This window comes from Pseudomonas allokribbensis (assembly GCF_014863605.1).
Taxonomy (GTDB): domain Bacteria; phylum Pseudomonadota; class Gammaproteobacteria; order Pseudomonadales; family Pseudomonadaceae; genus Aquipseudomonas; species Aquipseudomonas allokribbensis.
Genome location: NZ_CP062252.1, coordinates 1,213,682 through 1,270,569 on the forward strand (window position 1 = coordinate 1,213,682; position 56,888 = coordinate 1,270,569).

General features: G+C 60.7%; 54 protein-coding genes (1 of these 54 cut by a window edge). 40 read left to right on the forward strand and 14 right to left on the reverse strand.

The window, feature by feature from the left end:
• Window positions 1-128: 128 nt before the first annotated feature.
• Together IF199_RS05395 and IF199_RS05400 are read left to right on the forward strand one after the other, a co-directional pair.
• Window positions 129-1,235 carry an NADH:flavin oxidoreductase/NADH oxidase gene (locus IF199_RS05395; RefSeq protein WP_192559870.1) on the forward strand — a complete coding sequence of 369 codons (1,107 nt, stop codon included), beginning with the start codon at window positions 129-131 and terminating at the stop codon, window positions 1,233-1,235.
• A gap of 91 nt (window positions 1,236-1,326) precedes the next feature.
• Window positions 1,327-1,860, forward strand: coding sequence for a GNAT family N-acetyltransferase (locus IF199_RS05400; RefSeq protein ID WP_192559871.1), 534 nt, complete (start codon window positions 1,327-1,329; stop codon window positions 1,858-1,860).
• Between the two features lie 12 nt (window positions 1,861-1,872).
• Here the strand turns inward: IF199_RS05400 and IF199_RS05405 are convergent, their stop codons facing one another.
• Window positions 1,873-3,501 carry a glucan biosynthesis protein D gene (locus IF199_RS05405; RefSeq protein WP_096819273.1) on the reverse strand — a complete coding sequence of 543 codons (1,629 nt, stop codon included), beginning with the start codon at window positions 3,499-3,501 and terminating at the stop codon, window positions 1,873-1,875.
• Window positions 3,502-3,905: 404 nt separating this feature from the next.
• On the opposite strand from IF199_RS05405, the gene IF199_RS05410 reads away from it, so the two are divergent.
• The 17 genes from IF199_RS05410 (at window position 3,906) to IF199_RS05490 (ending at window position 19,260) form a co-directional block, all read left to right on the forward strand.
• A complete protein-coding gene (locus IF199_RS05410) occupies window positions 3,906-4,088 on the forward strand; it encodes a hypothetical protein (protein WP_096819275.1) in 183 nt (60 codons plus the stop codon).
• A 319-nt stretch (window positions 4,089-4,407) separates the two neighbouring features.
• On the forward strand, window positions 4,408-5,403 hold the full coding sequence (locus IF199_RS05415) for an ATP-grasp domain-containing protein (RefSeq protein WP_192559872.1): 996 nt from the start codon (window positions 4,408-4,410) through the stop codon (window positions 5,401-5,403).
• A gap of 85 nt (window positions 5,404-5,488) precedes the next feature.
• The gene (locus IF199_RS05420; RefSeq protein ID WP_192559873.1) at window positions 5,489-6,622 is read left to right on the forward strand and encodes a trypsin-like peptidase domain-containing protein; all 1,134 of its coding nucleotides are present in this window, start codon (window positions 5,489-5,491) and stop codon (window positions 6,620-6,622) included.
• A 71-nt stretch (window positions 6,623-6,693) separates the two neighbouring features.
• On the forward strand, window positions 6,694-7,821 hold the full coding sequence (locus IF199_RS05425) for a phosphoribosyltransferase domain-containing protein (protein WP_096819280.1): 1,128 nt from the start codon (window positions 6,694-6,696) through the stop codon (window positions 7,819-7,821).
• A complete protein-coding gene (locus tag IF199_RS05430; RefSeq protein WP_192559874.1) occupies window positions 7,811-8,569 on the forward strand; it encodes an HAD family hydrolase in 759 nt (252 codons plus the stop codon). The genes IF199_RS05425 and IF199_RS05430 overlap by 11 nt, the downstream gene beginning before the upstream one ends.
• Complete coding sequence (locus IF199_RS05435; RefSeq protein ID WP_192560909.1) at window positions 8,562-9,656, forward strand: cysteine protease StiP family protein; 1,095 nt, start codon at window positions 8,562-8,564, stop codon at window positions 9,654-9,656. Before IF199_RS05430 ends, IF199_RS05435 begins: the two co-directional genes overlap by 8 nt.
• Entirely contained in the window at window positions 9,656-10,606 is a 951-nt protein-coding gene (locus IF199_RS05440; protein ID WP_102619545.1) for an HpcH/HpaI aldolase/citrate lyase family protein, read from the forward strand. The genes IF199_RS05435 and IF199_RS05440 overlap by 1 nt, the downstream gene beginning before the upstream one ends.
• Window positions 10,603-11,316, forward strand: a complete 714-nt coding sequence (locus tag IF199_RS05445; protein WP_102619546.1) for an HAD family hydrolase — start codon at window positions 10,603-10,605, stop codon at window positions 11,314-11,316. The genes IF199_RS05440 and IF199_RS05445 overlap by 4 nt, the downstream gene beginning before the upstream one ends.
• Before the next feature lie 2 nt (window positions 11,317-11,318).
• Window positions 11,319-11,903 carry a TerD family protein gene (locus tag IF199_RS05450; RefSeq protein ID WP_102619547.1) on the forward strand — a complete coding sequence of 195 codons (585 nt, stop codon included), beginning with the start codon at window positions 11,319-11,321 and terminating at the stop codon, window positions 11,901-11,903.
• Window positions 11,903-13,081: a TerD family protein gene (locus IF199_RS05455; protein ID WP_192559875.1), complete on the forward strand. Its 1,179-nt coding sequence runs from the start codon at window positions 11,903-11,905 to the stop codon at window positions 13,079-13,081. Before IF199_RS05450 ends, IF199_RS05455 begins: the two co-directional genes overlap by 1 nt.
• A 46-nt stretch (window positions 13,082-13,127) precedes the next feature.
• Window positions 13,128-13,577, forward strand: a complete 450-nt coding sequence (locus tag IF199_RS05460; RefSeq protein WP_096819292.1) for a tellurite resistance TerB family protein — start codon at window positions 13,128-13,130, stop codon at window positions 13,575-13,577.
• Window positions 13,578-13,622: 45 nt separating this feature from the next.
• On the forward strand, window positions 13,623-14,621 hold the full coding sequence (locus tag IF199_RS05465; RefSeq protein WP_192560910.1) for a TerC/Alx family metal homeostasis membrane protein: 999 nt from the start codon (window positions 13,623-13,625) through the stop codon (window positions 14,619-14,621).
• Between the two features lie 31 nt (window positions 14,622-14,652).
• Window positions 14,653-15,228: a TerD family protein gene (locus IF199_RS05470; protein WP_096819294.1), complete on the forward strand. Its 576-nt coding sequence runs from the start codon at window positions 14,653-14,655 to the stop codon at window positions 15,226-15,228.
• A gap of 77 nt (window positions 15,229-15,305) precedes the next feature.
• Window positions 15,306-15,884: a TerD family protein gene (locus IF199_RS05475; protein ID WP_192559876.1), complete on the forward strand. Its 579-nt coding sequence runs from the start codon at window positions 15,306-15,308 to the stop codon at window positions 15,882-15,884.
• Between the two features lie 177 nt (window positions 15,885-16,061).
• Window positions 16,062-16,988, forward strand: a complete 927-nt coding sequence (locus tag IF199_RS05480; protein WP_096819298.1) for an LppP/LprE family lipoprotein — start codon at window positions 16,062-16,064, stop codon at window positions 16,986-16,988.
• Between the two features lie 82 nt (window positions 16,989-17,070).
• Window positions 17,071-18,009, forward strand: a complete 939-nt coding sequence (locus IF199_RS05485) for a lysozyme inhibitor LprI family protein (RefSeq protein ID WP_192559877.1) — start codon at window positions 17,071-17,073, stop codon at window positions 18,007-18,009.
• A gap of 57 nt (window positions 18,010-18,066) precedes the next feature.
• A complete protein-coding gene (locus tag IF199_RS05490; RefSeq protein WP_192559878.1) occupies window positions 18,067-19,260 on the forward strand; it encodes a DUF4236 domain-containing protein in 1,194 nt (397 codons plus the stop codon).
• A 51-nt stretch (window positions 19,261-19,311) separates the two neighbouring features.
• Here IF199_RS05490 and IF199_RS05495 read toward each other — a convergent pair whose 3' ends face one another.
• The 10 genes from IF199_RS05495 to IF199_RS05540 form a co-directional block, all read right to left on the reverse strand.
• Window positions 19,312-20,565, reverse strand: a complete 1,254-nt coding sequence (locus tag IF199_RS05495; RefSeq protein WP_192559879.1) for a TerD family protein — start codon at window positions 20,563-20,565, stop codon at window positions 19,312-19,314.
• A gap of 76 nt (window positions 20,566-20,641) precedes the next feature.
• The gene (locus IF199_RS05500) at window positions 20,642-21,886 is read right to left on the reverse strand and encodes a VWA domain-containing protein (RefSeq protein WP_192559880.1); all 1,245 of its coding nucleotides are present in this window, start codon (window positions 21,884-21,886) and stop codon (window positions 20,642-20,644) included.
• A 74-nt stretch (window positions 21,887-21,960) separates the two neighbouring features.
• The gene (locus IF199_RS05505) at window positions 21,961-23,439 is read right to left on the reverse strand and encodes an APC family permease (RefSeq protein WP_192559881.1); all 1,479 of its coding nucleotides are present in this window, start codon (window positions 23,437-23,439) and stop codon (window positions 21,961-21,963) included.
• Window positions 23,440-23,584: 145 nt separating this feature from the next.
• Window positions 23,585-25,009, reverse strand: a complete 1,425-nt coding sequence (locus IF199_RS05510) for a gamma-aminobutyraldehyde dehydrogenase (RefSeq protein ID WP_096819310.1) — start codon at window positions 25,007-25,009, stop codon at window positions 23,585-23,587.
• 50 nt (window positions 25,010-25,059) lie between these two features.
• Window positions 25,060-25,869 (reverse strand): ABC transporter permease, encoded by an 810-nt coding sequence (locus tag IF199_RS05515; RefSeq protein WP_007954663.1) that lies wholly within the window; start codon window positions 25,867-25,869, stop codon window positions 25,060-25,062.
• A complete protein-coding gene (locus IF199_RS05520) occupies window positions 25,859-26,794 on the reverse strand; it encodes an ABC transporter permease (protein ID WP_007954664.1) in 936 nt (311 codons plus the stop codon). Before IF199_RS05520 ends, IF199_RS05515 begins: the two co-directional genes overlap by 11 nt.
• Window position 26,795: 1 nt before the next feature.
• A complete protein-coding gene (locus IF199_RS05525) occupies window positions 26,796-27,833 on the reverse strand; it encodes an ABC transporter ATP-binding protein (protein ID WP_192559882.1) in 1,038 nt (345 codons plus the stop codon).
• Window positions 27,834-28,046: 213 nt separating this feature from the next.
• Window positions 28,047-29,198 (reverse strand): putative ABC transporter substrate-binding protein YdcS, encoded by a 1,152-nt coding sequence (gene ydcS / locus IF199_RS05530; RefSeq protein WP_192559883.1) that lies wholly within the window; start codon window positions 29,196-29,198, stop codon window positions 28,047-28,049.
• Between the two features lie 82 nt (window positions 29,199-29,280).
• Window positions 29,281-30,768, reverse strand: coding sequence for a gamma-aminobutyraldehyde dehydrogenase (locus IF199_RS05535; protein ID WP_192559884.1), 1,488 nt, complete (start codon window positions 30,766-30,768; stop codon window positions 29,281-29,283).
• Between the two features lie 99 nt (window positions 30,769-30,867).
• Complete coding sequence (locus tag IF199_RS05540; RefSeq protein WP_007954670.1) at window positions 30,868-31,782, reverse strand: LysR family transcriptional regulator; 915 nt, start codon at window positions 31,780-31,782, stop codon at window positions 30,868-30,870.
• A 176-nt stretch (window positions 31,783-31,958) separates the two neighbouring features.
• On the opposite strand from IF199_RS05540, the gene IF199_RS05545 reads away from it, so the two are divergent.
• The 15 genes from IF199_RS05545 (at window position 31,959) to IF199_RS05615 (ending at window position 48,260) form a co-directional block, all read left to right on the forward strand.
• Window positions 31,959-32,681, forward strand: coding sequence for a tellurite resistance TerB family protein (locus IF199_RS05545; RefSeq protein ID WP_192559885.1), 723 nt, complete (start codon window positions 31,959-31,961; stop codon window positions 32,679-32,681).
• 310 nt (window positions 32,682-32,991) lie between these two features.
• Window positions 32,992-34,614, forward strand: coding sequence for a methyl-accepting chemotaxis protein (locus IF199_RS05550; RefSeq protein WP_096819669.1), 1,623 nt, complete (start codon window positions 32,992-32,994; stop codon window positions 34,612-34,614).
• Window positions 34,614-35,150, forward strand: coding sequence for a chemotaxis protein CheW (locus tag IF199_RS05555; RefSeq protein ID WP_096819668.1), 537 nt, complete (start codon window positions 34,614-34,616; stop codon window positions 35,148-35,150). The genes IF199_RS05550 and IF199_RS05555 overlap by 1 nt, the downstream gene beginning before the upstream one ends.
• The gene (locus tag IF199_RS05560) at window positions 35,147-36,424 is read left to right on the forward strand and encodes a CheR family methyltransferase (protein ID WP_192559886.1); all 1,278 of its coding nucleotides are present in this window, start codon (window positions 35,147-35,149) and stop codon (window positions 36,422-36,424) included. The genes IF199_RS05555 and IF199_RS05560 overlap by 4 nt, the downstream gene beginning before the upstream one ends.
• The gene (locus IF199_RS05565; RefSeq protein ID WP_192559887.1) at window positions 36,421-37,104 is read left to right on the forward strand and encodes a chemotaxis protein CheW; all 684 of its coding nucleotides are present in this window, start codon (window positions 36,421-36,423) and stop codon (window positions 37,102-37,104) included. Before IF199_RS05560 ends, IF199_RS05565 begins: the two co-directional genes overlap by 4 nt.
• The gene (locus tag IF199_RS05570) at window positions 37,101-39,395 is read left to right on the forward strand and encodes a hybrid sensor histidine kinase/response regulator (RefSeq protein WP_192559888.1); all 2,295 of its coding nucleotides are present in this window, start codon (window positions 37,101-37,103) and stop codon (window positions 39,393-39,395) included. The genes IF199_RS05565 and IF199_RS05570 overlap by 4 nt, the downstream gene beginning before the upstream one ends.
• On the forward strand, window positions 39,392-40,402 hold the full coding sequence (gene cheB, locus IF199_RS05575) for a chemotaxis response regulator protein-glutamate methylesterase (protein ID WP_096819665.1): 1,011 nt from the start codon (window positions 39,392-39,394) through the stop codon (window positions 40,400-40,402). The genes IF199_RS05570 and cheB overlap by 4 nt, the downstream gene beginning before the upstream one ends.
• Window positions 40,403-40,450: 48 nt before the next feature.
• Entirely contained in the window at window positions 40,451-41,452 is a 1,002-nt protein-coding gene (locus tag IF199_RS05580; RefSeq protein WP_096819664.1) for a response regulator, read from the forward strand.
• A 106-nt stretch (window positions 41,453-41,558) separates the two neighbouring features.
• Window positions 41,559-42,654 (forward strand): peptide chain release factor 2 gene (gene prfB / locus IF199_RS05585; RefSeq protein WP_102621447.1). Its coding sequence is split into 2 segments (ribosomal slippage): window positions 41,559-41,630 and window positions 41,632-42,654, totalling 1,095 coding nucleotides; the frame shifts between segments, so codons are not numbered across the junction.
• Between the two features lie 69 nt (window positions 42,655-42,723).
• Window positions 42,724-44,226, forward strand: a complete 1,503-nt coding sequence (gene lysS, locus IF199_RS05590) for a lysine--tRNA ligase (RefSeq protein WP_096819662.1) — start codon at window positions 42,724-42,726, stop codon at window positions 44,224-44,226.
• A 118-nt stretch (window positions 44,227-44,344) separates the two neighbouring features.
• Window positions 44,345-45,049: a TetR/AcrR family transcriptional regulator gene (locus tag IF199_RS05595; RefSeq protein WP_096819676.1), complete on the forward strand. Its 705-nt coding sequence runs from the start codon at window positions 44,345-44,347 to the stop codon at window positions 45,047-45,049.
• Between the two features lie 46 nt (window positions 45,050-45,095).
• Window positions 45,096-45,650, forward strand: coding sequence for a hypothetical protein (locus tag IF199_RS05600; RefSeq protein ID WP_192559889.1), 555 nt, complete (start codon window positions 45,096-45,098; stop codon window positions 45,648-45,650).
• 33 nt (window positions 45,651-45,683) lie between these two features.
• Window positions 45,684-46,961, forward strand: a complete 1,278-nt coding sequence (locus IF199_RS05605; protein ID WP_102621445.1) for a flavohemoglobin expression-modulating QEGLA motif protein — start codon at window positions 45,684-45,686, stop codon at window positions 46,959-46,961.
• A 58-nt stretch (window positions 46,962-47,019) separates the two neighbouring features.
• On the forward strand, window positions 47,020-47,934 hold the full coding sequence (locus IF199_RS05610) for an alpha/beta hydrolase (protein ID WP_192559890.1): 915 nt from the start codon (window positions 47,020-47,022) through the stop codon (window positions 47,932-47,934).
• Window positions 47,931-48,260 carry a PA3694 family proteiin gene (locus IF199_RS05615; protein WP_096819658.1) on the forward strand — a complete coding sequence of 110 codons (330 nt, stop codon included), beginning with the start codon at window positions 47,931-47,933 and terminating at the stop codon, window positions 48,258-48,260. Before IF199_RS05610 ends, IF199_RS05615 begins: the two co-directional genes overlap by 4 nt.
• A gap of 64 nt (window positions 48,261-48,324) precedes the next feature.
• Here the strand turns inward: IF199_RS05615 and lptF are convergent, their stop codons facing one another.
• The 3 genes from lptF to IF199_RS05630 form a co-directional block, all read right to left on the reverse strand.
• Window positions 48,325-49,113 (reverse strand): lipotoxin F family OmpA-related lipoprotein LptF, encoded by a 789-nt coding sequence (lptF, locus tag IF199_RS05620; RefSeq protein ID WP_192559891.1) that lies wholly within the window; start codon window positions 49,111-49,113, stop codon window positions 48,325-48,327.
• A gap of 55 nt (window positions 49,114-49,168) precedes the next feature.
• The gene (locus IF199_RS05625) at window positions 49,169-49,573 is read right to left on the reverse strand and encodes a DUF4398 domain-containing protein (RefSeq protein ID WP_102621443.1); all 405 of its coding nucleotides are present in this window, start codon (window positions 49,571-49,573) and stop codon (window positions 49,169-49,171) included.
• A 274-nt stretch (window positions 49,574-49,847) separates the two neighbouring features.
• Window positions 49,848-50,192, reverse strand: a complete 345-nt coding sequence (locus IF199_RS05630; RefSeq protein WP_096819655.1) for a pilin assembly protein — start codon at window positions 50,190-50,192, stop codon at window positions 49,848-49,850.
• 214 nt (window positions 50,193-50,406) lie between these two features.
• Between IF199_RS05630 and ppc the strand changes: the two genes are divergently transcribed.
• The 6 genes from ppc to IF199_RS05660 form a co-directional block, all read left to right on the forward strand.
• Entirely contained in the window at window positions 50,407-53,037 is a 2,631-nt protein-coding gene (ppc, locus tag IF199_RS05635) for a phosphoenolpyruvate carboxylase (protein ID WP_102621453.1), read from the forward strand.
• A 300-nt stretch (window positions 53,038-53,337) separates the two neighbouring features.
• Window positions 53,338-53,985, forward strand: a complete 648-nt coding sequence (gene adk / locus IF199_RS05640; RefSeq protein WP_192559892.1) for an adenylate kinase — start codon at window positions 53,338-53,340, stop codon at window positions 53,983-53,985.
• Window positions 53,986-54,079: 94 nt separating this feature from the next.
• Window positions 54,080-54,754, forward strand: coding sequence for a tRNA (adenosine(37)-N6)-threonylcarbamoyltransferase complex dimerization subunit type 1 TsaB (tsaB, locus tag IF199_RS05645; RefSeq protein WP_192559893.1), 675 nt, complete (start codon window positions 54,080-54,082; stop codon window positions 54,752-54,754).
• A gap of 173 nt (window positions 54,755-54,927) precedes the next feature.
• Window positions 54,928-55,236 (forward strand): hypothetical protein, encoded by a 309-nt coding sequence (locus IF199_RS05650; protein WP_102621442.1) that lies wholly within the window; start codon window positions 54,928-54,930, stop codon window positions 55,234-55,236.
• Complete coding sequence (locus IF199_RS05655) at window positions 55,236-56,096, forward strand: DUF72 domain-containing protein (protein ID WP_192559894.1); 861 nt, start codon at window positions 55,236-55,238, stop codon at window positions 56,094-56,096. The genes IF199_RS05650 and IF199_RS05655 overlap by 1 nt, the downstream gene beginning before the upstream one ends.
• Before the next feature lie 33 nt (window positions 56,097-56,129).
• A protein-coding gene (locus IF199_RS05660) for an isocitrate lyase/PEP mutase family protein (protein ID WP_192559895.1) crosses the window boundary here: on the forward strand, window positions 56,130-56,888 show its 5' portion. The gene runs 78 nt beyond the window's last position; the window shows 759 of its 837 coding nt (coding positions 1-759); the start codon lies at window positions 56,130-56,132; the stop codon falls past the right edge of the window.

The window sequence follows — 56,888 nt, forward strand, 5'->3', positions numbered from 1 at the left end:
CTTGATTGGCCTTGTGACGTCTTGTCGAATTTTTTGCCCGCGGGGGCGGGTGCTGCACCTTTTTCCTGTCACTCGTCGACTTTTCAAACAGAACCCTGGAGCCTGCCCACTGATTTGAGAGGTGCCCCATGAGTCTGCTGCTTGAACCCTTTACCCTTCGCCAACTGACCCTGCCCAACCGCATCGCCGTATCGCCAATGTGTCAGTACTCAAGTGTCGATGGCCTGGCCAACGACTGGCATCTGGTGCATCTCGGCAGCCGTGCAGTGGGGGGCGCGGGCCTGGTATTTACCGAAGCCACGGCGATCACGGCCGACGGGCGGATCACCGCCGAAGACCTGGGCCTGTGGAACGACGAACAGATCGCACCGCTGCAACGCATCACCCGCTTCATCAACGCGCAGGGGGCAGTGGCCGGCATTCAACTGGCCCACGCCGGACGCAAGGCCAGCACTCATCGGCCGTGGATCGGCAAGCACGGCAGCGTCAAACCGGATGATGGCGGCTGGACGCCGGTCGGGCCCTCACCGATTGCCTTTGACCCGCAACATACCCAACCCAAACAGCTTGATGAAGGGCAGATCGCCCAGGTCATCCAGGATTTCGTGGCCGCAGCCAAGCGTGCGCTGGCAGCCGGTTTCAGCGTGGTCGAGGTGCATGCGGCGCATGGTTATCTGTTGCACCAGTTCCTTTCGCCGCTGAGCAATCAGCGCCGCGACCAGTACGGCGGTTCATTCGAAAACCGCATCCGTCTGGTGTTGCAAGTAACCGAGGCGGTACGTGCCGTCTGGCCGGAAGAACTGCCGGTGTTCGTTCGTCTGTCGGCCACCGATTGGGTGGAAGATGGCTGGAACCCCGATGAAACCGTGGAGCTGGCGCGACGCCTGAAAGCTCTGGGTGTTGATCTGATTGACGTGTCTTCGGGCGGCACGGCTGCCAACGCCGAAATTCCGGTGGGGCCGGGTTATCAGACCCGCTTCGCGGAAAGGGTGCGCAAGGAGTCAGGCATCGCCACCGGCACCGTGGGAATGATTACCGAGCCTGCGCAAGCCGAGCACATCCTGCGGACCTGTCAGGCCGACATCATCTTCCTCGCCCGTGAGTTGCTGCGTGATCCGTACTGGCCGCTGCATGCGGACGACGACCTGGGCGGGCGCAAAGCAGTGTGGCCGGCGCAATATCAACGTGCGACCCATCGGGATCAGCCGATTCACGAGTCTGATCTGCGGGATTGATTCCGACCGGTCGCAAAGCCTATAAAACCCGCCATTGAACCGGCGGGTTTTTTCTTGTCCGCCGTCCGGAATTGCAAAGGAATGGACCGCAATGTTGATCGAACGAGCGTTGACCGAACTCGACTTGCCGCTGCTGGCGCAGATCGACCGCAGTGAACGGGTCGAAGCGTGTTATCGCGTGGAAAACGGTGGGCTGATTCTGTATCCGGCGCATTTCGACATGCGCGGATGGCCCGAAGGCGAAGCGGAGGAGAATGCGCGGGTATTGGAGAAGTGCTGGCGCAGCGGCGGGTGGCTACACGGACTTTTCGATGGCGAGACACTGGTGGCGGCAGTGGTTGTGGATAACCGGGTTATTCACAATCAGGGCCTGAAGATGCGGCAGTTGAAGTTCTTGCACATCAGCCGCGCCTGGCGTGGGCAGGGGCTGGGCGGGCGATTGTTTGCCCTGGCCTGCGCCCATGGCCGGGAGATCGGCGCCGAGGCGTTGTATGTCTCGGCGACCGAGTCGCGCAATACCGTGGAGTTCTACCAGCGCCAGGGTTGCCGGTTGCTGGAACAACCGGATCCCGAACTGTTTGATCTGGAACCCCACGATATCCACTTGTACTGCCCGTTGGCCTGACAACTCAAGCCATCAAGGGTACTTGCGCTTGTCCGGCGCCGGCGGGAAGTACTGGTACAACCAGGTCTCGCTCAGCGTGCGGTCGTTGGTGCGGATGAACAGACGCAGTTCCACCGGCTCAACGCTGTCATTGGTCGGGTACCAGTCGAACAGGATCCGGTAACCCTTGATGTCATCCAGCACCAGCACGCTGAAGTCCTGCACCTTGCCGTTGGAGCAGGTGACCACCGGTTCGATCCCGGTGCCCTGCGGCAGGCGATCCAGACCGCCACCGGTGAAGTCCACGGCAAAACGACGGGCCCAGACCGGCGGGTAATGCTCGCCTGGTGCCCAGCCTTCGACGAATCCACCCATGCCGGAACGGGTCGCATGCACCCGTGCCAGCGGCGTGCCGACCGGCGGCAGAGCGCTCCAGTAGAGCTTGTAGCCGTAGTTCAGCGAGTCGCCGGCCGCTACCGGTTTCTTCGGCGTCCAGAACGCGACGATGTTGTCGAGGGTTTCGCCGGTTGTAGGAATTTCCAGTAGATCGATAGAGCCTTCGCCCCACGCGGTTGTAGGTTCTACCCACAGGCTCGGGCGCTTGCTGTACCAGTCGACGGTGTCCTGGTAGTTGGCGAATTCGTGGTCGGTCTGCACCAGGCCGAAACCTTTCGGATCGGTGTCGGCGAAGGCGTTGAATTGCAGGGTCGCCGGGTTGTTCAGCGGGCGGCAGATCCATTCGCCGTTGCCGCGCCACATCGCCAGACGATCCGAGTCATGAATTTGCGGATGGATGGTGTCGCACATCCGGCGCTCGTGGGTGCCGCAGCTGAACATGCTGGTCATCGGCGCGATGCCCAGTTGTTCGATGGCGGTGCGGGCGTTGACGTGGGCATCGACTTCCATCACCACGCGCTCGGCCTGGCAATCGATGTCGAAGCGATAGGCACCGGTCGCGCTCGGCGAGTCGAGCAGGGCGTAGACCACAAAGCGGGTCGCGTTCTGATCCGGGGTCTCGAACCAGAACTTGGTGAAGTCGGGGAATTCTTCGCGTTTCTTGGCGTAGGTGTCGATGGCCAGGCCACGGGCGGAGAGGCCATATTGGCCAGTGGCATCCACCGCGCGGAAGTAGCTGGCGCCGAGGAACGACACCACGTCATGCCGATCCAGCTCCGGCGCCTTGAACAGCTTGAAGCCGGCAAAACCCAGATCGCCCTTGAGCTGCTGGGTGTCGACCGACGTGTTTTCATAGTTGAACAGCTGAGGGCGGAAATGCACCTCACGGGCCGTGCGGGTCTTGGGATCGACGCTGTACATGCGCACCGGCTGGCGGAAACCCATGCCGACGTGGAAAAACTGCACATCGAGCTGACCCTTGTTCTCCTTCCACAGCGAATGCTCGCCGTCGTAGCGGATCGCGTTGAAGTTCTGCGGGGTCATGGTCGCCAGCGTCGGCGGCAGCACCTGTTTGGTGTCCTGATAGGCATTGCCGGCCAATTGCTTGGCCTGACGCTTCAGCGTTTCAAAGTCGAAGGCCTGGGCTTCACCGTCGGCGGCACCGCCAGAGGCGGCCCAGGCGCGTGCGGCAAGCAGGCCGGAGGCGGAAAGGCCGGTGTAAGCCGCAATGGCCATGGACGCTTTGAGCAAATTCCTGCGGTGCATAGATACAACCTGTCGTGGACAATCCCGCGCCGTTCCTGGCACGTACTGGATCAGAAATTACGGTTCGGACAAGCCTTCGGCCAAACGCTACGGACTAGTAACAGATGCCCGCTAGCTTAATCCGTTCGCTGATTTTGCAAAATTCATTGATAGCACGGCGACAGCCTCTCAATGAAACAAGACGTTACGGTTACTTATCCCACAGCCTTTTCTGATTTACAGGGCATAACTGCTTATTTCGACTAATTACTCTAAAAACAGCTTTTCAGCGCCGATTTAATTTCTATTCTATGGGTATGGCCGGTCTCGACCCACCCGACCGGCAGGGCTCAAATCGCTGCTTGCAGGAGCAGGGCGAGGCGGTTTCAAAAAAAATTCTGAAGTAATGGAAAAGGACATCGTCCATGGCAAAGGTGCAGTGCATTACCGAAATGTTGGGAATCTTTCCGTGCCTGGGAGGCAGACGCAGGAAGCGGCTCAACTCTGAAGAGCGCAAGTTGGTCGAGCGCTACCGAGAGTTGTCGGAAAGTGACCGGATTGCGATGCGCTATCTGGTGGATGCGATGCACAGCGTTTCACGGTTTTGAGGGTGTAATGCATAAGGGGCAGGCGTTGAGTCTGCCCCTTTTTTGTGTGTTTTTCGGCCAGATGAGGATTGCCCCGGCGGGGAAGCCCGGTAATTTTCACATGCGGAAATGTATTGCTGGTGGACGCTCCGTTTGGCTCGCCAGCAGAATATCAAGAGTGAACTCCCGAATTGATTCAACCCCCCATGTAAAAACTCGAAAACAAATCTACTTCCCAAGGCCTTCGCGCGCCGACTTTGCGGCCCGATGACCCAAATCTGCCATCAGTTGATATTCATCCAGTTACTATTGCGCGGGCGCATCAATCAGCGAGTATCAAATGATCTGGTTTCTAGAAGGGCAATCGAGTCAGCGTGACGTCATCATCGGCGCGCGCGAGGCACTTCCGGCGGATGTAAAAATCTTCGCCTCTCATCGTCAGGATCGCCCTGAAATCACGTCGCTTGCCGACGTCAGTTTTACGGAGCCAAGTGGCAATGAAGAGCGTATCGACTGGGTCATCGCCACTGCAGTAGCGCACAACATCAAACTGATTCTGGCTGGACGCGTCGGTAATGTTTTCGAGATCGAACGGGCGCGCTTTGAACAGGCGGGTCTTGAATTGGTGACTGGCGGTACGTCGATGGCGACCTTCGACATGGTCGACGACAAGAGCCGATTCACCGCCGAAGCAGAGCGTGTCGGCCTGGCTTGTGTCCCGGCGATCACAGCATTGAATGCCGAAGAAATGTTCGCTGCTTACAAAACCCTCTCCGCCAGTGGCGAAGTGTGCGTCAAGCCTGCGGTCGGTATTTATGGCCAGGGTTTCTGGCGATTCAAGGCGGATACCGATCCGTTCCGCTGTTTTGCCAACCCGGATGCGCGTGAAGCCAATTTTGAAACTTATATGCGTGCTTACTGTGAAGCCGAAGCTCCGGCACCGATGCTGATGATGCCGTACATGGCCGGCAGCGAATGTTCGGTGGACATGGTCTGCGAAGCTGGCCGTCCGGTTGCGTTCGTCAGTCGTCGAAAGGCGGGTGTGCATCAGACCTTCGAGCGTGAGGGCCCGGCTGTCGAGTTGGCACTCAAGGCTGCCGAGCATTTCGGTTGTGACGGAATCGTCAATGTGCAGACCCGCGACGACGCTGATGGCCAGCCGCATTTGCTGGAAATCAACCCGCGATACTCGGGTGGCATCGGTTACACCCGGGCGACCGGGACCAATCTGCCGGGCATTTTCGCGGCTCGACGGTTGGGCTTGCCGGAGCCTGCGACCGTCTGGAGGGCGAACGTCCGGGTCAAGGGCGTGACCGTGGCGGCTGTGGCATCCTGATATTAAAGCGACATCTATTTTTGCTACAATTTGCCGCGCTGCATGTGAAGCAGCTGGTCGTTAGCAGTCAAGGAGAGATCAGGGAATGATGGTGCTGGCGCCTGGCGCAAATGCCGTAATATCGAGCGCACAGAGTGAATGGACTCTTGAATGCGGTAAGTCCTCGGCTTTCGGGGACTATGCAGCAGTCGCTATATTGCCGGTTGACGAGAAACGCCGCCCTACAGGTGATCCCGCCCTGTTCCAGACCTCCCATGGCTGGATGGAGTGGAAAGGTGATCAGGAAAAGGTCGGCTGTGCGATGAACCTGGCAGAACTGCCGTCAGGCAGCGATCGCGTGCTGATCATCGTCTATACCTTCTCTGCTGCTGGTCCGGTCAGTGATCTGAAGACCCTGCGTTTTCAGGTTGATGGCCAGCTCGATTACAGTCTCGATCTGCGTGATAACGGCGAATCGGCGATCATCATCGGCGAGTTTTACACGCGCAATCAGCAATGGAAGTTCCGGGCTCTGGCTGAAGGTTCAGCTTATGGCCTGGCGGCTTTTGGCCGGCGAATCGGCCTCGATATCAACGATGCCCATCCCAAGGGACGCTCAAGTCCTTCCGAATCCGGACGCGGCAGTGCGACCGGCACCGGTTTTGCCGTTTCGAGAAATCACGTCCTGACCTGTGCTCATGTCATCGAGGACATGCAGGAAATTTATATCTCCTCCTTCGAAGGACGTTACCGTGTCGAACCCGTTGTGGTCGATCGGCGCAACGACATCGTTTTGTTGCGAGTGCTGGATTGCCCACCGCTGAAACCGGTGGCGTTCAAGGAAGGTTTTGGCTGCGACCTCGGCGACAACGTTGTGGCGTTGGGATTCCCGCTTGCGGGGTTCGCTGGCGGCGGCGTGCAAGTGACGCAGGGTGGTGTGTCGGGTCTGTTTGGCCTGCACAATGATTCGAGCCTGCTGCAGTTCACTGCCCCGATTCAGCCCGGTTCCAGTGGCAGCCCTCTTTTTGACTCCTCGGGTGCGGTGGTCGGTCTGGTGACCTCAACTCTGCCGGATGCGCAAAACATGAATTTTGCGGTCAAGGCGCCATTGCTCCTCTCATTCCTTGACGCTTGTCGCGTCGAGGCCAGCAAGATCCCTGTCGGCAAATCTTTCACAACAGCGGAACTGGCGCGTGAAGCCCAGGCTTCAATGTGGCGTGTCGAAGCGCGAAATTTCTGACTTCTCTTGATTTGAAACATTTGGTACCGGCGCGCGGTTAATCCCCCAGCGCCATTTAGGAATTTTTGCTCATGGAAAGTAACGCAGCTACACAAACGCTCAGTGCGCAACTGATGCGCGGGCGACTCGATGTCAAAGTAGATGATTCACTCATCGCTCCGAACGCTTTGTTCGGCTTTGCCGAGCGCCGTAACCCCAAGCGTGCGTTCCTGTTCGTGTCCAAAGTGCTTGGCCGCCATATCCCGGTACGCCCCTCGGCAATGAATACCAGTTTCGCAAGCCTCGCGGCGCAGATCCCTGCGGATCTGCCCGGCCCGGTGCTGGTGATCGGCATGGCCGAGACTGCCGTTGGCCTCGGTGCTGGCGTGCACCGCGCGTTCAGCGCGACCCGGCCTGACACGGTGTACATGGTCAGTACACGGCACCCGACCGGCACCGAACTGTTCACTCGTTTCGAAGAAGAACACAGCCACGCCAGTGCCCATTTGATCCACTTGCCGGTCGATCCCGATGTGCGCGAAATGATGTTGAATGCGCGCTCGCTGGTGCTGGTAGACGATGAAGCCTCCACCGGCAAGACCTTCATCAATTTGCACCGCGCCTTGGTCGACTCGGGTCTGACCCAGGTCGAACGTGTCGTGACCTGCGTGCTGACCGACTGGTCGAGCAACGCGGTGCGCAACACCATTGGCGAGTCCGCGCATCAAGTCTCGTTACTGCAAGGCTCCTACGATTTCCATCAAGACCTCGAAGCGCCGCTGCCGGAGATGCCGGCCGTCGGCACCGTTGCCGCCGGTGAGTGGCCGTTGTCGGCACACAACGACTGGGGCCGGCTCGGTGTGCGCAAGGTCGAAGACACCTTGGCCCCCGATCTGCAAATCAAGGCTGGCGAGCGAGTGCTGGTGGTCGGCACCAGCGAGTTTGTCTGGCGTCCGTTCCTGCTCGCCGAACGTCTGGAGCGTGCCGGTGCCGACGTGCACTTCAGCTCGACCAGCCGTTCGCCGATCGCGCTGGGCCATGCCATCGGTCACGCATTGTCGTTCTCGGACAACTACGGCCTGGGCATTCCGAACTTTCTCTACAACGTGCGCCCGGGGGAGTTTGATCGCGTGCTGATCTGCTCGGAAACACCGACGCAGGCGGTATCTGCCGAACTGGTTGCCGCCCTGAACGCCGAGGTGATTGTCGATGCTCAGTAATCGTCCGCTGGCCTTGGTTGACCTTGATGACACGCTGTTCCAGACCGCGCGCAAAATGCCTGAAGGCACTCCACGCCATCCTGCGACCTTTGACATTGAAGGCCAACCGAACGGGTACATGAACCCGGTGCAGAAAACTCTGGTGGAATGGCTGTTGTCCTCGACCGACGTCGTGCCTGTGACTGCGCGTAGTGTCGAAGCTTTCAGTCGAGTCAAACTGCCTTTCGACAAGGGCGCCGTGTGCTCGCACGGCGGGGTGATTCTCGGCGTCGACGGCAAGATCGATGAGCAATGGCAGGCGCACATGACTGTCGTCCTGGCAGACTTTCAACACCGGCTCCCCGATCTGAGCGCTGCGACCCTGGCCATTGGCAAGGCGCTGGGCATTTCGCTGCGCGGCTGGGTAGTTGAAGAAGAAAACCTGCGCCACTACGTGGTGACCAAGCACAACGAATCCAACGACGAAGTCCTGCAAACCGTGCTGGCTGAAGTCCAGGCGCGCGGCTTGCTGGAGGGAATGCACGTCCACGGCAACAGCAACAATCTGGCCTTTTTGCCCGCCGGGCTGTCGAAGCGCGTGGCCGTTGAGGAACTGTTGCGCCGTGACCGTGAAGTCAACGGTGAACGACCCGTGCTGGGCTTCGGCGACAGCATTACCGACCTCGGTTTCATGGATGCCTGCCATATGTGGGCAACCCCGTCCGGCAGCCAACTGGCGAGGTTTGTGGGGCATGCGCTCAATGACTGAGTCCATCGCTGAGCTCAAGACTGTTGGCAGCGGCAGCTATTTGCAGGACGACGTGCACTTCCTGCTCCAGCCGGTGCAGATGGAGGTGACCGACGTCGTAGAGAAAGAGCGGCTGATTCAGACGCAGCAGAAGCACTACTCGGAGATGATCAGTTTCGAGAGCGCGCCGACACCTGTGCACAAAGCGCTGTACGAGAGAGCGCTCGCGCAAAATGGCGTGCGCATGGCCAGCGACGTTCAGGCACTGGCGCTGGCGCTGAATGGCGCTTGCACAGGCCCATCGATTGTTCTGGTGTCGTTTGTCCGCGCCGGGTTGCCGCTGGGTGTGCTGCTGCGTCGGGCGCTGATCGACATGGGCCGCGAGACTTATCATTACGGCATCAGCATCGTGCGGGATCGCGGCATAGACCTCATCGGTCTTGAGGCGATCATTCAGGCCCACGGCGCGCAAAACATCGTGTTCGTCGACGGCTGGACTGGCAAAGGTGCGATCTCCGGTGAAATTCAGCGCAGCCTCAAAGGCGACGCTCGATTCCCTGAGGAGCCGCGTCTGGTGGTGCTGGCCGACCCTTGCGGGCGAGCCTGGCTGGCGGCCTCGGCGGAAGACTGGGTGATTCCGTCGGGCATCCTTGGCGCGACCGTCTCGGGTCTGGTATCGCGTTCGATCTGGCCGGCTGATGGCGGGCTGCATGGCTGTGTGGTCTACGACCACCTGACTGAACACGATGTGACGCGCGAGTTCATTGAGCACATCGAGCAGCAGCGCAAAACCCTGGGCCCGGTGCCTGCTGCGGTGCCGTGGACGGCCAACAAGCGTGCCAAGCTGCAAGCCGCCGCCACGCAAGTCGTGGAGTCGCTGGCTGCACGTTTCGATATCAGCAATCTGAACCGGGTCAAACCGGGCATCGCCGAGGCCACTCGCGCGGTGCTACGCCGGGTGCCGGATCATGTGCTGGTGCGAGATCGCAACGACAGTGACGTGCAATTACTGATGCACCTCACCGAAGGCGCTGGCGTTTGCGTCGAAGAAGTCGGCGCTGCACTCGGCCCGTACCGAGCCGTGACCATCATTCGGAGCGTGAGCTGATGAAGAAGCTTTCTCCTTACGCCTTGGGTGCCACGCTGTACATGCCGGCCACGCGCGCCGATCTGCTGGATGTGGTGTTCGCCACCAAGCTGCCGGAACTGCGTTCGCTGGTGGTATGCCTCGAAGACGCGGTTGCCGAGATCGATGTCAGCACCGCGTTGAGCAACTTGCATTGCCTGTTGTCGGCAATAGATGAGCGCGGCGGGCGGCCTGCCGAGGGGCCGGTGCTGTTCGTGCGTCCGCGTGATTCGGCGATGGCGGCGGTACTCAATGACTGGCCGTTGATGAAGCACGTCGACGGCTTCGTTGTGCCGAAACTGACGCTGCGCAACCTCGACGCCTGGGAGCGGGCGGTGACCAGTCCTGAGCTGTTCCTGATGCCGACTCTGGAAACTGTCGAGGTGTTCAGTCCGGTGGCGATGCTCGAGTTGGGCCAGGCGCTCAAGGCCAATCTGAATCACCGGATCATCGCCCTGCGTATTGGCGGTAATGATCTGATGGGCAGCCTCGGCTTGCGGCGTAACCCGGCGACCACGCTGTACAACACGCCGATGGGTTACGTGATTCCGATGTTGGCCGGGGTGATGGGGTCGCAAGGTTTTGCACTGACCGCGCCGGTGTTCGAACAACTCGCCACGCCGAATCTGCTGTGTGAAGAGCTGGAACTGGACATCGCCCACGGTCTGGTGGGCAAGACCGCGATTCACCCGAGCCAGATCAGCATCATTCAGGATGCGCTGCGAGTCAGCCTCGAAGACCTGAACAGTGCGAAGTTGATCGTCAGCGACGTGGCCCCGGCCGTGTTCAAGCACAACGATGTGATGTGTGAACCGGCGACCCATTACCAATGGGCGATGAAGATTCTTGAGCGCGCCGAATGGCATGGCGTGCGCCAAACCGATGCCGCCCACGGTGAAGCACCCATTCGACTAGCCGAGGCCATTCGATGATCCAGGCAAATACCGGCCCTGACCAGCCGGGGAAAAAGGTGCTCTGCGTCTTTGACTTCGACGGCACACTGACCCGCCATGACAGTTTTGTACCGTTCTTGAAGTTTGCCTTCGGCAAACGTGAGTTCGCCCGGCGTGTGCTGACACTCGCGCTGCCGAGCATTCGATTCCTCGCCCGACGCATGAGCCGCGACGAACTCAAGGCGCAGTTGATCAGCCGCTTTCTCAGCGGCGTGGACGCGGAGTGGGTGAGCCAGCAAGCAGCGAAGTACTGCGCAGCTTTCTGGACCAGGCTGATGCGCCCGACAGGCTTGATGGCGATTGCCAGCGAGATCGCCGCCGGTTCGCAGGTGACCCTGTGCTCGGCGTCGCCTGCGCTGGTGCTGCAACCTTTCGCGGATCGCTTGGGAATCAAGCTGATCGGCACCGAACTTGAAGTGATCGACGGCAAGTTGACCGGACGTATATCCGGCAACAACTGCCGCTGCGAGAACAAGGTGCTGCGGCTGGAGGCGGTCTATGGGCCGCTGACTGAATACCGCCTCAAAGCCTGGGGCGATACCCGTGGCGATCACGAATTGCTCGCTGCGGCGCAAGACGCGCACTGGCGACACTTTCATCCGGCATGGCGTCGTGGACGTCTGCGGACAGCAAAAAGCGCGATCAGACCTGATCGCGACGTGAACACTGACGATCAACAAGGAGCGTAACGATGGCACTTACCCTGAGCAAACAGCAAAGCATTTCTCTGGAAAAAACGGCCGGCAGCGCGTTGACCCGCATCAGCCTTGGCCTGGGTTGGGACCCGGTGAAAGCAGGTTTTCTCGGCAAGCTGATGGGCAGCGGCGGAGAGATCGATCTGGACGCTTCGTGCATCCTGCTCGACGAAAGTCTGCAAGTGATCGACCTGGTCTGGTTCCGTCAGTTGAAGTCGCAGGACGGTTCGATTCAGCACTCTGGCGACAACCGTACCGGTGAAGGCGATGGTGATGACGAAACTATCCACGTTGATCTGTCGCGTCTGCCGGCCGCCGTCAAGCATCTGATCTTCACCGTGAACAGCTTCACCGGGCAGAACTTCGACAAAGTCGAAAAAGCCTACTGCCGCATCGTCAATGCCAGCAACAAATCGGAACTGGCGCGTTTCAACCTGTCCGAGAAGGGCGGTCATACCGGCATCGTGATGGCGAGCCTGTCGCGCCAAGGTTCCGATTGGGAATTCAAGGCCATCGGCGAAACCACTCGTGGGCGAACCGCTGACGACCTGGTCAATCTGGCCGTGCAGGCGCTGAGCTGATGGCCGCTCTCGTACCTGGTGGTAATGCGCCGGTTGCCTGCGGCCAGCTTCGCGTGGATATCAACTACACGCCAATTCCGGGCGTCGACATTGATGTGTCGGCTTTCGTCCTGAACGCTTCGGGTAAAGTCCGTGGCGATGGCGACATGTGCTTCTATGGCCAGAGCAGTGTGCTCGGCGGCGTGTTGCAGATGACCGAGGCGACAGCCGGGCGTGCGGTATTCACTGTCGATCTGAGTCGTCTTGAAACGGCGGTCGAGAAAGTCGCGCTGTCGGCGACGATCCATGAGAACAAGGCCAGTTTCGAGCGCGTCTCGCACTTGTCCGTGGCAGTCTCGGGCGGCATCGAGGCTCAGTTGCCAACTGCCGGGATGAAGGAAACTGCGTTGATCCTCGGCGAGTTTTATCGTCGCCAGGGGGAGTGGAAATTCCGCTGTGTCGCGCAAGGCTTCAACGGCGGTCTGGAACCCCTGGCCAAGCATTTTGGTGTTGAAATCGCGGCTCCGTCCGCTGCACCGACGCCTGCGCCCGTTCCACCTGCACCAGCCCCGGCACCGGTGCCTGCGCCCGCGAAATCGACGATCAGTCTGAGCAAGATCACGCTCGACAAGACTCGCTCGTCGATCAGCCTGGAGAAAACCGCCAGCGGTTTCGGCGAAATCAAGGTCAACCTGAACTGGAACAAGGGCAGCGGCGGTGGCTTCTTCAGCCGCAGCAAATCCGTCGACCTTGACGTTGGCTGTCTGTACGAACTGCAGGACGGCGAAAAGGGCGTGGTGCAGGCCTTGGGCAACTGCTTCGGCAGCCTGAGTGGCGCGCCGTACATCCAGCTCAAGGGCGATGATCGCACCGGCTCGGTTGCCGGTGGCGAGTGGATGCACATCAACGGCGCGAAGTGGGGCGAGGTCAAACGCATTCTGATCTTCGCCTTCATCTACGAAGGCGCGCCGAACTGGAAAGAGACTGACGGCATCGTGACCATCTACATCCCCGGCCAGCCAGACATCGAGGTCCGCCTCAATGAAGAAGGTGGCCGCGAAGGCATGTGTGCGATTGCCATGCTCGAGAACGTTGACGGGGCGGTGAAGGTTTCGCGCCGCGTCGACTTCCATCGTGGTCATTCGGCAGTCGACAAGGCTTATGGCTGGGGCATGAGCTGGCGCGCCGGCTCGAAATAATACGGATGGCGGGGCCTTCCGGTCCCGCCCCTTGAGGAGATTTGACATGCTCGCATGGCTTAAAGAAAACGCGACGGCGGCTCGCGACAAACTGACAACTGAAGTCGGTAAATTCAAGAACCAGAAGTTCATGGAAGCGATGACGGCCAGCTGCGCCATCGTCTCCGCAGCGGATGGCGATATCTCTTCGGCGGAAAAGCAGAAGATGATCGGCTTCATCAATATCTCGCCTGAATTGAAAGTGTTCAACACGGCAGACGTGATCAAGTCCTTCTCGGCGCATTGCGAGAAGTTCGAGTTCGACTTCCAGATCGGTCAGGCGGAAGCACTGAAAGTCATCGGCAAGATCAAGAGCGACCCGGGTGCTGCTCGCCTGTTGGTGCGTGTTGCCTGTTCCATCGGCGCATCGGACGGCACGTTCGATGAAAAGGAAAAAGCGGCGTGCCGTTTGATCTGCGCCGAGCTGGGTCTGAACCCGGCTGATTTTGATCTTTAAGGAGCGGTACCTGTGGAAACGCAAATCGGATTTCCCCCGCTGACCATGGCGGTGTTTGTAGGGCTGGCGCTTGGCGCCCTGCTGCTGGACATGGTCACGCACCGTGGAGGCAAGCCTATTTCGCTGATGAAGGCCTCGATCTGGTCGATATTCTGGATCGCGATTTCGCTGGCGTTCGCAGGTTTCCTGTACGTGCAGCACGGCCCTGAAGTGGCCAGCCTGTTCGTCACCGGTTATGCGCTGGAAAAAGTCCTGAGTGTCGACAACCTGTTTGTCTTCATGGCGATCTTCGCCTGGTTCAAGGTGCCGGATGGCCTGCGTCACCGCGTTCTGTACTGGGGCATCATCGGCGCCATCGTGTTCCGTGGCGTGTTCGTCGCGATCGGCACCGGCCTGCTGGCTTTCGGGCCGTGGGTGGAAATTGTCTTCGCGGTGATCGTTGCGTGGACGGCCGTGATGATGTTGCGTGCCGGCGGGGACGATGACGAGGAAGAAGACTACTCCAAGCACATGGCGTATCGCTTCGCACAGAAGCTGTTCCCGGTGTGGCCAAAACTGTACGGCCACAATTTCTTCGTGACCCGCAAGGTGCTCGAAGGTGAGCTGCAGAAACCGGAAAACCAGGGCATGACCCTGGCCGCCAAAGGCACGCTGTTCGCCACGCCGCTGTTCCTGTGCCTGGTGGTCGCGGAAGTGTCCGATATCCTTTTCGCGTTCGACTCGGTGCCGGCAGTGATCGCTGTCAGCCGTGAACCGCTGATCGTCTACTCGGCGATGCTGTTTGCGATTCTTGGCCTGCGAACCATGTACTTCGTGCTCGAAGCGCTGAAACGCTACCTGGTCCATCTGGAAAAATCGGTGATTGCGCTGTTGTTCTTCATCGCAGTGAAACTTGGCCTGAACGCCACCGACCACATGTTCCACCACGGCTACACCATTGACGCGAATACCAGCTTGTTGATTGTCATGGTGGTCCTGGCAATCGGCGTAGTGGCGAGCCTGGTCTTGCCGGGTCAGGAAGAAACCCAAACCGAAAACAATTGAGTAGCAGCATCAACCACAAGGAGATGTACCGATGGCTTTGACACTTCAAAAAGGTGGCAACCTGTCCCTTACCAAAACCGACCCGAGCCTGACCAGGATTCTGGTTGGCCTGGGCTGGGACCCGCGCGCTACCGACGGCGCGGAATTTGACCTGGACGCCAGCGCGTTTCTGGTAGGCGCCAGCGGCAAGGTTCGCAGCGACGCAGACTTCATTTTCTACAACCAGTTGAAGAGTGCGGACGGTTCGGTTGAGCACACGGGTGACAACCGTACCGGCGCTGGCGACGGCGACGACGAAGTGCTGAAAGTTGACCTGAGCCGTGTTCCGGCCGACGTCGAAAAAGTCGTGTTTGTCGTAACCATCCATGACGCCGAAGCCCGCAAACAAAGCTTTGGCCAGGTCGGTGGATCGTTCATTCGTGTGGTCAACGAAGTATCCAGCGCCGAAGTCGTTCGCTATGACCTGGCTGAAGACGCTTCCACCGAAACCGCGATGATTTTCGCTGAGCTGTATCGCAACGGTGGCGAGTGGAAATTCCGCGCTGTTGGCCAGGGTTACGCTGGCGGCCTGAAGGCTGTTGCCAACTCTTTCGGTCTGAACTTCTAAGGTTCGGCATCTTGCCAATTGATTTGCAAGGCCCTGAATTCAGGGCCTGACTCACCACAAACAAGAGGAATTTGAACATGGCGGTATCACTGAGCAAGGGTGGCAATGTCAGCCTGTCCAAAGAAGCTCCAGGCCTGTCTGAAGTAATCGTTGGCCTGGGCTGGGACCCACGCGTCACCGACGGCACCGAATTCGACCTCGACGCTTCGATATTCATCGTTGGCGAATCCGGCAAAGTGCTCGACGACAACAGCTTCATTTTCTACAACAACAAAAAGTCTGCTGATGGCTCGGTCGAGCACATGGGCGACAACAAGTCGGGCGCAGGCGATGGCGATGACGAACAAGTCACCGTCAAACTGACCGGCCTGGCGCAAGCAGTGAAGAAGCTGGTATTCGCTGTAACCATCCACGATTCGGACGCGCGCAAGCAGAGCTTCGGCCAAGTGCAAAACGCCTACATCCGCGTCGTCAACAAAGCTGACGGTAAAGAGCTGGCACGCTTCGACCTGAGCGAAGACGCTTCGACCGAAACCGCGATGATCTTCGGCGAGCTGTATCGCAACGGCGAAGAGTTCAAGTTCAAGGCCATCGGCCAGGGCTTCGCTGGCGGCCTGGCGCCGTTGGCTAAAGAGCACGGCGTAAACATCGGCTAACCCGAAAGGGTTGCGAGAGCCCCCGGCGTTTGCCGGGGGCTTTTTCTTGTCTGCAGAATTTCCACGGACCGGCAATTCGCTGGTTATTCAACTTATGTACAACCATTTCGCCAAGCGCGACTGCCTCGGATCAGACGGGCAGTTCAGCAGGATGAGGCACTGATAAGGATTTTTTCAATGGGACTGCTTCGCGGGGTCATGGCGGTTGGTGTATTGGCAGCCTTGTCAGGCTGTGGCGCTTACGACGACTTCAAAGCCAATAATGCTGTTCAGGAATACCGGCAGAATTGCTTCGGCAACTACACCAACGAATGCGAAAGCAAATTGGTCGACACCAACATCATCATGCTCGAACTGGCTCGCAGAAACGTGGCGCGCGAGAAGGATACGTTGATCAAAGCCGTTGGCCAGGATAGCTATGAACGCTTTGCCAAAGCGGCCAACGAAGTGATCGACGACCTGGTCGATCGCCAGGAAAAGAAGCGTCCGGGAATCTTCGCTCGCTGGGTACTCGGCGACGCTCAGCCGTTCGGCGATACGCGAAACCAGCTATTTCTCGAATCGGACATGCTGGCACTCAAGGCTGCCGTACTGAAGAAGATCAGCGATTCCAATCCGGTCGCGCAACGCCAGGCAATCACCGAACAACCTGTCGCTGCAGCTCCTGTAGAGACTCCGCCGGCAGCACCTGATGTTGCTGCTGTCACCGCGTTGCTCGAAGCTGCGATTGACCGTGAAATCGCCAGCGAAATCGCACAGGACGGCGGTGAAGAGTACAAGGACGCCCGACAAATCATTTTGACCGATCTGAACGGTGACGGAACCAACGACGCGGTGGTGCTTTACACCCTTGAAGGGCAGGGGGGTGGCAATGGCTACTTCCAGTCGCTGGCGACGTTTTACGCGACTCCTCAGGGCTGGATTCACCGCGCAAAACTGGTCGTGGGATCAGGTGTGCAAAGCGTTGAAGTCATCGCGCCGCAAACCCTCGCAGTGAAAATGCTCAGCGTCGGTCCGGACGATGCCAACTGCTGCCCAAGTGTCGAAAGCACGCAAAAATTCACATGGAACGGCACCACCTTCCTGCAATCACCTGGTACTTGAGGCGAGCGCATTCTCCCCCCGACTCAGGCGTCGTTCAGAGACCCTTGGTCGGGCAGTACAAACAACAAGAAAGGACTCGATCATGTCTCGCTCAAGCATAAGCACCGGTATTGCTCTGGTGCTCGCATTTATTTCATTGCACTCCCATGCCACCAGTTTCGACTGCGCCAAAGCGGTGAGCTTCGCGGAAAAATCCATTTGTGCCGATACTGCACTAAGTCTTCTCGATGAACAGCTGAACTCGCAATACGTGCGTGCGCTGGATTCTGCGGCTAACCGTAATCAGGTTCGTATCGAGCAACGTGAATGGCTGCGCTTGCGCGATAACTGCGTAACCGACAGTTGCCTGAGCACATCAATGTCGCAGCGACTCAATCAACTCTCCGGCGCGATACCGCAGTCCGCCAGACCGGCACCCACCAGCGATATCAAACGTGCTGAACCGCGTGTACCTGCTGCGACTGCTCAAGTACCAGCGGTGGCAAGTCCTGTCCCGGCAAACAGTAACGCGCAGGATAATCATCGGGCCGTTCTGTATCTGAAGATCGCCCTGTTCTGCATGGCGGTGTTGTTGCTGATCTGCATCTGGCTACACCGACGTGGCTCGATGACGATCTATCAGGACTACACCGATGCGCTTTTCACCAGCATCACGCCGATTCTGGGTATCGGGTCTTATTTTGTATTTAGCGTCTGGCTGGAGATTCCGAAGAATTACGCGCTGATCGCCGCTTGCGTGCTGGCAGGCCTGATGTTGCTGCAAGTGATCATTCAAACCTACCGCAGCAATGGCGTGTCACTGTTTTTCCTGCTCTCGCTGTTTGCCAAAATCGCCTTGCTGACCTTTTATTTCCTGATGATGGCGTTGCTGCTGTGTGGCGGTGCACGTACCCGGCAAGACGCACGTCGCCGCCGGGGATGGGCGGTATTTGCAACGACGGCGTTCGTTTTCCTTTCTGGCTGGATGTGTCGTAACCGGCAGTTCTCTTCGATCGACGACTACATCGCCGGCCGAACCTGAACTGCAGAGCGCTGGCCGGGATAGATGTCCCGGCCTTTCAGGATCAAGGAGCTGTTCATGGGGTTTCGTTTCTCCAAACGCATCACGATCATTCCCGGCGTTCGCCTCAACATCAGCGGTTCGGGCGTCAGCACCTCGATTGGCCCGCGCGGCCTGAGCATCACCATGGCGCGCAACGGCACTTTCTTGAATGCCGGTTTACCCGGTACCGGCTTGTCCTGTCGCGAGCGCATTGATCGGCCGTCGCGTGCCGCTGATCCCCAGGCTACTGGCAACGCCGGCGATTACGCTGGCCAGTTGAAGGTCAAGGTCAGCGACCAGGGTTTGCTGCTGATTACCGACATGGATGACAACGAGTTGTCCCCCGCAATCATCAAGCGTGTGAAGTCGGAGCGTGCGGACTCAATTCAGGTGTTACTGGAGAAAGCCGCGGAAAAAATCAATCGCGATCTTGAAGACTGCCTCGGTGTGCACCTGAGCACGCCGCGCCCTGGGTCGATGCCGCTGATCCCCGCGCCGTTTGCCATCGAGGAGCCGCAGCAACCAGCGCAGAAAGCCCCAGGCCTGATGGACCGAATGTTGCTGCGCAGTGGCAAGATGGCGCGTGATGCGGACGCAGCGCAGCGGCAATATGTTGAGGATCTGAATCGTTGGCAGGCGACTCGGGATGCCCACGAATTTGAGCGCGGCGAGATTGAAAAAACCTTTCGGCTCGCCGCTCGCGGCTTTAGTGCCCAGATGGAGAAGGCATTGAATTACGTGTTGAGCGGAATTGCCTGGCCGAAGGAAACTCAGGTCACTTACGCGTTCTCGCAGGACGTCACCGGCGTCGCACTTGATGTGGATCTACCGGATGAGGGGGACGTGCCACGGCGCGTTGCGGAAGCGCGGGGCAATGGCAAGCTGACATTCAAGAACCGCACAGATGCACAGGTGCGGCGTGACTTTGTTGCGCTGTGCCATGGCTCGCTGTTTCGGGTAATTGGCGAAGTGTTTGCTTTGCTACCGGGGATCGACAAGGTATTGGCGTCTGGCTACATCCAGCGTAATAACGCCGCGAACGGTGTGAGCGAAGAACATTATGTGATCTCCGCATTGGTAACACGATCGCAGTGGGATTCACTGGACTTCGATCAGTTGGAAGCAATTGACCCGGCGGCGACGCTCAACGCGTACGGCGCGCGGGTCAAGCTTGATCGTTCAGCTCGTTTTACGCCGGTGTTGCCAATGGAGCTTTCGGTGCTGGACTGAGTGTGATGCCCGCGAAGCAAAGTTGCAGCGCGGGCAGTCAGAGTGGCTGGCTCAAACGTAGCGTTTCGAACCGCTGTTTTGCAGTGGCTCGCCCTTGAACACTTCGGGGCCATCCATTGTGAGCTTGAGTTTTTCGCCGTTGCGGGTCAGCCACGGCGTGGCTTCGCTGCAAGACTCGGAGGTGGCGCCGGACGGGCTGAGCACGATGTGCTCTTGGTCGATTTCGATCAGACCGATCACATAGGTGTAGATCATGTCGCTGTAGTCCTCATCCTCATCATCATGATCTTCGGGGAATTCGAAAGCGCACTCGACGACCTGGTTGCCGTATTCCATGCGCATTTTCGGTTTCAGCGAGGCCACCGACACCGCACCATTGTCGACCGCTGAGTACACGCTGCACACCAGCGCCACTTTACCGCCCATGAGCTGCGAGATCGCCGGGTTGATGTCGACGGTCTCCACCGCCGGTTCGCCGGCGCTCGCGCTCATCACATCGCCGGTGTGGAACACGTAAGGATCGAGATCGAACTCGCCACGTTTGTCCGGTGCCTGGATGATCGACATCCGCCCATCAGGGCGCAGGATGCCGATGCGCAGATCGAGGTCGTCGTTGTCGCAGTCGTCACCGTTATCCACCCAAGTGGCACTGACGCGAATGACTTTTGGTGCGGACGGGCCTTTTTCCAGCGAGACCTTGTGGCTGCTGCCGACCTTGTCGAGGGTAATCAGCGACTTTTGCATGCTGACGGCTTTGGCCGGTGGCGGAGGTGGCGCTTCTTCTTCGACTTCAACACCGTACAAACCACACAGCCCCGCCAACCCCGAAGCGAAACCCTGCCATACCGAACGCGCCTTGAACTGGCCATTGCGCACGTACAAATCGAGGACGATGATCCCGGTCTCTTTGGCGAAAGGCTCGGGAGCCAATTCCAGCACTTGAGCACCGGCAATCACCGTGGCTCGCAGGTCCTTGACCGCTTCAAACCCGCCGGCACTGCCGTCTTGCGTCAGGGTGATGGCAACTTTCGTGATGTTGGCCGGCAGGCGCGCCAGATCGAAACTGATGCTGTGACTGATCACGCTTCCCTGAACCACCGGCGCTGCAAACGTAGCTGCGCCGGACGGATGTTCAGGAACGTTGAAGAACACCATGCCGCTGTCATCCAGCACCTTGCCGGTGTCGCCAAGCAGAAACGCGGTCAGATTGACGTCCAGATTGGCGCCTGCCGCGTGCGTAACCACGACCCGCCCTTGGGCGAGGCTGAGATTGGTGTTTTCACCGGGCTTGAGTGACTGATTCAATTGAGATCCTTATTCCTTGGATAACGTGCAGTACACCGCGCTTGCGATGTGCCTGAGGTGTTGAGCGTTTCGTCGATCAGCGAATGATGTTTTTGGCTTTGGCTTCCTTGAGCCAGGAGGGGAATTCAGCCATCAACTTGTCGTACAGCTGCTCTTCGCTGATGTCGTGCAAGTCATCCAGTGCGAAGAAGCCGCAGTTGTCGACCACACGTCCACTCAGGGTGTCGAGCTTTTCCAGGACGCCGTAGTTGGAGCCGCCGATGCCGACGAACTGCCAGAAAATCCCCTGCTTGGCAGCGTCTACCATCAGTTTGGTAATTTCGCGGTTTTTCGACACGCCGCCGTCACTGATGAAAATCACGAACATTGGCGTCTGCTCATCGGACTGCTGAAACGATGCCAATACTTTTTCGATGACTCGCGGTTCATCGTTGAAGCGACCGCCGACATTCCATTTCTTCCAGCCTTGGCTGTCGGTGTCGATGAAACGCTCATAGTTGCTGAGCGTGACGGGGGAGAGTTGCAGTGGTTTCTCGGCGAATGCCCAGCATTCCAGTTCGCCGTCTTCATCGAACGATACGGCCAGCGGGATGACCCGGTTGAGCACTTCCTGCACCCGGCCACGGGAATACTGGCCGTTCATCGAGCCGGTTGCGTCGAGCACCAACACCACGCGGGCTTTGGTTTCAGTGAGGTTGGCTTTCTCCAGGCTGACTTGCGCTTTCTTGGCCAGGCTGACCAATTGCGGGGCAGCATCGCCGACGCGTTTCTCCAGAGAGACCTTCGCTGATATCGGCGCCGGTGGTGATTCTTCAGCAATTTCACCACCAAAATGTCGAACCAGCGCATCCAGACCTTCGGCATAACCTTGCAGGTTGGCCGCGATGCGCCACTCACCGTCCTTGCGATACAGATCGGCGACCATGATCGCCTTCTCGCCAGTGAAATCGGCCCCCGAGAACGGGCAAGTTGCAAGCGTCTCGCCGACCGGGCTGAGCACTTCGAAGCTACTGGCGCGAATGTCCTTCATCGCGCCAGCGCCGTCGATTGAGGCTGTGAACACCAGACGCTCGATCGATGCCGGGAGCGAATCGAGGTTGATGGCGAAGCGGCCGCCATCGGTGATCCTGATGCTGGCGCAGGGCGTACTCGGCTGATTGAAAAAGACCATGTAGCGGTCATCCGAAAGCTTGCCTTGCGCATCGACGCCGAAGCAGACGAAGTCGATCACTTGCGCGGCGTCGATCCTGATCGAGAGCGTCAGTGCGCGTCCCTGAAGAATCTTTGATAACGGCAACCGTTGCCCTTGGCTGATCTGCATGTGTGACTTCCTTGAAATTTTGAATTCGGTGCCTTTCGACGCGACGGGTAATCTCGCCGAAAAGCACTGCGAAATCAAATTGACCAGGCGTCTCCCGCCGGCGCTTTGCCGTGGTCATACGGCTTGCCAATCCACATGTAAACCAGCCCCAGACCAATCACGATCGCCGTGCTCAGCACCATCGCGTAATTGATGTACCACGCCGCATCCGGCGTGCGTGGCCAGGCCATGTTGATGATTGCGCCGACGCCGTACACCAGCGCGCCGATGTTCACCGGCCAGCCCCAGGCGCCGAGGGTGAATTTGCCGCTCGGTTTCCAGCCTTTGCTGCGGGCGTACAGGGCGGCGAGGACGATCATCTGGAACGCGAGGTAGATGCCGATGGCGGCGAAGCTGACGATGGTGGCCACGGCGTCTTGCAGGAAGAAGCCGAGGGCGATGATCAGGCCGGGCAGGACGCCGGACACGAACAGCGCAGCAACCGGCACTTGGGTCGTAGGAGAAATCTTTTTCAGCAGTCGGCTACCGATGACCATTTCATCGCGAGCGTAGGAGTACAGCAGACGACTCGCCGCCGCTTGCAGGCTGATGACGCAGGAGATGAAGGAAATCATCACCACGCCCATCACCACTTTCGAACCGATCGGGCCGAAGGCGTTGTTGAGGATGGTGGTGACCGGGTCCTTGTCGGTGCCGTTGATCACCGCTTGCATGTCCGGCACGGCGAGGATCAGCGCCAGGCAAGCGAACATCGCCGCGATGCCGCCGATGTAGATGGTCATGCGCATGGCCACCGGGATTTTCTTGCTCGGGTTCGGGGTTTCTTCGGCCACGTCGCCGCAGGCCTCGAAGCCGTAGTAGAGGAACATCCCCGCCAACGAAGCCGTGAGGAAGGCCGGTAGATAGGAGCCGTCGACACTGATGTCGAAAGTGTTGAACAGCACGCTGATCGGTTGGTGGCGCTCGAAAATCAGCAGGTACACGCCGACGATCACCGCACCCACCAATTCGCAGAGGAAGCCGAACATGGCAATCCGCGCCAGCACTTTGGTGCCGCTGAGGTTGACCAGTGTGGCGAACAGCGTCAGCACCAGGGCGATGACGATGTTGGTGTTGTTGCTCGGCTCAAACCCCAGCATGGCGGCGAGGTACGGGCCGGCGCCGACCGCAACGGCGGCGATGGTCACGCACAGGGCGATGGAGTAGATCCAGCCGACCATCCATGCCCATTTCTTGCCCACCAGGCGACGTGCCCAAGGATAAACGCCGCCGGAAATCGGGAACTGCGACACCACTTCGCCGAAGATCAGGCACACCAGCAATTGACCGCAGCCGACCAGCAAGTAAGCCCAGAACATCGGTGGCCCGCCAGCGGCCAGGCACAGGCCGAACAGGGTATAAACCCCTACGACCGGTGACAGATAAGTGAAGCCCAGCGCGAAGTTTTCCCACAGGCTCATGCTGCGGTTGAAGTTGGAGGTGTAGCCCAGTTGGCGCAGTTGTTCGGCATCGCTGTCGGCAACGGCGACTGAGAGATCGGGTGATGCACTCATGTGTGTTTGCTCCGTGAAATCGGCAGATTTCGGATGGCCGAAACCGTGGCGGGGCTTGGTGAGCGCCGCCCGGATCGGTAGTTATTGTTTTGAATGCCTGGTGATGCGGATGACCGGTTTCTGCCTTGAAGCCGGGGGAATGCTTTTAGTGTTTGAACATCACATGCCGAACCGTGGTGTAGTCCTCCAGCCCGTACATGGACATGTCCTTGCCGTAGCCGGACAGTTTCTGACCGCCATGAGGCATTTCGCTGACAAGCATGAAGTGCGTATTCACCCAGGTGCAGCCGTACTGCAATCGGGCGGACAGGCGATGGGCGCGCCCTACATCCGCCGTCCATACCGAGGACGCTAGGCCGTAGTCCGAATCGTTGGCCCATTCCAGCGCCTGGGCTTCATCGGTGAACTTGGTCACCGACACCACCGGCCCGAACACTTCGCGGCGGACGATTTCGTCGTCCTGCTGCGCGTCGGCCAGCACCGTCGGTTCGAAGAAGAAACCGTTGCCGTCCACAGCCTTGCCGCCGGTGATCAGGCGGATGTGCGGTTGCGCCACGGCGCGTTCGACAAACCCGGCCACGCGGTCGCGATGTTGGGCGGTGATCAGTGGCCCGAGTTCGGTCGACGGATCATCCTGCAAGCCGTACTTGATGCTGCTGACCGCCGCGCCGAGCTTCTCGACGAACTTGTCGTAGATGCCTTGCTGGGCGTAGATCCGGCACGCAGCGGTGCAGTCCTGGCCGGCGTTGTAGAAGCCGAAGGTACGGATGCCTTCAACCGCTGCATCGATGTCGGCGTCGTCGAAGATGATCACCGGGGCCTTGCCGCCCAGTTCCATGTGCATGCGTTTGACGCTGTCGGCGGTGCTGGAAATGATGTTCGAACCGGTGGCTATCGAGCCGGTCAGCGACACCATGCGCACTTTCGGATGGGTCACCAGCGGACTGCCCACGCTCGGCCCACGACCGAACACCAGATTGAGCACACCAGCCGGGAAAATATCCGACGCCAGTTCGGCCAGACGCAACGCGGTCAGCGGGGTTTGTTCCGACGGCTTGAGCACCACGGTATTACCGGCGGCGAGGGCCGGGGCGATTTTCCAGGCGACCATCATCAGCGGGTAGTTCCACGGCGCGATGGAGGCGATCACGCCCACCGGGTCGCGGCGGATCATCGAGGTGTGGCCGGGCAGGTATTCGCCGCCGGCCGAACCGCTCATGCAACGGCTGGCGCCGGCGAAGAAACGGAACACGTCGGCTATCGCCGGGATCTCGTCGTTCAGCGCAGCGCTGTAGGGTTTGCCGCAGTTGTCCGATTCCAGTTTCGCCAGTTCTTCGCCGTGGGCTTCGATGGTGTCGGCGAGTTTTAGCAGCAACAGCGAACGGTCTTTCGGCGTGGTCTGCGACCATTCGGCGAAAGCACTGTCGGCGGCGCGCACGGCGGCATCGACCTGGGCTTCGCTGGCCTCGTTGATTTCCACCAGCACTTCGCCGCGCGCTGGGTTGAGCACGGGTTGCGCCGGGCCTTCGCCGTTGACCAGTTGGCCGTTGATCAAGAGTTTGGTTTGCATGTTGTTGTCCTCTTTCTACTGCAAATTCAGGGTGGGAAAGATCAGGGAATTCATTTGCCGCCGCTGCCCGCGACGCTCTCGCCACCCCGGGTCAGGTAGTAGGCGCCGAGGATCGGCAGCATGGTCACCAGCATCACCAGCATCGCCACGACGTTGGTCACCGGCACGTCCCGGGGGCGGCTCAACTGGTTGAGCAACCACAGCGGCAAGGTGCGTTCATGGCCGGCAGTGAAGGTGGTGACGATGATTTCGTCGAACGACAGCGCAAACGCGAGCATGCCGCCGGCGAGCAACGCCGAGCCGAGGTTCGGCAGGATGATGTAGCGGAAGGTCTGCCAGCCGTCGGCACCGAGATCCATCGACGCCTCGATCAGGCTGTGGGAGGTGCGGCGCAAACGGGCGATGACGTTGTTGTAGACGATCACCACACAGAAGGTCGCGTGGCCGACGATGATGGTGAACATCCCCGGCTCGATCCCCAGTGTCTTGAAGGTCGCCAGCAGCGCGATCCCGGTGATGATCCCCGGCAACGCAATCGGCAGGATCAGCATCAGCGAAATGCCCTGTTTGCCGAAGAAGTCCCGGCGGTACAACGCCGCCGAAGCGAGGGTGCCAAGCACCATCGCGATCAACGTGGCAATGGCTGCGATCTGCAACGACAACTTGATCGCTTCCAGCACGTCCGGCCGCGAAAACGCCACGCTGAACCAGTGCAGCGTGAAGCCTTTGGGTGGAAAGCTGAACGCCGCGTCTTCGGTGTTGAAGGCGTAGAGGAAGATGATGAGGATCGGGAAGTGCAAGAACACTAACCCACCCCAGGCTGCAATGCGCAAGCCTATTGAAGCCTTTTCAGAGTGCATCGAAGGCCCCCAGACGTTTGACGATGGACAGGTAAATGGCGATCAGAACGATCGGCACCAATGTGAACGCCGCAGCCATTGGCATATTTCCGATTGCACCCTGTTGCGCGTAGACCATGCTGCCGACGAAGTAGCCCGGCGGGCCCACCAGTTGCGGCACGATGAAGTCGCCCAAGGTCAGCGAAAAGGTGAAGATCGAACCGGCGGCAATGCCCGGCACCGACAGCGGCAGAATCACCTGCATGAAGGTCTGACGCGGTTTGGCCCCGAGGTCGGCGGAGGCTTGCAGCAGCGATGGTGGCAAGCGTTCCAGCGAGGCCTGGATCGGCAGGATCATGAACGGCAGCCAGATGTAGACGAACACCATGAACCGGCCCAGGTGCGAGGTCGACAAGGTGCTGCCGCCGACCCCGGGAATCCCCAGAATGAATTGCAGAACCGGTTCCAGCCCCAGGTGCTGAACGAACCACTGCGCGACGCCGCCCTTGGCCAGCAGCAGCGTCCAGGCGTAGGCCTTGACGATGTAACTGGCCCACATCGGCATCATCACCGCGATGTAGAAAAACGCCTTGGTCTTGCCGGTGGTGTAGCGCGCCATGTAGTAGGCAATCGGAAACGCGACGATGGCGCTGGCGATCGACACCACGACCGCCATGCTCAGGGTGCGCAGGATGATGTCGAAGTTCGACGGTTGAAACAGCGCGGCAAAGTTGGCCAGAGTCAGGTCGGGTGTGACCGCCATGGTGAAGTCGTCGAAGGTGTAGAAACCTTGCCACAGCAGCACCAGCAGCGACCCCAGATAGATCGCGCCGAACCACAGCAGCGGCGGCACCAGCAGCATCGACAGATAGAGGTTCGGCTTGCGATAGAGCAGGTTGGAAAACCTGCGCAACGGCGCCGATTGAGGGAGGGCGAGGGCGGTCATGTCACACCCCGCTCGCAACGGTGTCGTGCAACGGAATCATCGCTTCCCGTGCCCAGCGTGCGCTGATGCGCTGACCGGTCTGGTGTTGCGCGCTGCTGTCGATCCACTGATTGTTGGCGTGGCTGATGCTCAGGGTCTGGCCGTTTTCCAGGGTCAGTTCATAGCGCGTGGCGCTGCCCTGGTACTGGATGTCGTGGAGCAGGCCGCTGACTTCGATTTCATGACTGGCTAACGGGCCTTCGGCGAATCGCACGTGTTCCGGGCGAATCGAAAACGGCTGCGGATGACCGCTGAGCTGTCGCGCCAGATCGCCGCGAATCACGTTCGAAGTACCGACGAATTCGGCGACGAACGTGGTGGTGGGTTTCATGTACAGATTGCGCGGGGTGTCGACCTGCTCGATGCGACCTTTGTTGAACACGGCCACGCGGTCGGACATCGACAGTGCTTCAGTCTGGTCGTGAGTGACGAAGATGAAGGTGATGCCGAGCTGGCGTTGCAGCTTCTTCAGTTCGCTCTGCATCTGTTCGCGCAGCTTCAGATCGAGGGCGCCCAACGGTTCGTCGAGCAACAGCACTCGCGGACGATTGACCAGCGCGCGGGCGAGGGCGACACGCTGACGCTGACCGCCGGACAACTGCACCGGTTTACGCACGCCGTAGCCGCCGAGGGCGACCATGTCCAACGCTTCTTCGGCGCGCTTGTGGCGCTCGTTCTTGTTCACGCCTTTGACTTTCAAACCGTAGGCCACGTTGTCCAGCACGTTCATGTGCGGGAACAGCGCGTAATCCTGAAACACCGTGTTGACGTCGCGTTGATAGGGCGGCAGACCGGCGGCTTCGGCGCCGTGAATGCGGATCGAGCCAGCGCTCGGTTGCTCGAACCCCGCGATCAGGCGCAGGCACGTGGTCTTGCCCGAACCGGAGGGGCCGAGCATGGAAAAGAACTCGCCGTCCTGGATGTCGATGGAAACCCGGTCAACGGCCTTCACCTCGCCGAACTGTCGGGAAACGTTGGTGAACTGGACTGCAAGCGTCATGGTGCGGTGCTCCAAAAAGGCGAGGGCCGTCGCAGCGGCCCTGCCTGGACTTCTGAAAAACAGTATTCGAATTGATCGTTCCCACGCTCCGCGTGGGAATGCAGCCCGTGACGCTCTGCGTCAGCTCCTGCGAATGGACGCGGAGCGTCCGGTGATGCATTCCCACGCAGACGGATCGACGCCTCGACGTGGGAACGATCGGTGTGTGGGCGATTACCTACCGCCCATAATCGCAATGTAGTCCTGCGTCCACCGGCTATAAGGCACAAACTTCCCACCCTCAGCCTGCGGTGTTTTCCAGAAGGCAATCTTCTCGAACTGATCAAACCCGTTGGTCTTGCAACCCTCGGCCCCGAGCAACTCACTGCCCTGACACGCCGCCGGAACTGCCGGCAACGAACCGAACCACGCCGCCACATCACCCTGGACTTTCGGCTGCAGCGACCAGTCCATCCACTTGTAGGCGCAGTTCGGGTGCTTGGCCTCGGCGTGCAGCATGGTGGTGTCGGCCCAACCGGTGGCGCCTTCTTTCGGCACGGTCGAAGCGATCGGTTGCTTGTCGTTGATCAGGCCGTTGACCTGATACGGCCAGGCGCTGGACGCGACCACGCCTTCGTTCTTGAAATCGCTCATCTGCACGGTGGTGTCGTGCCAGTAGCGGTGGATCAGCTTCTGCTGGGCGCGCAACAGTTCGAGCACAGCTTTGTACTGATCTTCGGTGAGCTGGTACGGGTCTTTGATCCCCAGCTCAGGCTTGGTGGATTTCAGGTAGAGCGCCGCGTCGGCGATGTAGATCGGGCCGTCGTAGGCTTGCACACGGCCCTTGTTCGACTTGCCGTCAGGCAGATTCTGTTCGGCGAACACCACGTTCCAGCTGGTCGGCGCGGTCTTGAACACGTTGGTGTTGTACATCAGCACGTTCGGGCCCCACTGGTACGGGGTGCCGTAGGTTTCCTTGTTGACCACGTACCACGGCGCGTCTTTCAGGCGTGGGTCGAGGGTTTTCCAGTTCGGGATCAACGCAGTGTTGATCGGTTGCACACGCTTGCCGACGATCAACCGCAGCGATGCATCGCCCGACGCGGTCACCAGGTCGTAGCCGCCCTTGGCCATCAGGCTGACCATTTCGTCAGACGTGGCAGCGGTTTTCACGTTCACCTTGCAGCCGGTCTCCTTCTCGAAACCGGTCACCCAGTCGTAGGCCTTGTCGCTTTCACCGCGTTCGATGTAGCCGGGCCAGGCGACGATATCCAGCTGGCCTTCGCCGGCGCCGACGGCTTTCAGCGGTTCGGCGGCCTGCAGACTGGCGCTGGCCAGCAGGGCCGTGGTGATTGCACTGAGCAGTGCGGTCTTGTGCACGAACATGGTGAACCCTCTTCTTTAAATTATGGTCGGGGCAGTTGTGAACGCGGTGAAGCATGCCGTGGTCGGCTTGTTATTAGCGTAGTCAGAGATGCTGGCCGTGGCGGGCCATGATGTGCCGCACCACGCTGTAGTCCTGTAGCGAATCGCTGGATAAGTCTTTGCCGTAACCGGATCGTTTCAGCCCGCCGTGGGGCATTTCGCTGACCAGCATGAAATGGCTGTTGATCCACGTGCAGCCGTATTGCAGGCGTGCGGCGACCTGCATCGCCTTGTCCAGATTCTGGGTCCAGACCGACGAGGCGAGGCCGTATTCCGAGTCGTTGGCCCAGTCCACCGCTTGCGCCAGTTCGTCGAAGCGGGTCACGGTCACCACCGGGCCGAACACTTCGCGCTGGACGATCTCATCGCTCTGTTTGCAACCGGCCAGCAGGGTTGGCTGATAGAAGAACCCGGCCCCTGAATGCACTGCCGCACCGGTCACTCGTTCGATGTGCGGCTGACCGAGGGCGCGCTCGACGAAACTGGCCACACGGTCGCGCTGACGAGTGCTGATCAGTGGGCCTATCTCGTTGTCAGCGTCGCGTTTGCCGGCGAAGCGCAGGCTGCTGACCGCCGCGCCGAGTTCGGCGACTAATTTGTCGTGAATCCCTGCCTGGGCGTAGATCCGGCAAGCCGCCGTGCAATCCTGCCCGGCGTTGTAGTAGCCATAAGTGCGCACGCCTTCGACCACGGCTTTGATGTCGGCGTCGTTGCAGACGATCACCGGGGCCTTGCCGCCGAGTTCGAGGTGCGTGCGCTTGAGGGTTTTGGCGGCGGCTTGGAGGATTTTCTGGCCGGTGACGATATCGCCGGTCAGCGACACCATGCGCACTTTCGGATGACCGACCAGGTGACTGCCAACCCCTTCGCCGCCACCGCAGACGATGTTGATCACCCCGCGCGGCAGAATCTCGGCCAGTGCCGGAGCCAGCGCCAGAATCGACAGCGGCGTGTGCTCGGACGGCTTGAACACCAGCGTATTGCCGGCGGCGAGGGCCGGGGCGATCTTCCACGCGGCCATCATGATCGGGTAGTTCCACGGCGCAATCGAGGCGACGACGCCAATCGGATCGCGGCGCACCATACTGGTGTAGCCCGGCACGTATTCGCCACTGAGCTGGCCGGTCTGGCAGCGCACGGCGCCAGCGAAAAAGCGAAACACATCGACCGTTGCGGTCAAATCGTCCTGCCGCGCCAGATGCAGCGGCTTGCCGCAGTTCAGGGCTTCGAGGCGGGCGAGGTGATCGGCGTGTTTTTCGACGGCGCTGGCGATTTCCAGCAGCAAGTTGGAGCGTTGTTGCGGAGTCGTGCGTGACCACTCGGCAAAGGCGCGGTGGGCGGCGAGGATGGCGGCTTCGACTTGCTCGGTGCTGGCTTCGGCGATCTGGGTCAGGACTTCGCCGGTGGCCGGGTTGAGGATTGGTTCGACAAATCCTTGCCCGGCGACCAGTTCGCCGTCGATCAGCAACGCGGTGTGCATGTGGGTCTGCGCGCCAGCCATTTTCCGTGATCTCTTTTCTTGTATGGCCATGTTGCTCCCTGTTCCGGGAGCCGACCGTCTTATAGATGCAGCAAGACTAGTGCGCGGCTCCGGGGTCGACAAATTCTAAATACTGAAGGTGGCATTCGATTAAATAGATGGCTTGCGTCCGCCGTGGGGCTGTTCGCGGGCCACAGTCAGGAACGGGTCGACCAGCGCAGGGCGTGCGGTGCCACGGCGCCAGGCCAGACCGACGTCGAGGGTCTGGTTGAGGTCGGCAATCGGTCGGGCTTCGATGATGTCCCCTTCCAGCGACCATGGGCGGTAAGTCATGTCGGGCTGGATCGACACGCCCAAGCCGGCTGCGACCAGACTTCGCACCGCCTCTGTGGACGCGGTTCTGAGGGTGATCTTCGGTTGCAGTCCGGCACCGCGCCAAAGGCGTTGGGCATTGCGATCCATCTCGTCGACGTTCAGTTGAATCAACGGCTCCCGGGCGACGTCGGCGAGGTTGATGCTGTCGTGTTCCAGCAGCGGATGCTGGGCCGGCAGCCACAAGCGGTGCGGCGAGTGGGTCAGCACTTCGGTCTGCAAGGCGTGGCGGTCTTCGAGGTTGGAGAGGATCAACACCCCGACATCGATCTCGCCGCTGACCAGCAGATGCTCGATGTATGGCCGCTCGTCCTCCATCACCCGGATCTCGACGTTGGGGTACGCACGCTGGAAACGAGTGAGCAAATCCGCCAGGTAATAACCGGCCACCAGACTGGTCACGCCGACGATCAACTGCCCGGCGACCTGATCGGTGCTTTGTTGCAGGCTGCGTTTGGCGTTGTCCACGGTTGCCAGAATCAAGTGCGCCTGGCGTAGAAACTGGTGCCCCTGATGGGTAAGGGTCATGCCCTTGGCGTGGCGATTGAACAGGCTGACGCCGATTTCTTCCTCCAGTTGCTGGATGGCCAGGGTCAGGGTCGACTGGGAAATGAACGCGGTCTGCGCGGCGGCGGAGATCGAGCCGGTCTCGGCCACAGCGATGAAATGGCGGATCTGACGCAAGGTCATCATGGAAGGTTTACCCGGTGGGCGGTTTTTATAGATTGCCTCGAGTGTATATCTATTTTCGCGAAGGGCTGCTGAGGGCCAGGCAACATCTGGAAGCACACTCGCACCCAAACGACGGGCACTTTCGAACTAGGCTGAGGGCCTTATTGATCCGGATAACCCCTGTTTGGAGGCGGAACATGAACACCCGTGGATTGCTCGATCAACTCCTCAAGTCCGGCCAGGATCTGCTGCAGAACAAGGCGGGCGGGGCGCAGAACAAACCGGCTGCCGGTGGTTTGGGCGGCTTGCTGGGCGGATCTTCCAGTCATGGCGCGCTCGGCGGTTTGCTGTCAGGCGCAGGCGGCGGTGCCCTGGTGGCCGGCGCCATGGGCCTGTTGCTGGGAAGCAAAAAGGCCCGCAAGGTTGGCGGTAAAGTCGCCATTTACGGCGGCCTCGCCGCACTGGGCATGATCGCCTACAAAGCCTACGGCAACTGGAACGCCCAGAAAGGCACCGCCCCGCAGAGCGAACCGCAAACCCTCGATCGCCTGCCACCGGCGCAAGTCGAACAACACAGCCAGGCCATCCTCAAGGCTCTGGTCGCCGCCGCCAAAGCCGACGGCCACATCGACGACCGCGAACGCCAGCTGATTGAAGGTGAATTCACCAAGCTCGACAACGATCAGGAGCTCAAACACTGGCTTCACGCCGAACTCAACAAACCCCTCGACCCCACCGACGTCGCCCGCGCGGCAAGCACGCCGGAGATGGCCGCCGAGATGTACGTGGCGAGTGTGATGATGGTGGATGAGGAGAACTTTATGGAGAAGAGCTATCTGGATGAGCTGGCGCGGCAGTTGAAGCTGGAGCCGGGGTTGAAGGTGGAGCTTGAGAAGCAGGTCCGTGTAGCGACCCTGTAGAACTGCTGTCATCGAAACGAGAACCCGCGATCTTGCGCAGGATCGCGGGTTCTTTCGTTGCAGCAAGAGATAGCGCCGCTGAGCACACGGTGACCGTGTTGCCAGATCATCTATCACTGAAATGGCCAATCCATCGCCCCTTTTTGCCATTGCGTCACTGGCACGCCGCCCTCCGATTGCTTGAAAGTCCCTATCCAGAGCCCACCCCGTTTACCACCGGTAGGCTTGAGCGCGGCAAACCGTCTTATAAATGAAACACCGCCCTCAGCTATACTCCCCCGCAATTTCGATCTGGCCCCGAGGACTGACTGTGAAGAACTGGACGTTGCGCCAACGCATTTTGGCGAGCTTTGCGGTGATTATCGCCATCATGTTGCTGATGGTGGTCGTCTCGTATTCTCGGCTGTTGAAGATCGAAGCCAGTGAAAACAGCGTCCGTGACGACGCGATTCCCGGCGTCTATTACAGCTCGATGATCCGCGGCGCGTGGGTCGACAGCTATCTGCAGACCCAGGAGTTGCTGGGGCTGAAAGAAGGGCAGGGCGTCAGCAGTGAAGACGCGGCGGACTACCAGTCCTTCGAGAAACGTCTCCAGGAGCAGATGGCCAACTACCGCAACACCGTGACCACCGACGAGGACCGGATCGAGTTCGCCGCGTTTGAAAAGGATCACGACAACTACATGAAGATCCAGGACGCCGTGCTGGATCTGCACAAGCGCAATCTGGAAGCCGATGCGGTCAAGCTGTTCAACGAGAAGCTGACCCCGGCCTGGGTCGGCGGGCGTATGAAGCTCAACGACATCATTGGCGAGAACAAGAAAGTCGCCGACCAGGCCATGGCCAACATCGACGACGCGGTGGCGGCAGCCAAGGTCAGCATGTTTGTCTCGCTGCTGGTGGCCGTGCTGGCTGCCGGTTTCTGCGGTCTGTTGCTGATGCGCGCGATCATGGCGCCGATGAACCGCATCGTGCAGATCCTCGAAGTCATGCGTACCGGCGACCTGAGCAGCCGCTTGAACCTTGAGCGCAAGGATGAGTTCGGCGCCGTGGAAACCGGCTTCAACGACATGATGACCGAGCTCACCTCGCTGGTGTCCCAGGCCCAGCGCTCGTCGGTGCAGGTCACCACGTCGGTGACAGAGATCGCCGCCACCTCCAAACAACAGCAGGCCACTGCCACCGAAACCGCTGCCACCACGACCGAAATCGGCGCGACGTCCCGCGAGATTGCGGCGACCTCCCGTGACCTCGTGCGCACCATGACCGAAGTGTCCACCGCCGCCGATCAGGCCTCGGTGCTGGCCGGTTCCGGGCAACAAGGCCTGGCACGCATGGAAGACACCATGCACTCGGTGATGGGCGCGGCGGATCTGGTGAACGCCAAACTGGCGATCCTCAACGAGAAGGCCGGCAACATCAATCAGGTGGTCGTGACCATCGTCAAGGTCGCCGACCAGACCAACCTGTTGTCCCTGAACGCCGCGATCGAAGCGGAGAAGGCCGGTGAGTACGGTCGCGGTTTCGCGGTGGTCGCCACCGAAGTGCGGCGTCTGGCGGATCAGACGGCTGTCGCTACTTATGACATCGAACAGATGGTTCGCGAGATCCAGTCAGCGGTGTCGGCCGGGGTGATGGGCATGGACAAGTTCTCCGAGGAAGTGCGTCGCGGCATGTCCGAGGTCCAGCAGGTGGGCGAGCAGCTGTCGCAGATCATCCATCAGGTGCAGGCGCTGGCGCCGCGGGTGTTGATGGTCAACGAAGGCATGCAGGCCCAGGCCACCGGCGCCGAGCAGATCAACCATGCGCTGGTGCAACTGGGTGATGCCAGCAGCCAGACCGTCGAGTCGTTGCGTCAGGCCAGTTTCGCCATCGACGAACTGAGCCAGGTGGCCGTGGGCCTGCGCAGCGGCGTTTCGCGATTCAAAGTCTGATGAGCGAAATCACCGCCAAACGCAGCGCTGCACCGGTAGCGAAGCAGGCGTTGTTCCTGCTGTTTCGCATCGGCAGCGAACGCTACGCCCTGCGTGCCACGGAAGTGGCCGAAGTGCTACCGCGCCTGCCGTTGAAGCCGATTGCCCGGGCGCCACACTGGGTGGCGGGGGTGTTTGCCTATCGCGGTTCGGTGGTGCCGGTAATCGACCTCAGCGCTCTGACGTTCGGTCACCCTGCCGAGGCGCGCACCAGCACACGGCTGGTGCTGGTGCATTACCGCGCGGATGACTCTCAGCCGTCGCAATGGCTTGGGCTGATCCTCGAGCAGGCCACCGACACCCTGCGTTGCAACCCGGATGATTTCCAGCCGTATGGTCTCGACAATCGTCAGGCACCGTACCTGGGCCCGGTGCGCGAAGACGCTCGCGGGCTGGTGCAATGGGTGCGGGTCAATGATCTGTTGGACGAGACGGTGCGCCCGCTGTTGTTCCCGACGCCGCCGTTGGACCCGGCGCGGCTTGAGGAGCAGCCATGAGCAGCGACCAGCGCTTCTTCGATTTCCTCAAGGAACGCATCGGTCTCGACGTTGCTTCGGTAGGGCCGGCGATCATCGAGCGGGCGGTGCGCCAGCGCATCATCCTGTCGCAGATGGTCACGGCCGATGAGTACTGGCAAGCGCTGCAAGGTTCGCGGGACGAACAGCAAGCGCTGATCGAGGCGGTGATCGTCCCTGAGACGTGGTTTTTCCGTTACCCGGAATCCTTCGCCACCTTGGGCAAACTGGCGCGCAAGCGCCTGGCCGAGCTGAACAACATGCGTGCGCTGCGCATTCTCAGCCTGCCGTGCTCCACCGGTGAAGAACCTTATTCGATTGCCATGGCGTTGCTCGATGCGGGCCTCAAGCCCCATCAGTTCAAGGTCGATGGCATGGATGTCAGCCCCTTGTCGGTGGACAAGGCGCAACGGGCGCTGTACGGCAAGAACTCGTTTCGCGGCCAGGAACTGGCGTTCCGCGAACGGCATTTCATGCCGGAGGACGAAGGCTATCGCCTGAATGAATACGTGCGCGAACAGGTGCGTTTGCAGGTCGGCAATGTGCTGGATCCGACGCTGTTGGCCAGCGAGCCACCGTTCGATTTCGTGTTCTGTCGCAACCTGCTGATCTATTTCGATCAACCGACCCAGCAACAGGTGTTCGCCGTGCTCAAGCGCCTGACCCATGTGGATGGCGTGCTGTTTATCGGCCCGGCTGAGGGCAGCCTGCTCGGGCGGTTGGGCATGCGTTCGATCGGGATTCCGCAGTCTTTCGCGTTCAGTCGCCACAGCGATCCGCAACCCGAGCCGTTGCCAATGCCGGTCGCCATCCCGACACCGTTGCCGGTGCGCCAGCCGGTGCGCAGCGCGCCACCGCCGCCCGTGCGCAACCGGCCGTTTGCCGCTGTGACACCGTTGCCCGCCACCGTCAAAAGCCCGAATCCCGACGCCACGACCCTGCTGGCCAACATCGCCGCCCTGGCCAACGAAGGCAAAAGCGCCGAAGCCCGCGCTGCGTGCGAACAGTATTTGCGCAGCCATGAGCCGGTGGCCCAGGTGTTTTACTGGCTTGGCCTGCTCAGCGATGTTGCCGGCAGTGCTCTCGAAGCCCAGGGTTTTTACCGCAAGGCGTTGTACCTCGAGCCGCAACACGCCGAAGCCTTGATGCACCTGGCCGGGTTGCTGCAGGCCCAGGGCGACACGGCCGGTGCCCGACGATTGCAGGAGCGCGCCGCCCGCAGCGGCCGCACCGCCGACAGTGAGCGTAAACGATGATCCCGTCCGACACCTTGAACGTCACCCACGAAGACGCCCGGGCCATCGACGATTGCTGGAATCGCATCGGCATCCACGGCGACAAGTCCTGCCCGCTGCTGGAAGAACACATTCACTGCCGCAATTGCTCGGTGTATTCCGCCGCCGCCACACGCCTGCTCGACCGCTATGCGCTGCAGCAGGACGAACGCGATCCGGTGGCGATCCAGGTTGAGACCGAGCTGAAAACCCGCTCACTGCTGATGTTCCGCCTCGGTGAGGAATGGCTCGGCCTGGCCACCCGCAGTCTGGTGGAGGTCGCGCCGTTGCAGGCGATTCACTCTTTGCCGCATCAGCGCTCCCGGGCCTTGCTCGGCGTGGCGAACGTGCGCGGGGCGCTGGTGGCGTGCCTGTCGCTGGTCGAACTGCTCGACCTCGACAGCAACGCCGCCCCGGCGACGGGCGCACGGATCATGCCGCGCATGCTGATCATCGCGGCCCAGGGCGGGCCGGTGGTGGTGCCGGTGGACGAAGTCGACGGGATTCACGCCATCGACGAACGAATTCTCGATGCTGCGTCGCGTTCCGGGGCGCAGGTCAGTGCGAAATACACCCGAGGCGTGTTGCCTTTCAAAGGTCGCAGCCTGCGTTGGCTGGATGAAGAACAGCTGCTGTCCGCCGTGACCCGGAGCCTCACATGACCCCCGAGCAAATGCGCGACGCCTCCCTGCTGGAGCTGTTCAGCCTCGAAGCCGAAGCCCAGACCCTGGTGCTCAGCGCCGGGCTGCTGGCGTTGGAACGCAACCCGACCCAGGCCGATCAGCTCGAGTCGTGCATGCGGGCGGCGCATTCGTTGAAAGGTGCGGCGCGGATTGTCGGCATCGACAGCGGCGTCAGCGTCGCCCACGTGATGGAAGACTGTCTGGTCAGTGCGCAGGAAGGGCGGTTGTTCCTGCGCCCGGAACATATCGATGCGTTGTTGCAGGGCACCGACTTGCTGATGCGCATTGCCACGCCGGCCAACGGCCCGCAACCGGCGGACATCGAGGCTTACGTGGCGTTGATGGGCAGTTTGCTCGATCCGGCTGCGCCGGCAGTGGTGCCCGCCGCTCCGAGCGCGCCGCCGATGGCCGAGTTGCAGCTTCAGCCTCCGCCGATGGTCGAGCCGGCGCCCGTTGAAATCCCCGTCGAGGTTGCCGAGCCGGAACCCGCACCGCGCAAGAGCAAGCGCACCACCGAAGGCGGCGAGCGGGTTCTGCGGGTTACCGCCGAGCGCCTGAACAGCCTGCTCGATCTGTCGAGCAAATCCCTGGTGGAAACCCAGCGTCTGAAGCCGCATCTGGCCACGATGCAACGCCTCAAACGCATGCAGAACAATGGTCTGCGGGCGCTGGAAAGTCTCAATGTGCATCTCAAGGAGCATGCCCTGAGCCTTGAGGCCCAGGAAGCGCTGGAGGACGCGCGGCGTTTGCTCGCCGAATCCCAGCAGTTGCTGGCAGAAAAAAACGCCGAGCTCGACGAGTTTGCCTGGCAAGCGAGCCAGCGCGCGCAAGTGCTCTACGACACCGCGCTGGCTTGCCGCATGCGGCCGTTTGCCGATGTGCTGTCGGGTCAGGTGCGGATGGTGCGCGACCTCGGTCGCAGTCTCGGCAAACAGGTGCGACTGGAGATTGAAGGCGAGAAAACCCAGGTCGACCGCGATGTGTTGGAAAAGCTCGAAGCACCGCTGACGCACCTGCTGCGCAATGCGGTCGATCACGGCATCGAAACGCCGGAAGAACGCCTGCTCAAAGGCAAGTCCGAAGAAGGGCTGATCCGCCTGCGCGCCTCACACCAGGCCGGGCTGCTGGTGCTGGAACTGAGCGATGATGGCAACGGCGTGGACCTGGAAAAGGTCCGCCGCAGCATCGTCGAACGCCAATTGTCGCCGGCCGAGACCGCCGCCCAGTTGAGCGAAGAAGAACTGCTGACCTTCCTGTTCCTGCCGGGATTCAGCCTGCGGGACAAGGTCACCGAAGTCTCCGGGCGTGGCGTCGGCCTCGATGCCGTTCAGCACATGGTCCGCCAGTTGCGCGGCGCAGTGGTGCTGGAGCAGACGGCGGGCGAGGGCAGCCGCTTCCATCTCGAAGTACCGCTGACCCTGTCGGTGGTGCGCAGCCTGGTGGTGGAGGTCGGCGATGAGGCCTACGCCTTCCCGCTGGCCCACATCGAGCGCATGTGCGACCTGGCACCGGACGACATCGTGCAGGTCGAAGGGCGCCAGCATTTCTGGCACGAGGGCCGCCATGTCGGGCTCGTCGCGGCCAGTCAGTTATTGCAGCGTCCGGCCAGCCAGAACAGCGGCGATACCCTGAAAGTCGTGGTGATCCGCGAGCGCGACGCGATCTATGGTGTGGCGGTCGAGCGTTTCATCGGCGAGCGCACGCTGGTGGTGCTGCCGCTGGACGAGCGACTGGGCAAGGTGCAGGACATTTCCGCCGGCGCTCTGCTCGACGATGGCTCGGTGGTGCTGATCGTCGATGTCGAAGACATGCTGCGTTCGGTGGACAAACTGCTCAACACCGGGCGTCTGGAGCGCATTGCCCGCCACGGCCATCAGGCCGCAGAAGCGGCGCGCAAACGGATTCTGGTGGTCGACGATTCGCTGACCGTGCGCGAGTTGCAACGCAAGCTGTTGCTCAATCGCGGCTATGACGTGGCCGTTGCGGTGGACGGCATGGACGGCTGGAATGCCCTGCGTTCCGAGGACTTTGACCTGTTGATCACCGACATCGACATGCCGCGCATGGACGGCATCGAATTGGTCTCGCTGTTGCGCCGCGACAACCGTCTGCAATCGCTGCCGGTGATGGTGGTGTCCTACAAGGATCGCGAGGAAGACCGGCGCCGTGGACTGGACGCCGGAGCCGACTATTATTTAGCCAAGGCCAGTTTTCATGACGACGCCCTGCTCGACGCGGTGGTTGAGCTCATCGGAGGAGCGCGGGCATGAAAATCGCAATCGTCAACGACATGCCTTTGGCGGTGGAGGCCCTGCGCCGGGCGCTGGCCTTCGAGCCGGCGCATCAGGTGGTGTGGGTCGCCAGCAACGGCGCCGAAGCGGTGCGGCTGTGCGCGGAAAACACCCCGGACCTGATCCTGATGGATTTGATCATGCCGGTGATGGATGGCGTTGAAGCCACCCGGCGCATCATGGCCGAGAGCCCGTGCGCGATTGTCATCGTTACCGTTGACCGCCAGCAGAACGTGCACCGGGTGTTCGAAGCCATGGGCCACGGCGCGCTGGACGTGGTCGACACGCCGGCCCTTGGCGCCGGCAACGCCCAGCAGGCAGCGGCGCCGCTGTTGCGCAAGATTCTGAATATCGGCTGGCTGATCGGCGAGAAAACCGCTCGCGCACGCCCGGCCCAGACGACACCGCGCAGTTCCGGGTCGTGCCAGCGGCTGGTGGCGATCGGATCGTCAGCCGGTGGGCCGGCGGCGCTGGAGGTTTTGCTCAAAGGCCTGCCGCGCAACTTTTCGGCGGCCATCGTGCTGGTGCAGCATGTCGATCAGGTGTTCGCCGCCGGCATGGCCGAATGGCTGGCCAGCGCCAGCGGCCTGGACGTGCGCCTGGCCCGGGAAGGCGAGCCGCCGCAGGCCGGCGCGGTGTTGCTGGCCGGCACCAATCATCACATCCGATTACTCAAGAACGGCACGCTGGCTTACACCGCCGAGCCGGTCAACGAAATCTACCGCCCCTCGATCGACGTGTTTTTCGAAAGCGTCGCCAATTACTGGAACGGTGACGCAGTAGGGGTTTTATTGACCGGGATGGGACGCGACGGGGCTCAAGGGCTTAAGCTCATGCGCCAACAGGGTTACCTGACCATCGCGCAGGATCAGCAAAGCAGTGCGGTGTACGGCATGCCCAAGGCCGCCGCGGCCATTGATGCAGCCGTAGAAATCCGTCCACTGGAAAAGATAGCGCCACGATTGCTGGAGATTTTCCCCAAATGAACACGTCCATCCGCAATCCTGGCCCCCGCAGCACTCAGGTGACCGCCCATGAATGACTTACAGATCGATGACATCAAAACCGACGAGAACGCCGCCATGGTGTTGTTGGTGGACGATCAGGCGATGATCGGCGAAGCCGTGCGCCGTGGGCTGTCGAATGAAGAGAACATCGACTTCCACTTCTGCTCCGACCCGCATCAGGCCGTGGCTCACGCGGTGCGGATCAAACCCACGGTGATCCTGCAGGATCTGGTGATGCCCGGCCTCGATGGCCTGAGCCTGGTGCGCGAATACCGCAATCACCCGGCGACCAAGGACATTCCGATCATCGTCCTGTCGACCAAGGAAGACCCGCTGATCAAGAGTGCGGCGTTTTCGGCCGGGGCCAACGATTACCTGGTGAAGCTGCCGGACAACATCGAACTGGTGGCGCGCATCCGTTATCACTCGCGCTCCTACATGACCCTGCTGCAACGGGACGCGGCCTATCGCGCGTTGCGGGTCAGCCAGCAGCAATTGCTCGACACCAACCTCGTCTTGCAGCGGCTGATGAACTCCGACGGCCTGACCGGGCTGTCCAACCGCCGGCACTTCGACGAATACCTGGAGCTGGAATGGCGCCGTTCGCTGCGTGACCAGAGTCAGTTGTCGCTGCTGATGATCGACGTCGACTACTTCAAGTCCTACAACGACACGTTCGGCCACGTCGAAGGCGACGAGGCTCTGCGCAAGGTCGCCACGGCGATCCGCGAGGCCAGCGCCCGGCCGTCGGACCTGCCGGCGCGTTATGGCGGTGAAGAGTTTGCGCTGGTGCTGCCCAACACCTCGCCGGGCGGGGCGCGACTGGTGGCGGAGAAGCTGCGCCAGACCGTGGCGGCACTGAAGATTCCGCACAATGCTCCGGTCGAAGGGTCGAGCCTGACCATCAGCATCGGCCTGGCGACGATGGTGCCGGAGGCGGGCAGCGACTGCCGGTTGCTGATCTCGGCGGCGGACCGTGGTTTGTATCTGGCGAAGAACAATGGGCGCAATCAGGTGAGGATCGAATGAACCATCGGGTTCATTCGCCTCAAGAGCCGCCAGACGGGCTGCCGTGACAGCTTGATTACGTTATACTCGCCGGCTTTCAAAAGTTCGCCAACGAGTGCTGCCCGTCATGGAAATCAACCCGATCCTGAACACCATCAAGGACCTGTCCGAGCGCTCCGAAACTATTCGGGGGTATCTTTGACTACGATCAAAAGCATGAGCGTCTGATCGAAGTCAATCGCGAGCTTGAAGATCCTGCAGTCTGGAACAAACCTGAATACGCCCAGGAACTGGGCCGCGAGCGCGCTGCGCTGGCGCAGATCGTCGACACCCTCGACGAACTGAACGGTGGCCTGGCCGATTGCCGCGAGCTGCTGGACATGGCCGTTGAGGAGAACGACGAGGGCGCGGTCAACGACGTCGTCGAAGTCCTTCAAGGTCTCGAAGAGTCCCTGTCCAAGCTCGAATTCCGCCGTATGTTCAGCCACGAGATGGACCCGAACAACGCCTACCTGGACATCCAGGCCGGTTCCGGCGGCACCGAAGCCCAGGACTGGGCCAACATCCTGCTGCGCATGTACCTGCGCTGGGCCGACAAACGCGGTTTCGACGCGACCATCATGGAGCTGTCGGCCGGTGAAGTCGCCGGGATCAAGGGCGCCACCGTGCACATCAAGGGCGAATACGCCTTTGGCTGGCTGCGGACCGAGATCGGCGTGCACCGTCTGGTGCGCAAGAGCCCGTTCGACTCCGGCAACCGTCGCCACACCTCGTTCTCCGCGGTGTTCGTCTCGCCAGAGATCGACGACAAGGTGGAAATCGAAATCAACCCGGCAGACCTGCGGATCGACACCTATCGTTCCTCCGGTGCCGGTGGTCAGCACGTAAACACCACCGACTCGGCCGTACGTATCACCCACGTACCGACCAACACCGTGGTCAGCTGCCAGAACGAACGTTCCCAGCACGCGAACAAGGACACCGCCATGAAAATGCTGCGGGCCAAGTTGTACGAGCAGGAAATGCAGAAGCGCAACGCGGCGTCCCAGGCGCTGGAAGACACCAAGTCGGATATCGGCTGGGGTCACCAGATCCGTTCGTACGTGCTCGATGCGTCGCGGATCAAGGATCTGCGCACCAACATCGAACGCAGCGACTGCGACAAGGTGCTCGACGGCGACATCGACGAATACCTGGAAGCCAGCCTGAAATCGGGGCTGTAAGCTTTCACCCGACCTCAAGTCCCCCGCCATCGGCGGGGGCAACGAACCTGTGATGGAATATTTAAAGACATGAGCGACCAACAACTCGATCCGCAAGCCCTGCAACAGGAAGAAAACTCCCTGATCGCCCTGCGCAAGGAAAAGCTTGCTGCCGAGCGCGCCAAGGGCAATGCCTTCCCGAACGACTTCCGCCGCGAAAACTACTGCGAAGCACTGCAGAAACAGTACGCGGACAAGACCAAGGAAGAGCTGGCAGAGGCTGCGATCCCGGTCAAGGTTGCGGGTCGCATCATGCTCAACCGTGGCTCGTTCATGGTGATCCAGGACATGACCGGTCGCATCCAGGTCTACGTCAACCGCAAGACCCTGTCCGAAGACACCCTGGCCGCGGTGAAAACTTGGGACATGGGCGACATCATCGCCGCCGAAGGCACCCTGGCCCGTTCCGGCAAGGGCGACCTGTACGTCGAGATGACCAGCGTGCGCCTGCTGACCAAATCCCTGCGCCCGCTGCCGGACAAGCACCACGGCCTGACCGACACCGAACAGCGCTACCGTCAGCGCTACGTTGACCTGATCGTCAACGAAGACGTGCGTCAGACCTTCCGCGTGCGTTCGCAAGTGATTGCGCACATCCGCAGCTTCCTGATGAAGCGCGACTTCCTCGAAGTCGAAACGCCGATGCTGCAGACCATTCCTGGCGGCGCTGCAGCCAAGCCGTTCGAAACCCACCACAACGCGCTGGACATGGAAATGTTCCTGCGTATCGCGCCAGAGCTGTACCTCAAGCGTCTGGTGGTTGGTGGCTTCGAGAAAGTGTTCGAGATCAACCGCAACTTCCGTAACGAAGGCGTTTCGACTCGTCACAACCCTGAATTCACCATGTTGGAGTTCTACCAGGCTTACGCCGACTACGAAGACAACATGGACCTGACCGAAGAACTGTTCCGTGAACTGGCGCAGCTGGTTCTGGGCAGCACCGACGTGCCGTACGGCGACAAGGTGTTCCACTTCGGCGAGCCGTTCGTGCGCCTGTCGGTGTTCGATTCGATCCTCAAGTACAACCCTGAGCTGACCGCCGATGACCTGAACGACATCGACAAGGCTCGCGCCATCGCCAAGAAGGCCGGTGCCAAGGTGCTGGGCTTCGAAGGTCTGGGCAAACTGCAGGTGATGATTTTCGAAGAACTGGTCGAGCACAAGCTGGAGCAGCCGCACTTCATCACTCAGTACCCGTTCGAAGTGTCGCCGCTGGCCCGTCGCAACGATGACAACCCGAACGTCACCGACCGCTTCGAGCTGTTCATCGGCGGCCGTGAAATCGCCAACGCCTACTCCGAGCTGAACGACGCGGAAGACCAGGCCGAACGCTTCATGGCGCAGGTGGCCGACAAGGACGCCGGCGACGACGAAGCCATGCACTACGACGCCGACTTCGTTCGCGCGCTGGAGTACGGCATGCCGCCAACGGCCGGTGAAGGTATCGGCATCGACCGTCTGGTGATGTTGCTGACCAACTCGCCGTCGATCCGCGACGTGATCCTGTTCCCGCACATGCGGCCGCAAGCGTAAGTGTTTCAATAAAAAAGCCGCCTGAAATGGGCGGCTTTTTATTGCCTGTCTGGTACAAACGTATCAAATGGTTAATTTTGAAGAAAACAACAGAGGTATGCCTGTCGTGATCGGTGCAATGGCTCAAGAGGGTGCAGCGGGAATCGCCACTGCGGTCGCTGAAAGTGTTCAGTACCAGGGCCGCAAGGCCAGCCGACAGGGCAGCGAGCAGCGTCGGCAGGACATTCTCGACGCGGCGATGCGCATTGTCGTGCGCGACGGCGTGCGTGCCGTGCGCCACCGTGCGGTGGCGGCCGAAGCCGGTGTGCCGTTGTCGGCGACCACCTATTACTTCAAGGATATCGATGACCTGCTCACCGATACCTTCGCCCAATACGTCGAACGCAGCGCGGCCTACATGGCCAAGTTGTGGATCAACAACGAAGGCCTGCTGCGCGAAATGGTGGTCAGCGGCGACGGCAGCCCGGAGTCGCGCTCGCAGCTGGCGGACGATATCGCCCGGTTGATGGCTGACTACGTGCACCGGCAACTGGTCAATCGCCGCGAGCACTTGATGGCCGAACAGGCCTTCCGTCAGGAAGCGCTGCTCAACCCGCGTCTGGCGGTATTGGTGCGCTCCCACCAGCAGATTCTGTTGCAGGGCACCTGCCAGTTGTTCCAGGTGCTGGGCTCACGCGAGCCGCAGCAGGATGCCAAGGTGTTGACGGCGATTATCGGACGGATGGAATATCAGGGCCTGCTCAACGACGCCGAGCCTTTGGCCGAAGAGGACATGCTCGGCATTCTGACCCGCTATATGCATCTGGTGCTGGCGTCGATGTAACGCTCCCACAGGTCCGGTGGCGAGTTCGGTTCATAGGGAGTGTTGAATGAAAGCCTGGCGTGGCGCGTTGATCGCGCTGTCGTTCCTGCTGCTCAGCGGTTGTCTGGTGACCTTCAAGGAGCCGCTGCCCGCCAGTGAGCCGGCACCCAAGGGCCTGCTCGGCCAATGGTCGAGCACCAACGCCTGGGGCGAACCGATGAACCTGGAACTGACGCGCCTGGGCAACGACCGCTATCAGGCGGTCGCGTACTTCAAGGCCAGACCGCGCGAGCGCGAAGCCTATCCGTTCACCGTGTCGCGCCATGGCAACCGCTGGTATCTGTCGGCGAAGGTGCCGGCGCAGTATGGCGGGCACTTCACCATCGCCGGTTTCGAGATTACCGATAAGCACGAACTGGTGATCTACAACCTCGATCTCGAACAGATCAACCAGGCCATCGCGCAGAAAAGCCTCGACGGCCAGGGCTTCCAGACCGATGACGGCGAGGGCGTGCAAGTCGACAGCACTCTCGAAAAGGTCTTTGCTTACCTCGACGACCCGGCCAATTCCGACGTTTTCGTCGAAGCGGCGCGCTATCAGCATCAGGCCAAGGCCAAATAATTCAGTTCGTCACGTTTTCTACAGGAGTTTCGGGTGGACGATTACCAGCAGACGATACGCACGCTGTCCGATCGCATTGTGCTGGCGCAGACGCCGATTCGCGTCCTTGACGCAGTCAAGTGGGACGAGAACATCCGCAAGGGTTTTCTCAAGGCCAAGGGCAAGGAATTGCCGGCGGTGGATCGCGACTACTACCTCAACCGGCCGCTGTCCTTCGATTCGAGCAAGGTGAAGCTGGAATTCCAGAACATCGAGCGCGACATCACCCGCCAGCTCGGCCAGTTCAACCCGGTCGGCCAGATCATGCGTCGCATGTGCAAGGAATACCGGATGGTGGTGCGCATGCTCGAAGCGCGTGGCACCGAGGATTTCGGCCTGATTTCCCAGGAACTGTACGGCGCTGCGTCCGATGCGTTCCACGCCGGTGACCCGACCCTGGCCGACCTTGGCCTGATGATGTCGGACTACCTGAACAACATCGACGGTCGTGGCGACCTGAAGGACGAACCGAAGATCCTCACCGCCAAGGATGCCGTGCACCTGCTGCAAACCCGCCTGAACAAGGTGTTCGGCGAGGCCGAGGAAACCATCCGCGTGTTCGAGTCCGACGGGATCGTCGCCGACGCGGCGGCGGGCGCCGACTACATCAAGATCCGCACCGACGCGATGTTCAACGACCGCGACGTGCGCGCGCTGGAAGTCCACGAAGGCCTGGTGCACGTCGGCACCACGCTCAACGGTCTGAACCAGCCGATCTGCACCTTCCTGTCCAAGGGCCCGCCCTCGTCGACCGTGACTCAGGAAGGCCTGGCGATCCTGATGGAAATCATCACGTTCGCCTCCTACCCGAGCCGCTTGCGCAAACTGACCAACCGCACTCGCGCCATTCACATGGTCGAGGAGGGCGCGGACTTCCTGCAGATCTTCGAGTTCTTCCGCGAGCAGGGCTTTGAAATGGCCGAAAGCTATGGCAATGCCAGTCGGGTTTTCCGGGGATCGACGCCGACCGGTCTGCCATTCACCAAAGACTTGTCCTACCTCAAGGGCTTCATCATGGTTTACAACTACATTCAGTTGGCCGTGCGCAAGGGCAAGCTTGAGCAGATCCCGCTGTTGTTCTGCGGCAAGACCACCCTTGAGGACATGCGAACCCTGCGTCAGCTGGTGGACGAAGGCCTGGTGGTACCGCCGAAGTATCTGCCGGACCAGTTCCGCGACATGAACGCGTTGTCGGCGTGGATGTGCTTCTCCAACTTCCTCAATCACTTGAGCCTGGACCGGATCGAGGCCGATTACTCGAACATCCTGTAGCCCCCTTGAACGTTCCCACGCGGTGCGTGGGAACCCGAATTTCGCGAGGTTTCAACGGATGAGAATCCTCGGCATCTTCTGCCTGCTCCTGATCCTCGGCGGTTGCAGCTCTTTGCTGTTCTACCCCGAGCCGGGCCAGTTGTTCACCCCGGAGAGGGCCAAACTCGAATACCGCACCGTCACCCTGACCACCGCCGACGGCCTCAAGTTGAACGCCTGGTGGCTGCCGGCCAAACCGGGTGTCGAGGTCAAGGGCACGGTCCTGCACCTGCACGGCAACGGCGGCAACCTGCCGATGCACTTGGGTGGGAGCTGGTGGTTGCCGAAAAACGGCTATCAAGTGTTGCTGGTGGACTATCGCGGTTACGGCTTGTCCGAGGGCGAACCGAGCCTGCCGGCGATCTATCAGGACATCGACGCCGCGTTCGCCTGGCTGGACAAGGCGCCGGAAGTCAAAGGCAAACCGCTGGTGTTGCTGGGCCAGAGCCTCGGTGGCTCGATGGCCGTGCATTGGCTGGTGCAACATCCGGAAAGACAAAAACAGCTCAAGGCGCTGGTGCTCGACGGCGTGCCCGCCAGTTACCGCAGCGTCGGCCAGTACGCCCTCAGCACCTCATGGATGACCTGGCCATTTCAGGTGCCGCTGTCGTGGCTGGTGCCGGATGGCGACAGTGCGATCAACGCGATGCCGCAACTCAACGGCGTGCCGAAACTGATCTTCCACAGCCTCGACGATCCGCTGGTGCCCCTTTCCAACGGCATCCGTCTGTATCAAGCTGCGCCGCCGCCTCGCGTGCTGCAACTGACCCGAGGTGGCCATGTGCAGACCTTCGGCGACCCGGTGTGGCGCCAGGTGATGCTGCGCTACCTCGACGATCCCGAGCACTTCAACGGCCTGCGCCGCCTCGGCGAGATCCCGAATTATCCGCCTCCCCAGAATTCTGAAGCTGAACCACCAGAGAGTCCGCAATGAGTGAAGAACGTAACGCCATCCCGCTGATCATCACCGGTATCTGCAGCATCCTCGGCACTGTTGGTGCCCTGTGGTACTACGGTTACCTGCACTTCGCCAAACCCGAGGACGCGTTGCTGCTCAACGAATTCACCATGCTCAAGACCATTCCCGGCGAAGACTACAAAGTCTCTCTGGACCCGGCGCCGCAAGTGGCGCAATGCATCGATGGCGTGCTGGTGCTGTTCGACACCGAACAGAAAGGCCTGACCGGGGTGTTGATCAACGGCCAGAAAAAGGCTGTGCGCTGCATGGGCCAGGAGACCCCGCAGAAGCTGGAAGAGTAATCCTGCGGCAAACAAAAGCCCCGCCTGATCACTCAGGCGGGGCTTTTTCGTTACCGCGTGACGCTTAGTTCGAGCTGACAGCCGAACGCGGAATTACCGGCTGGTTATCGTTGGAAATGGTCACTTCCACCCGACGGTTCATCGCACGGCCCGAGACGCTGCCGTTATCGGCCACCGGGTATTCCTTGCCATAACCCTGCGCCACGATGCGCGACGGATCGACGCCCATTTTGATCAGCGCCACCTGCACCGAAGTCGCACGACGCTCGGACAGCGACTGGTTGTAGTTCGCCGCGCCAGTGCTGTCGGTGTAGCCCTCGACGATCACTTTGCGATCAGGGTTTTCCTGAAGGAATTGCGCCAGTTTGTTGATGTTCACCAGGCCGCTGGATTTCAGGTCAGCCTTGTTGGTGGCGAACAGCACGTCACCGAAGGTCACCAGCGTACCGCGATCGGTCTGCTTGGCGTTGAGGCTGTCCTGCAACTGCTTGATCTGTTGATCGCGGGCATCCAGACGTGCCTGGGCACGTTGGGCGGAGGCGTTCTTCAGGTTGTTTTCAGCGGTGCGCAGGGCGATGGTCTGCTTGGCCACTTCCACGCGCTGGTTGGTCAGGTAGGCCAGTTGGTCAACCTTGGCCGCGTTTTCCTTGTCCAGATAAGCCTTGTCAGCCTTGTCCAGGTAATCGCTGGCGTCCTTGGTTTCCAGTGCGGCCACTTTGCTCGCCTGCGGGTTGGCCTGCAGACCGGCGTAGTTGGTGCGCGCCTGTTCCAGGTTCGGGTTCGGCGGCGTCGAGCAGGCAGCCAGGGCAACACTTGCGGCCAGCAGAGCGGGGATCATCAGTTGTTTACGCATAATCGTTCGTCCTTTCTATCGGTAAGAGATTCAGCCTTGCAGTCGGGATGCGCGCTTATTGCACGGTGCGCTGACTTTCCTGACGCAGTTCCTGAACACCTTTCTGGGCATCCTTCACAGCCAGTTCAGCCTTGGCCGCCTGAGCCTTGCGTTCTGCTACGCGAGCGTCCCACTCGGCCTGCTCGGACAGTGTGCGAGCCTCGTCATACTTCTTGTCGTGCATGGCGATTTCGGCTTGTTTGAGCTTGTCCTGTGCCTGCTTCATTTCCACGGCGGCGAATTCGGTACCGCCGGCGCTGACCGCGCTGTTGACCGCCGATTGGGTGACGGCGTACTGCTCGGTCGGTGGATTGCCGGCGCAACCGGCCAGCACGAAGCTGGTGCCGATGGCGAGAGCGGCCAGTTTCAGACCGCGCAGGTGGGAGAACGAGGTTTGGGTCTTCATGGTCTTCAACTCCATTGGTTAACTCCTTGAAAGCTTCGAAATCCATCCTGGTAGCGGAGCCGCAACCGTCATGTGCAAGTGCGTTTTGAAACGCTCGTTCCAGGCGTGGTTACCTGTTCCGACCGAAGGCTTTTTTTAAAAGTTCAGAAAAGATGGCTCATCGCCAAAAAATATTCTGACCGAATGGACAGGGCTCTAAACCGGGAACTTTGGACGTGCGCAGCGGTATCCCCGAGCCATTTCAGGCTCGGGGACAGGGCTGTTCAAGGGAGAGGAGAGGCAGGGAAAATCAGTGTTTCTGCTTACCGACGGCGGCCGATAAATCGTGCAGATGACGCCGCGACAACGCGAGAAAACGCGGCGTCGGGCCGACGTCTTCATACAGCGGATCACCTTCCTCATCGGTCGCGACCACGGTCGAACCTTTCACATACGGCAGGCTCGCTTCGAACTCTTCGAGGGCGGCGCCGATCAGCTCGCCGAGCAGTTCTTCGGCGTGGCGTTTGGGGTACATCTCGGCGATCGCGGCCAGCCGTGCGGCCGCTTCCACATCCAGATGAATCGTGTAGCCGGTCTCGGTCAGACGACCCTTGGCGGTTTCTTCCCAATGCTGGGCGAGTTCACGGATTTTCATAATGACCTCATGTCGCACCTGCTCGTGGCAGGTCTGGGTGAGTGTCCGCCGTCAGCCGGCGGCAAGCCGTTGTGGGGCTTACTGTTGAGACTAGCTTCAAGCCTCAAGGTTTAAAGTCCCTTCGTCGTCTGCTTGTAAGAAGCGTCCCAGAGCGGCACTCTCTGTTCATCTACTCACTTGCGATCCGTCACCGATTACTGCTGGAGAGATGCAGATGACCGATATTGATGCACGCTTGCGCGAAGACGTTCACCTGCTCGGTGAGCTGTTGGGCAACACCATCCGTGACCAGTACGGCGAGGCGTTTCTCGACAAGATCGAGCAGATTCGCAAGGGCGCCAAGGCCGACCGACGCGGCTCGATGGACGCTGAACTCAGTGCCAGCCTCAATCAGTTGAGCGAAGACGAATTGCTCCCGGTGGCGCGGGCGTTCAACCAGTTTCTCAACCTGGCGAACATCGCCGAGCAGTACCAGCTCATCCATCGCCGCGAAGAGTCGCAGGCCGCACCGTTCGAGTCCCGCGTGCTGCCGGAATTGCTCGCCCGCCTGCGTGAAGAAGGGCACAGCGCCGATTCCCTCGCCCGACAGTTGTCGCGACTGGAAATCGAACTGGTGCTGACCGCGCACCCGACCGAAGTGGCCCGGCGCACGCTGATCCAGAAGTACGACGCGATCGCCGCGCAACTGGCCGCTCAGGATCACCGTGACCTGACCAGCGCCGAGCGCGAGCAGATCCAGAACACCCTGCAACGTTTGATCGCCGAAGCCTGGCACACCGAAGAAATCCGCCGCACCCGGCCGACCCCGGTGGACGAGGCCAAGTGGGGTTTTGCAGTGATCGAGCACTCGCTGTGGCAGGCGATTCCCAACCATATGCGCAAGGCCGATCAGGCACTGTTCGCCGCCACGGGCCTGCGTTTGCCGCTGGAGGCTGCGCCGATCCGCTTCGCGTCGTGGATGGGCGGCGACCGTGACGGCAACCCGAATGTCACCGCTGCGGTGACTCGTGAAGTGCTGTTGCTGGCGCGCTGGATGGCAGCAGATTTGTATTTGCGCGATGTCGATCACCTGGCGGCTGAACTGTCGATGCAACAGGCCAGCGAGTCGCTCAAGGCCAAGGCCGGCGACAGCGCCGAACCCTATCGCGCCGTGCTCAAGCAATTGCGCGAGCGCCTGCGCGCCACGCGCAACTGGGCCCATGCATCTTTGGCGGCGACCACCCCGGCACCGGCCGATGTGTTGCACAACAACCGCGACCTGCTCGATCCGCTGGAGCTGTGCTACCACTCGCTGCACGAGTGCGGCATGGGCGTGATCGCTGACGGGCCGTTGCTCGATTGCTTGCGCCGGGCCGTGACCTTCGGCCTGTTCCTGGTGCGCCTCGACGTACGTCAGGATTCGTCGCGACACAGCGCGGCCATGACCGAAATCACCGATTACCTCGGCCTCGGTCGCTATGAAGACTGGGACGAAGAACAACGCATCAGCTTCCTGACCCGCGAACTGCAAAATCGTCGGCCGTTGCTGCCGGCGCATTTCAAACCCTCGGCGGACACTGCCGAAGTGCTCGCCACCTGCAAGGAAATCGCTGCCGCGCCGGGCGCTTCGCTGGGCTCCTACGTGATCTCCATGGCCGGCGCTGCCTCCGATGTATTGGCGGTGCAACTGTTGCTGAAAGAGTCCGGCGTACTGCGGCCGATGCGCGTGGTGCCGCTGTTCGAAACCCTCGCCGACCTCGACAACGCCGGCCCGGTGATCGAGCGCCTGTTGCTGCTGCCGGGTTATCGCGCGCGTCTGCAAGGCCCGCAGGAAGTGATGATCGGTTACTCCGACTCGGCCAAGGACGCCGGCACCACCGCAGCGGCCTGGGCGCAATATCGGGCGCAGGAGCGGCTGGTGGAAATCTGTCGCGAGCAGCAAGTCGAACTGCTGCTGTTCCACGGTCGCGGTGGCACCGTGGGCCGTGGTGGTGGCCCGGCTCACGCGGCGATCCTGTCGCAGCCGCCGGGTTCGGTGGCCGGGCGTTTCCGCACCACCGAGCAGGGGGAAATGATTCGATTCAAATTCGGCCTGCCGGACATCGCCGAACAAAACCTCAATCTCTATTTGGCTGCCGTGCTCGAAGCGACCCTGCTGCCACCACCGCCTCCGACGCCGGAGTGGCGGCATCTGATGGACGAATTGGCCGCCGACGGTGTCGCCGCTTACCGTGCAGTGGTGCGGGAGAATCCACAGTTTGTCGAGTATTTCCGCCAGTCGACGCCGGAGCAGGAGTTGGGGCGTTTGCCGTTGGGCAGCCGTCCGGCCAAGCGCCGAGCTGGCGGCATTGAAAGCCTGCGGGCGATTCCGTGGATCTTCGGCTGGACCCAGACACGCTTGATGCTGCCGGCCTGGCTCGGTTGGGAAACCGCGTTGAGCAAGGCACTGGCGCGTGGCGAAGGCGAATTGCTGGGGCAGATGCGCGAGCAGTGGCCGTTTTTCCGCACCCGCATCGACATGCTGGAGATGGTGCTGGCCAAGGCTGACGCCGACATTGCGCTGTCCTACGACGAGCGACTGGTTGAGTCGGACTTGTTACCTTTGGGTGTGCACTTACGCGACCTATTGTCGCAGGCATGTTCCGTGGTCCTCGGCCTGACCGGTCAGTCGCAACTGCTGGCACATAGCCCGGACACCCTCGAATTCATCCGTCTGCGCAACACCTATCTCGACCCGCTGCATCTATTGCAGGCTGAGCTGCTGGCGCGTTCGCGGCAGCAGAATGTCGAGCAGGGCAGCCCGGTGGAACAGGCGTTGCTGGTGTCTGTGGCGGGGATTGCCGCCGGTTTGCGAAATACCGGCTAAGGTTTTCTGCGTGGGGCGGGGCACCCGGGGCAAGCGTCGGGTGCCGTTTATCAATCGTGGGAAAAATGCGGTCAGGCGACAGTTAGTGATGGGGTTGCGACTTGGGGAACCGCGTCGCAAGGTCGCGGCAGGCGCCGGTTTCTCCGACTTTTGGCGTCTTGTGTGGGCGCAGCCTGCTGTGTATCTTGGTCAGCCTCTGGCCGTTTGGGCGGTCACGACCCTATTTCCAGGATTTCGCCCCATGAGGCGAATCCGTTGTTTTGCAAAAGCTTTTTATAAAAAAATTGAGGAGCACATCTAATGCGCGTCATTCTGCTGGGAGCTCCCGGGGCCGGTAAAGGTACTCAGGCTAAGTTCATCACCGAGAAATTCGGCATCCCGCAAATCTCCACCGGCGACATGCTGCGTGCTGCGGTCAAGGCCGGCACTCCGCTGGGCGTTCAAGCCAAGAGCATCATGGATGCCGGCGGCCTGGTGTCGGATGACCTGATCATCGCACTGGTCAAGGACCGCATCGCTCAGTCTGACTGCGCCAACGGTTTCCTGTTCGACGGTTTCCCGCGCACCATTCCTCAGGCTGAAGCGCTGGTGACTGCCGGTGTCGAGCTGGATGCCGTGGTTGAAATCGCTGTTGAAGACGAAGAAATCGTTCAGCGTATCGCTGGCCGTCGCGTTCACGAGGCCAGCGGTCGCGTGTACCACATCGTCTACAACCCGCCGAAAATTGCCGGTAAAGACGACATCACCGGTGAAGAGCTGGTGCAGCGCAAGGACGACACCGAAGAAACCGTGCGTCATCGCCTGTCGGTCTACCACTCGCAGACCAAGCCGCTGGTGGATTTCTACCAGAAGCTGTCGGCTGCCAATGGCAAGCCGAAGTACAGCCATATCCCGGGTGTCGGTTCGGTTGAAGCGATCACCGCCAAGGTTCTTGAAGCGCTGAGCTGAAAAACCTGATCCGCTGCATCATCCACGGCCCGCTTGCGGGCCGTAGTTGTTTATACTGGCGCACTTTTTCCCCACCTGATTTACGGACACATCGATGAGCACCTTGCTGGCCCTGGACACCGCGACTGAAGCTTGCTCCGTTGCCTTGCTGCATGACGGCAAGGTCACGAGCCATTACGAGGTGATCCCGCGCCTGCACGCGCAGAAACTGCTGCCGATGATCCAGCAACTGCTGGCCGACGCCGGCACCACGCTGCAAGCCGTGGACGCTATCGCCTTCGGTCGTGGCCCGGGCGCTTTCACCGGTGTGCGCATCGCCATCGGCGTGGTGCAAGGCCTGGCATTTGCGCTGGATCGCCCTGTGTTGCCGGTGTCGAACCTGGCGGTGCTGGCGCAACGTGCTTATCGCGAATACGGCGTGAGCCAGGTCGCGGCGGCCATCGATGCGCGCATGGATGAAGTGTATTGGGGCTGCTATCGCGAGACGGCAGGGGAGATGCGTCTGGTCGGCACCGAAGCGGTGTTGCCGCCGGAAGTCGCCGCGCTGCCGGACGATGCGACTGGCGACTGGTTCGGTGCCGGCACCGGTTGGGGCTACGGCGAGCGCATCGCGGTCAATCTGATCGGCTCCGACGCGGGCATGCTGCCCCATGCCGAAGACCTGCTGACGCTGGCCCGCTTCGCTTGGGAGCGCGGTGAGTCGATCCCTGCAGACGACGCCCAGCCGGTTTACCTGCGCGATAAAGTGGCCACCCCGAAAGCCCGCTGAAGACAATCACCCTGTGGCATTCGCCACAGGGTCCCGCCAGTTCCTGCCAACCGTCAGTTTCCAACGCCCCGCTTTAAACCTTTTGTCTTTTATGTGTTCTAGTTATCACTCGGCGATTTGCTAAGTCGGTCAGGTGCCGCTAAATTGCCATCATCGATACCGAGCATGACTTTATGCGTATAGACGGCGTTTCCACTCAGTCCTACCCCATCAAGCGCAAGCCTCGCAAAGGCAATCCGGCGCTGGATGAGTCCGTCGAGGATATCGACGGCGAGCTGGAATTCCCCACCGAGGCGCAACTGGCCGCTCGTGCTGCCAAAAACGCTGCGCAACGCCTGAGCAATCTGCCCGCCCGCCAACAAGACATGATTTATCACCGTGCGATGAAGAAAAGCGTGGCCATGGCCTTGGCCAGCTACCTGAGCACCGCCGGTTTTGTCGATTGGGACGCAGACGTGCTGGGCCTCGACCTTTACATCTGATGGATCTGCCTTACTACCTCGGCTGCCCGTCCTGGAGTGAAAACGCCTGGCGCGAGTATCTGTATCCGGTAGACGCCAAGACCTCTGATTTCCTCGGTCTCTATTCGCAAGTGTTCAACGCCGTGGAAGGCAACACGACCTTCTATGCCAGCCCCTCGCCGGCCACCGTGCAGCGTTGGGCCGAGGTCATGCCCGAGCACTTTCGCTTCACCGCAAAATTCCCCGGCGACATCAGCCATAGCGGCGATCTGCGCGATCAACTGACCGCCGCTGAAACCTTTATCCAGTTACTCAGCCCTCTCGGCGAGCGTGTGTCGCCGCTGTGGCTGCAACTGTCGAAAAGCTTCACTCCGCAACGTCTGCCAGAGCTCGCAGCCTTCATCGACGCGTTTGATCGGCCATTGGCGGTGGAAGTGCGGCACGAACAGTTCTTCGCCAAGGGCGAAAGCGAACGCCTGCTCAATCGTCTGCTGCTGGATCGCGGTGTGGAGCGCATCTGCCTCGATCCGCGCGCGTTGTTCAGTTGTCTGTCCACCGAGTCTTCGGTGATCCACGCCCAATCGAAAAAGCCCCGGGTGCCAACCCGTCCGGCAGCGTTCACCCAGTTTCCGCAGGTGCGCTTCATCGGCCATCCCGAGCTTGAAGCCAATGACCCGTTCCTGGTGCCGTGGGTGGCGAAAATCGCCGAGTGGATCGAAGAAGGGCGCACGCCGTATATCTTCCTGCACACCGCCGATAACCTTCTGGCGGCGAAGCTCGCGCAACGTTTCCATGCACAACTGATGCAACGTTTGCCTGGCCTGCCGTCCCTGCCTGAGCTATACAGAGAGCCCGCTGCCGAGCAACTTGGCCTGCTCTGAGGCGGATTTTTTTTCCTGCCCAGGAGCCTGCCGATGGACGCCCAAGCCCGCAAAGAACAAGCCCGTAAAGCCGAAGCCTTCAAAGCCCTGCATGAACGTCCCGGGATTTTCGTGATTCCCAATCCGTGGGACGCAGGTTCGGCGAAGATGCTGGCCAGTCTGGGCTACCAGGCGTTGGCGACCACCAGTGCCGGTTATGCGTTTTCCCAGGGCAAACCCGATGGCGCTTTGGGGCTCGAACAGACTCTGGACAATGTTCGGGCAATTGCCGCAGCCACGGATCTGCCGGTGGCGGTGGACCTGGAAAACGGTTTTGCCGACGCGCCGGCTGAATCGGCACAAAGTCTGCTTCGCGCAGCTGAAGCGGGTGCGGTGGGTGGTTCGATCGAAGATGCCACTGGCCGTCCGGACGCTCCGATCTACTGTTTCGAACACGCGGTGGCGCGGATCGAAGCCGCCGTCGCAGCGGTGCGCACGCTGCCGTTTCCCTTCACCCTGACGGCCCGCGCGGAAAACTACCTGCACGGCAATCCGGACATCAACGACACCATTCGCCGTTTGCAGGCGTTCGCCGAGGCTGGCGCCGACGTGCTCTACGCTCCGGGCCTGAGGACGGCTGAAGAGGTCCTGGCGGTGGTGCGCGCAGTCGCGCCGAAACCGGTCAACGTGTTGATGTCCGGTGGCCTGAAACTGACCGTGCAGCAACTGGAAGAAATGGGCGTGCGGCGCATCAGCACCGGTTCGGCGCTGGCACTGGCGGCGTTTGGCGAGTTTTTCCGGGCTGCCGAGGAA

Excerpts from the sequence above, each read along its gene's own strand:
- IF199_RS05395 (WP_192559870.1), top strand. The coding sequence starts at position 129 with ATGAGTCTGCTGCTTGAACCCTTTACCCTTCGCCAACTGACCCTGCCC.
- IF199_RS05400 (WP_192559871.1), top strand. The coding sequence starts at position 1,327 with ATGTTGATCGAACGAGCGTTGACCGAACTCGACTTGCCGCTGCTGGCG.
- IF199_RS05405 (WP_096819273.1), bottom strand. The coding sequence starts at position 3,501 with ATGCACCGCAGGAATTTGCTCAAAGCGTCCATGGCCATTGCGGCTTAC.
- IF199_RS05410 (WP_096819275.1), top strand. The coding sequence starts at position 3,906 with ATGGCAAAGGTGCAGTGCATTACCGAAATGTTGGGAATCTTTCCGTGC.
- IF199_RS05415 (WP_192559872.1), top strand. The coding sequence starts at position 4,408 with ATGATCTGGTTTCTAGAAGGGCAATCGAGTCAGCGTGACGTCATCATC.
- IF199_RS05420 (WP_192559873.1), top strand. The coding sequence starts at position 5,489 with ATGATGGTGCTGGCGCCTGGCGCAAATGCCGTAATATCGAGCGCACAG.
- IF199_RS05425 (WP_096819280.1), top strand. The coding sequence starts at position 6,694 with ATGGAAAGTAACGCAGCTACACAAACGCTCAGTGCGCAACTGATGCGC.
- IF199_RS05430 (WP_192559874.1), top strand. The coding sequence starts at position 7,811 with ATGCTCAGTAATCGTCCGCTGGCCTTGGTTGACCTTGATGACACGCTG.
- IF199_RS05435 (WP_192560909.1), top strand. The coding sequence starts at position 8,562 with ATGACTGAGTCCATCGCTGAGCTCAAGACTGTTGGCAGCGGCAGCTAT.
- IF199_RS05440 (WP_102619545.1), top strand. The coding sequence starts at position 9,656 with ATGAAGAAGCTTTCTCCTTACGCCTTGGGTGCCACGCTGTACATGCCG.
- IF199_RS05445 (WP_102619546.1), top strand. The coding sequence starts at position 10,603 with ATGATCCAGGCAAATACCGGCCCTGACCAGCCGGGGAAAAAGGTGCTC.
- IF199_RS05450 (WP_102619547.1), top strand. The coding sequence starts at position 11,319 with ATGGCACTTACCCTGAGCAAACAGCAAAGCATTTCTCTGGAAAAAACG.
- IF199_RS05455 (WP_192559875.1), top strand. The coding sequence starts at position 11,903 with ATGGCCGCTCTCGTACCTGGTGGTAATGCGCCGGTTGCCTGCGGCCAG.
- IF199_RS05460 (WP_096819292.1), top strand. The coding sequence starts at position 13,128 with ATGCTCGCATGGCTTAAAGAAAACGCGACGGCGGCTCGCGACAAACTG.
- IF199_RS05465 (WP_192560910.1), top strand. The coding sequence starts at position 13,623 with ATGGCGGTGTTTGTAGGGCTGGCGCTTGGCGCCCTGCTGCTGGACATG.
- IF199_RS05470 (WP_096819294.1), top strand. The coding sequence starts at position 14,653 with ATGGCTTTGACACTTCAAAAAGGTGGCAACCTGTCCCTTACCAAAACC.
- IF199_RS05475 (WP_192559876.1), top strand. The coding sequence starts at position 15,306 with ATGGCGGTATCACTGAGCAAGGGTGGCAATGTCAGCCTGTCCAAAGAA.
- IF199_RS05480 (WP_096819298.1), top strand. The coding sequence starts at position 16,062 with ATGGGACTGCTTCGCGGGGTCATGGCGGTTGGTGTATTGGCAGCCTTG.
- IF199_RS05485 (WP_192559877.1), top strand. The coding sequence starts at position 17,071 with ATGTCTCGCTCAAGCATAAGCACCGGTATTGCTCTGGTGCTCGCATTT.
- IF199_RS05490 (WP_192559878.1), top strand. The coding sequence starts at position 18,067 with ATGGGGTTTCGTTTCTCCAAACGCATCACGATCATTCCCGGCGTTCGC.
- IF199_RS05500 (WP_192559880.1), bottom strand. The coding sequence starts at position 21,886 with ATGCAGATCAGCCAAGGGCAACGGTTGCCGTTATCAAAGATTCTTCAG.
- IF199_RS05505 (WP_192559881.1), bottom strand. The coding sequence starts at position 23,439 with ATGAGTGCATCACCCGATCTCTCAGTCGCCGTTGCCGACAGCGATGCC.
- IF199_RS05510 (WP_096819310.1), bottom strand. The coding sequence starts at position 25,009 with ATGCAAACCAAACTCTTGATCAACGGCCAACTGGTCAACGGCGAAGGC.
- IF199_RS05515 (WP_007954663.1), bottom strand. The coding sequence starts at position 25,869 with ATGCACTCTGAAAAGGCTTCAATAGGCTTGCGCATTGCAGCCTGGGGT.
- IF199_RS05520 (WP_007954664.1), bottom strand. The coding sequence starts at position 26,794 with ATGACCGCCCTCGCCCTCCCTCAATCGGCGCCGTTGCGCAGGTTTTCC.
- IF199_RS05525 (WP_192559882.1), bottom strand. The coding sequence starts at position 27,833 with ATGACGCTTGCAGTCCAGTTCACCAACGTTTCCCGACAGTTCGGCGAG.
- ydcS (WP_192559883.1), bottom strand. The coding sequence starts at position 29,198 with ATGTTCGTGCACAAGACCGCACTGCTCAGTGCAATCACCACGGCCCTG.
- IF199_RS05535 (WP_192559884.1), bottom strand. The coding sequence starts at position 30,768 with ATGGCCATACAAGAAAAGAGATCACGGAAAATGGCTGGCGCGCAGACC.
- IF199_RS05540 (WP_007954670.1), bottom strand. The coding sequence starts at position 31,782 with ATGATGACCTTGCGTCAGATCCGCCATTTCATCGCTGTGGCCGAGACC.
- IF199_RS05545 (WP_192559885.1), top strand. The coding sequence starts at position 31,959 with ATGAACACCCGTGGATTGCTCGATCAACTCCTCAAGTCCGGCCAGGAT.
- IF199_RS05555 (WP_096819668.1), top strand. The coding sequence starts at position 34,614 with ATGAGCGAAATCACCGCCAAACGCAGCGCTGCACCGGTAGCGAAGCAG.
- IF199_RS05560 (WP_192559886.1), top strand. The coding sequence starts at position 35,147 with ATGAGCAGCGACCAGCGCTTCTTCGATTTCCTCAAGGAACGCATCGGT.
- IF199_RS05565 (WP_192559887.1), top strand. The coding sequence starts at position 36,421 with ATGATCCCGTCCGACACCTTGAACGTCACCCACGAAGACGCCCGGGCC.
- IF199_RS05570 (WP_192559888.1), top strand. The coding sequence starts at position 37,101 with ATGACCCCCGAGCAAATGCGCGACGCCTCCCTGCTGGAGCTGTTCAGC.
- cheB (WP_096819665.1), top strand. The coding sequence starts at position 39,392 with ATGAAAATCGCAATCGTCAACGACATGCCTTTGGCGGTGGAGGCCCTG.
- IF199_RS05580 (WP_096819664.1), top strand. The coding sequence starts at position 40,451 with ATGAATGACTTACAGATCGATGACATCAAAACCGACGAGAACGCCGCC.
- lysS (WP_096819662.1), top strand. The coding sequence starts at position 42,724 with ATGAGCGACCAACAACTCGATCCGCAAGCCCTGCAACAGGAAGAAAAC.
- IF199_RS05595 (WP_096819676.1), top strand. The coding sequence starts at position 44,345 with ATGGCTCAAGAGGGTGCAGCGGGAATCGCCACTGCGGTCGCTGAAAGT.
- IF199_RS05600 (WP_192559889.1), top strand. The coding sequence starts at position 45,096 with ATGAAAGCCTGGCGTGGCGCGTTGATCGCGCTGTCGTTCCTGCTGCTC.
- IF199_RS05610 (WP_192559890.1), top strand. The coding sequence starts at position 47,020 with ATGAGAATCCTCGGCATCTTCTGCCTGCTCCTGATCCTCGGCGGTTGC.
- IF199_RS05615 (WP_096819658.1), top strand. The coding sequence starts at position 47,931 with ATGAGTGAAGAACGTAACGCCATCCCGCTGATCATCACCGGTATCTGC.
- lptF (WP_192559891.1), bottom strand. The coding sequence starts at position 49,113 with ATGCGTAAACAACTGATGATCCCCGCTCTGCTGGCCGCAAGTGTTGCC.
- IF199_RS05625 (WP_102621443.1), bottom strand. The coding sequence starts at position 49,573 with ATGGAGTTGAAGACCATGAAGACCCAAACCTCGTTCTCCCACCTGCGC.
- IF199_RS05630 (WP_096819655.1), bottom strand. The coding sequence starts at position 50,192 with ATGAAAATCCGTGAACTCGCCCAGCATTGGGAAGAAACCGCCAAGGGT.
- ppc (WP_102621453.1), top strand. The coding sequence starts at position 50,407 with ATGACCGATATTGATGCACGCTTGCGCGAAGACGTTCACCTGCTCGGT.
- adk (WP_192559892.1), top strand. The coding sequence starts at position 53,338 with ATGCGCGTCATTCTGCTGGGAGCTCCCGGGGCCGGTAAAGGTACTCAG.
- tsaB (WP_192559893.1), top strand. The coding sequence starts at position 54,080 with ATGAGCACCTTGCTGGCCCTGGACACCGCGACTGAAGCTTGCTCCGTT.
- IF199_RS05650 (WP_102621442.1), top strand. The coding sequence starts at position 54,928 with ATGCGTATAGACGGCGTTTCCACTCAGTCCTACCCCATCAAGCGCAAG.
- IF199_RS05655 (WP_192559894.1), top strand. The coding sequence starts at position 55,236 with ATGGATCTGCCTTACTACCTCGGCTGCCCGTCCTGGAGTGAAAACGCC.